General features: G+C 67.9%; 58 protein-coding genes (2 of these 58 running past the window's edge). 30 read left to right on the top strand and 28 right to left on the bottom strand.

Annotated elements, in window-relative coordinates; translation table 11 throughout:
• The 4 genes from B7L05_RS12135 to B7L05_RS12120 all read left to right on the top strand — a co-directional run.
• On the top strand, nt 1-961 hold the 3' portion of the coding sequence (locus B7L05_RS12135; RefSeq protein WP_085810503.1) for a methyl-accepting chemotaxis protein. The gene continues 395 nt to the left of window position 1, outside the view; 961 of the gene's 1356 nt are visible here — the last part of the coding sequence; the start codon falls outside the window, past its left edge; the stop codon is at nt 959-961.
• A gap of 14 nt (nt 962-975) precedes the next feature.
• Entirely contained in the window at nt 976-2400 is a 1425-nt protein-coding gene (locus B7L05_RS12130; protein WP_256926711.1) for a methyl-accepting chemotaxis protein, read from the top strand.
• Nucleotides 2401-2475: 75 nt separating this feature from the next.
• A complete protein-coding gene (locus B7L05_RS12125; protein WP_085810502.1) occupies nt 2476-3177 on the top strand; it encodes an SDR family NAD(P)-dependent oxidoreductase in 702 nt (233 codons plus the stop codon).
• Complete coding sequence (locus B7L05_RS12120; RefSeq protein ID WP_085810501.1) at nt 3167-4120, top strand: 50S ribosomal protein L11 methyltransferase; 954 nt, start codon at nt 3167-3169, stop codon at nt 4118-4120. The genes B7L05_RS12125 and B7L05_RS12120 overlap by 11 nt, the downstream gene beginning before the upstream one ends.
• Nucleotides 4121-4144: 24 nt before the next feature.
• On the opposite strand, the gene phhA is transcribed toward B7L05_RS12120, so the two are convergent.
• The 5 genes from phhA to B7L05_RS12095 form a co-directional block, all read right to left on the bottom strand.
• On the bottom strand, nt 4145-5011 hold the full coding sequence (gene phhA, locus B7L05_RS12115) for a phenylalanine 4-monooxygenase (RefSeq protein ID WP_085810577.1): 867 nt from the start codon (nt 5009-5011) through the stop codon (nt 4145-4147).
• Between the two features lie 112 nt (nt 5012-5123).
• A complete protein-coding gene (locus B7L05_RS12110) occupies nt 5124-6179 on the bottom strand; it encodes a ribonucleotide-diphosphate reductase subunit beta (RefSeq protein ID WP_085810500.1) in 1056 nt (351 codons plus the stop codon).
• Nucleotides 6180-6217: 38 nt separating this feature from the next.
• A complete protein-coding gene (locus tag B7L05_RS12105; protein WP_085810499.1) occupies nt 6218-6493 on the bottom strand; it encodes a hypothetical protein in 276 nt (91 codons plus the stop codon).
• A complete protein-coding gene (locus tag B7L05_RS12100) occupies nt 6490-6690 on the bottom strand; it encodes a hypothetical protein (RefSeq protein WP_085810498.1) in 201 nt (66 codons plus the stop codon). Before B7L05_RS12100 ends, B7L05_RS12105 begins: the two co-directional genes overlap by 4 nt.
• Nucleotides 6687-6983 (bottom strand): hypothetical protein, encoded by a 297-nt coding sequence (locus tag B7L05_RS12095; RefSeq protein ID WP_144037263.1) that lies wholly within the window; start codon nt 6981-6983, stop codon nt 6687-6689. Before B7L05_RS12095 ends, B7L05_RS12100 begins: the two co-directional genes overlap by 4 nt.
• A 251-nt stretch (nt 6984-7234) precedes the next feature.
• Between B7L05_RS12095 and B7L05_RS12090 the strand changes: the two genes are divergently transcribed.
• A complete protein-coding gene (locus tag B7L05_RS12090; protein WP_085810497.1) occupies nt 7235-7486 on the top strand; it encodes a DUF2171 domain-containing protein in 252 nt (83 codons plus the stop codon).
• Between the two features lie 173 nt (nt 7487-7659).
• Here the strand turns inward: B7L05_RS12090 and B7L05_RS12085 are convergent, their stop codons facing one another.
• Complete coding sequence (locus B7L05_RS12085) at nt 7660-9573, bottom strand: ribonucleoside-diphosphate reductase subunit alpha (RefSeq protein ID WP_085810496.1); 1914 nt, start codon at nt 9571-9573, stop codon at nt 7660-7662.
• A gap of 445 nt (nt 9574-10018) precedes the next feature.
• Entirely contained in the window at nt 10019-12649 is a 2631-nt protein-coding gene (locus B7L05_RS12080; protein ID WP_085810495.1) for an EAL domain-containing protein, read from the bottom strand.
• Between the two features lie 138 nt (nt 12650-12787).
• Between B7L05_RS12080 and B7L05_RS12075 the strand changes: the two genes are divergently transcribed.
• From B7L05_RS12075 to B7L05_RS12040, 8 genes are all read left to right on the top strand, one after another.
• Nucleotides 12788-14311 carry a fumarate hydratase gene (locus B7L05_RS12075; protein WP_085810494.1) on the top strand — a complete coding sequence of 508 codons (1524 nt, stop codon included), beginning with the start codon at nt 12788-12790 and terminating at the stop codon, nt 14309-14311.
• 17 nt (nt 14312-14328) lie between these two features.
• On the top strand, nt 14329-14796 hold the full coding sequence (locus tag B7L05_RS12070) for a hypothetical protein (RefSeq protein ID WP_144037248.1): 468 nt from the start codon (nt 14329-14331) through the stop codon (nt 14794-14796).
• Nucleotides 14797-15037: 241 nt separating this feature from the next.
• Nucleotides 15038-15691: a DUF969 domain-containing protein gene (locus B7L05_RS12065; RefSeq protein WP_085810492.1), complete on the top strand. Its 654-nt coding sequence runs from the start codon at nt 15038-15040 to the stop codon at nt 15689-15691.
• Nucleotides 15688-16590: a DUF979 domain-containing protein gene (locus tag B7L05_RS12060; RefSeq protein WP_085810491.1), complete on the top strand. Its 903-nt coding sequence runs from the start codon at nt 15688-15690 to the stop codon at nt 16588-16590. The genes B7L05_RS12065 and B7L05_RS12060 overlap by 4 nt, the downstream gene beginning before the upstream one ends.
• Nucleotides 16587-17570 carry a DUF2891 domain-containing protein gene (locus B7L05_RS12055; RefSeq protein WP_085810490.1) on the top strand — a complete coding sequence of 328 codons (984 nt, stop codon included), beginning with the start codon at nt 16587-16589 and terminating at the stop codon, nt 17568-17570. The genes B7L05_RS12060 and B7L05_RS12055 overlap by 4 nt, the downstream gene beginning before the upstream one ends.
• A gap of 64 nt (nt 17571-17634) precedes the next feature.
• On the top strand, nt 17635-18570 hold the full coding sequence (locus tag B7L05_RS12050) for a nitronate monooxygenase family protein (protein ID WP_085810489.1): 936 nt from the start codon (nt 17635-17637) through the stop codon (nt 18568-18570).
• A gap of 24 nt (nt 18571-18594) precedes the next feature.
• Nucleotides 18595-19386, top strand: a complete 792-nt coding sequence (locus tag B7L05_RS12045; RefSeq protein WP_085810488.1) for an enoyl-CoA hydratase/isomerase family protein — start codon at nt 18595-18597, stop codon at nt 19384-19386.
• A gap of 94 nt (nt 19387-19480) precedes the next feature.
• The gene (locus tag B7L05_RS12040; protein WP_085810487.1) at nt 19481-20029 is read left to right on the top strand and encodes a thermonuclease family protein; all 549 of its coding nucleotides are present in this window, start codon (nt 19481-19483) and stop codon (nt 20027-20029) included.
• Between the two features lie 37 nt (nt 20030-20066).
• Here the strand turns inward: B7L05_RS12040 and B7L05_RS12035 are convergent, their stop codons facing one another.
• Entirely contained in the window at nt 20067-20345 is a 279-nt protein-coding gene (locus tag B7L05_RS12035; protein WP_085810486.1) for a chorismate mutase, read from the bottom strand.
• Nucleotides 20346-20408: 63 nt separating this feature from the next.
• Between B7L05_RS12035 and B7L05_RS12030 the strand changes: the two genes are divergently transcribed.
• Nucleotides 20409-21419, top strand: coding sequence for a polyprenyl synthetase family protein (locus tag B7L05_RS12030; RefSeq protein ID WP_085810485.1), 1011 nt, complete (start codon nt 20409-20411; stop codon nt 21417-21419).
• Nucleotides 21420-21485: 66 nt separating this feature from the next.
• The gene (locus B7L05_RS12025; protein ID WP_085810484.1) at nt 21486-21842 is read left to right on the top strand and encodes a hypothetical protein; all 357 of its coding nucleotides are present in this window, start codon (nt 21486-21488) and stop codon (nt 21840-21842) included.
• On the opposite strand, the gene B7L05_RS12020 is transcribed toward B7L05_RS12025, so the two are convergent.
• Nucleotides 21839-22801, bottom strand: a complete 963-nt coding sequence (locus B7L05_RS12020; RefSeq protein ID WP_085810483.1) for a cation diffusion facilitator family transporter — start codon at nt 22799-22801, stop codon at nt 21839-21841. The genes B7L05_RS12025 and B7L05_RS12020 overlap by 4 nt on opposite strands.
• Before the next feature lie 116 nt (nt 22802-22917).
• On the opposite strand from B7L05_RS12020, the gene B7L05_RS12015 reads away from it, so the two are divergent.
• Nucleotides 22918-24090 (top strand): glycosyltransferase, encoded by a 1173-nt coding sequence (locus B7L05_RS12015; RefSeq protein WP_085810575.1) that lies wholly within the window; start codon nt 22918-22920, stop codon nt 24088-24090.
• A 69-nt stretch (nt 24091-24159) separates the two neighbouring features.
• On the opposite strand, the gene ctrA is transcribed toward B7L05_RS12015, so the two are convergent.
• The 4 genes from ctrA to B7L05_RS11995 all read right to left on the bottom strand — a co-directional run bounded on the left by ctrA (nt 24160) and on the right by B7L05_RS11995 (nt 27632).
• A complete protein-coding gene (gene ctrA / locus B7L05_RS12010) occupies nt 24160-24858 on the bottom strand; it encodes a response regulator transcription factor CtrA (protein WP_085810482.1) in 699 nt (232 codons plus the stop codon).
• Between the two features lie 95 nt (nt 24859-24953).
• Nucleotides 24954-26048 (bottom strand): AI-2E family transporter, encoded by a 1095-nt coding sequence (locus tag B7L05_RS12005; protein ID WP_085810481.1) that lies wholly within the window; start codon nt 26046-26048, stop codon nt 24954-24956.
• A 67-nt stretch (nt 26049-26115) separates the two neighbouring features.
• A complete protein-coding gene (locus tag B7L05_RS12000; protein WP_085810480.1) occupies nt 26116-26700 on the bottom strand; it encodes an isochorismatase family cysteine hydrolase in 585 nt (194 codons plus the stop codon).
• 44 nt (nt 26701-26744) lie between these two features.
• On the bottom strand, nt 26745-27632 hold the full coding sequence (locus B7L05_RS11995) for a LysR family transcriptional regulator (protein ID WP_085810479.1): 888 nt from the start codon (nt 27630-27632) through the stop codon (nt 26745-26747).
• 110 nt (nt 27633-27742) lie between these two features.
• Here B7L05_RS11995 and B7L05_RS11990 point away from each other — a divergent pair, with 110 nt between their 5' ends.
• Both B7L05_RS11990 and wrbA read left to right on the top strand, forming a co-directional pair.
• Nucleotides 27743-28456, top strand: coding sequence for a pirin family protein (locus B7L05_RS11990; RefSeq protein WP_085810478.1), 714 nt, complete (start codon nt 27743-27745; stop codon nt 28454-28456).
• A gap of 48 nt (nt 28457-28504) precedes the next feature.
• A complete protein-coding gene (gene wrbA, locus B7L05_RS11985) occupies nt 28505-29107 on the top strand; it encodes an NAD(P)H:quinone oxidoreductase (RefSeq protein WP_085810477.1) in 603 nt (200 codons plus the stop codon).
• 21 nt (nt 29108-29128) lie between these two features.
• Here wrbA and B7L05_RS11980 read toward each other — a convergent pair whose 3' ends face one another.
• Nucleotides 29129-29908, bottom strand: coding sequence for a M15 family metallopeptidase (locus B7L05_RS11980; RefSeq protein ID WP_085810476.1), 780 nt, complete (start codon nt 29906-29908; stop codon nt 29129-29131).
• Nucleotides 29909-29956: 48 nt separating this feature from the next.
• Here B7L05_RS11980 and B7L05_RS11975 point away from each other — a divergent pair, with 48 nt between their 5' ends.
• Nucleotides 29957-30607, top strand: a complete 651-nt coding sequence (locus B7L05_RS11975) for an RluA family pseudouridine synthase (protein ID WP_085810574.1) — start codon at nt 29957-29959, stop codon at nt 30605-30607.
• Nucleotides 30608-30680: 73 nt separating this feature from the next.
• Here the strand turns inward: B7L05_RS11975 and arfB are convergent, their stop codons facing one another.
• Entirely contained in the window at nt 30681-31103 is a 423-nt protein-coding gene (arfB, locus tag B7L05_RS11970) for an alternative ribosome rescue aminoacyl-tRNA hydrolase ArfB (protein ID WP_085810475.1), read from the bottom strand.
• A gap of 106 nt (nt 31104-31209) precedes the next feature.
• Here arfB and B7L05_RS11965 point away from each other — a divergent pair, with 106 nt between their 5' ends.
• Complete coding sequence (locus tag B7L05_RS11965) at nt 31210-31563, top strand: hypothetical protein (protein WP_179187200.1); 354 nt, start codon at nt 31210-31212, stop codon at nt 31561-31563.
• A gap of 63 nt (nt 31564-31626) precedes the next feature.
• On the opposite strand, the gene B7L05_RS11960 is transcribed toward B7L05_RS11965, so the two are convergent.
• Together B7L05_RS11960 and B7L05_RS11955 are read right to left on the bottom strand one after the other, a co-directional pair.
• Nucleotides 31627-32835 carry a mechanosensitive ion channel family protein gene (locus B7L05_RS11960; RefSeq protein ID WP_085810473.1) on the bottom strand — a complete coding sequence of 403 codons (1209 nt, stop codon included), beginning with the start codon at nt 32833-32835 and terminating at the stop codon, nt 31627-31629.
• Nucleotides 32836-32852: 17 nt separating this feature from the next.
• Nucleotides 32853-33803, bottom strand: coding sequence for a DNA topoisomerase IB (locus B7L05_RS11955; RefSeq protein WP_144037247.1), 951 nt, complete (start codon nt 33801-33803; stop codon nt 32853-32855).
• A gap of 170 nt (nt 33804-33973) precedes the next feature.
• Between B7L05_RS11955 and B7L05_RS11950 the strand changes: the two genes are divergently transcribed.
• Nucleotides 33974-34525: a type 1 glutamine amidotransferase domain-containing protein gene (locus B7L05_RS11950; protein ID WP_085810471.1), complete on the top strand. Its 552-nt coding sequence runs from the start codon at nt 33974-33976 to the stop codon at nt 34523-34525.
• Between the two features lie 43 nt (nt 34526-34568).
• Nucleotides 34569-35360 (top strand): formate dehydrogenase accessory sulfurtransferase FdhD, encoded by a 792-nt coding sequence (fdhD, locus tag B7L05_RS11945; RefSeq protein WP_085810470.1) that lies wholly within the window; start codon nt 34569-34571, stop codon nt 35358-35360.
• On the opposite strand, the gene B7L05_RS11940 is transcribed toward fdhD, so the two are convergent.
• Together B7L05_RS11940 and B7L05_RS11935 are read right to left on the bottom strand one after the other, a co-directional pair.
• Nucleotides 35357-35692: an HNH endonuclease gene (locus B7L05_RS11940; RefSeq protein WP_144037246.1), complete on the bottom strand. Its 336-nt coding sequence runs from the start codon at nt 35690-35692 to the stop codon at nt 35357-35359. The two genes, fdhD and B7L05_RS11940, sit on opposite strands and share 4 nt — an antisense overlap.
• 48 nt (nt 35693-35740) lie before the next feature.
• On the bottom strand, nt 35741-36637 hold the full coding sequence (locus B7L05_RS11935) for a TraB/GumN family protein (protein WP_256926710.1): 897 nt from the start codon (nt 36635-36637) through the stop codon (nt 35741-35743).
• A gap of 116 nt (nt 36638-36753) precedes the next feature.
• Between B7L05_RS11935 and B7L05_RS11930 the strand changes: the two genes are divergently transcribed.
• The 5 genes from B7L05_RS11930 (at nt 36754) to B7L05_RS11910 (ending at nt 43772) form a co-directional block, all read left to right on the top strand.
• The gene (locus B7L05_RS11930; RefSeq protein ID WP_179187199.1) at nt 36754-37665 is read left to right on the top strand and encodes a glycine--tRNA ligase subunit alpha; all 912 of its coding nucleotides are present in this window, start codon (nt 36754-36756) and stop codon (nt 37663-37665) included.
• Complete coding sequence (gene glyS, locus B7L05_RS11925) at nt 37662-39740, top strand: glycine--tRNA ligase subunit beta (RefSeq protein ID WP_085810571.1); 2079 nt, start codon at nt 37662-37664, stop codon at nt 39738-39740. The genes B7L05_RS11930 and glyS overlap by 4 nt, the downstream gene beginning before the upstream one ends.
• Before the next feature lie 104 nt (nt 39741-39844).
• Complete coding sequence (gene ppdK, locus B7L05_RS11920) at nt 39845-42538, top strand: pyruvate, phosphate dikinase (RefSeq protein ID WP_085810468.1); 2694 nt, start codon at nt 39845-39847, stop codon at nt 42536-42538.
• Between the two features lie 105 nt (nt 42539-42643).
• Nucleotides 42644-43309, top strand: a complete 666-nt coding sequence (locus B7L05_RS11915; protein WP_085810467.1) for a DUF1214 domain-containing protein — start codon at nt 42644-42646, stop codon at nt 43307-43309.
• Entirely contained in the window at nt 43287-43772 is a 486-nt protein-coding gene (locus B7L05_RS11910; RefSeq protein ID WP_218776012.1) for a DUF1254 domain-containing protein, read from the top strand. Before B7L05_RS11915 ends, B7L05_RS11910 begins: the two co-directional genes overlap by 23 nt.
• Nucleotides 43773-43784: 12 nt before the next feature.
• On the opposite strand, the gene B7L05_RS11905 is transcribed toward B7L05_RS11910, so the two are convergent.
• The 8 genes from B7L05_RS11905 to B7L05_RS11870 form a co-directional block, all read right to left on the bottom strand.
• Nucleotides 43785-44135, bottom strand: a complete 351-nt coding sequence (locus tag B7L05_RS11905; protein WP_085810465.1) for a hypothetical protein — start codon at nt 44133-44135, stop codon at nt 43785-43787.
• Between the two features lie 73 nt (nt 44136-44208).
• Complete coding sequence (locus B7L05_RS11900; RefSeq protein ID WP_085810464.1) at nt 44209-45210, bottom strand: type II secretion system F family protein; 1002 nt, start codon at nt 45208-45210, stop codon at nt 44209-44211.
• A gap of 3 nt (nt 45211-45213) precedes the next feature.
• A complete protein-coding gene (locus B7L05_RS11895; protein ID WP_085810463.1) occupies nt 45214-46188 on the bottom strand; it encodes a type II secretion system F family protein in 975 nt (324 codons plus the stop codon).
• A gap of 49 nt (nt 46189-46237) precedes the next feature.
• Nucleotides 46238-47527, bottom strand: coding sequence for a pilus assembly protein CpaE (locus B7L05_RS11890; RefSeq protein ID WP_085810462.1), 1290 nt, complete (start codon nt 47525-47527; stop codon nt 46238-46240).
• Between the two features lies 1 nt (nt 47528).
• Nucleotides 47529-48158 (bottom strand): CpaD family pilus assembly protein, encoded by a 630-nt coding sequence (locus B7L05_RS11885; RefSeq protein WP_085810461.1) that lies wholly within the window; start codon nt 48156-48158, stop codon nt 47529-47531.
• Nucleotides 48159-48181: 23 nt separating this feature from the next.
• Nucleotides 48182-49789 (bottom strand): type II and III secretion system protein family protein, encoded by a 1608-nt coding sequence (locus tag B7L05_RS11880; RefSeq protein ID WP_085810460.1) that lies wholly within the window; start codon nt 49787-49789, stop codon nt 48182-48184.
• Between the two features lies 1 nt (nt 49790).
• Nucleotides 49791-50852, bottom strand: a complete 1062-nt coding sequence (gene cpaB, locus B7L05_RS11875; protein ID WP_085810459.1) for a Flp pilus assembly protein CpaB — start codon at nt 50850-50852, stop codon at nt 49791-49793.
• A 57-nt stretch (nt 50853-50909) separates the two neighbouring features.
• Nucleotides 50910-51383, bottom strand: coding sequence for a prepilin peptidase (locus B7L05_RS11870; RefSeq protein WP_085810458.1), 474 nt, complete (start codon nt 51381-51383; stop codon nt 50910-50912).
• 53 nt (nt 51384-51436) lie between these two features.
• On the opposite strand from B7L05_RS11870, the gene B7L05_RS11865 reads away from it, so the two are divergent.
• From B7L05_RS11865 to B7L05_RS11855, 3 genes are all read left to right on the top strand, one after another.
• On the top strand, nt 51437-52372 hold the full coding sequence (locus B7L05_RS11865; RefSeq protein WP_085810457.1) for an alpha/beta fold hydrolase: 936 nt from the start codon (nt 51437-51439) through the stop codon (nt 52370-52372).
• Nucleotides 52369-53442: an FAD-binding oxidoreductase gene (locus B7L05_RS11860; protein ID WP_085810456.1), complete on the top strand. Its 1074-nt coding sequence runs from the start codon at nt 52369-52371 to the stop codon at nt 53440-53442. The genes B7L05_RS11865 and B7L05_RS11860 overlap by 4 nt, the downstream gene beginning before the upstream one ends.
• Nucleotides 53443-53521: 79 nt before the next feature.
• Nucleotides 53522-54475, top strand: coding sequence for a hypothetical protein (locus B7L05_RS11855; RefSeq protein WP_085810455.1), 954 nt, complete (start codon nt 53522-53524; stop codon nt 54473-54475).
• 18 nt (nt 54476-54493) lie between these two features.
• On the opposite strand, the gene B7L05_RS11850 is transcribed toward B7L05_RS11855, so the two are convergent.
• Nucleotides 54494-54982, bottom strand: the 3' portion of a protein-coding gene (locus B7L05_RS11850) for a hypothetical protein (protein WP_085810454.1). It continues 111 nt past the right edge of the window; 489 of the gene's 600 nt are visible here — the last part of the coding sequence; the start codon falls outside the window, past its right edge — the gene reads right to left on this strand; the stop codon is at nt 54494-54496.

Here is a 54982-nt window from a genome sequence, read left to right as displayed (position 1 = left end):
GCGGTGCGATCGCGACGACGCGCGGCTGCCGATCATGATTGACACGCTGATGCGCCTGTCTGCGCTGGAGGGCGAAATCACCGTCGAGATCTACAATCACTATCGCAAGCACAGCGCGCGGGTGGCGCGCGACCGGCTGGCGCTCGACTTTCGCGACGGAATCGCCGCTGCAGTCGAGGAGACGACGGCGGAGGGCGGCAGCCTGCGCGATCAGGCGTCGGGCGCATCGTCGTCCGCGCGCGGCGTATTGGGCAAGGCGAGCGAGGTCGCGGCGGCGGCGGAGCAATCCGCCATGGCGATGCGCGACGCGGCGTCAACCGCGGCCGGGCTGATCCGCGCGATCGAGGACGCCCGCGCCGAGGTGGAAGCCGCAGCCGAGATCGCGACGCGAGCGGCGGGGCAGGCCGATCAGGCCGTAGGCGTCAGCGAAATGCTGAGCGATCATGCCAAGTCGATCGAGTCGATCCTGGGTTTGATCCGCGACATCGCCGGCCAGACCAACCTTCTCGCGCTCAACGCGACGATCGAGGCCGCACGCGCGGGCGACGCTGGCCGTGGCTTCGCGGTGGTGGCGCAGGAGGTGAAAAGCTTGGCTAACCAAACGGCGCGGGCCACCGACGACATTGCCGCCAAGATCGCCGCGATCCAGTCGGCGACGCGGGTGACGGTCGACGCGAGTGCCGGTATCCGCACGACGATCGGCGAGGTGAAATCCTCGGCGACGCGGATCCGCCACGCGATGGAGGCGCAGGCGCAGACGGTGACGGCGATCACCGCCGCCGTGGACGAGACCGCGCTCGCCGCCGATTCGATGTCCGGCACGATCGCGGCGATCCATGCCGACACGGAAAGCGTCGCGGGCGAGATCGATTCGCTCGGCGCCGGCTTCGATCGGCTCGCCGGGCGGCTGGGCGCGCTGAACGGCAGCGCCGGAGATTTCGCGGCGCGCGTCGCGGCGTAAACAACGATAAGATGATGGATCGTGGCGCAGAGGTCGCGCGGTCGGGAGAGGTGATCATGGGGCGTGACGCAGGTTCGGCGCACGACGCAATACCCGGCGATTGGGGCGGACAGGCACGCTCGATCGCGGCGCACGTGCAGGAATATGACTGGGACGGCGGCATCGGCCCGGGCACGGCGGAGATCGCTGCGCTGCTGACCGATGCCGACTGTAACGCGATCTCCGAGGCGTTCTGGACGCACTATTTGTCGCTGCCGGCGGTGCGCCACGTCGCCGACATGCTCGACGACGACTGGCTTGCGCGCCAGCGACAGCGCAGCGCGCGCTATCTGTTGATGAAATATTCGGCGCCGTTCGACGAAGCGTGGAAGGTAAGCGCGGTCAAGCATGCCGATCTGTCGCGCGAATCGCGCGTGCCGCTCGCCGCGCTGACCGCGGCGCTCGCCTTCGCGCATGCACGAACGCTCGCGGTGATCGAGCCGCGGCTGGGCGGCGACGTCGCGCGGATGCGGCGGCTGGCGGACATCGTTCAGCGGCTCGCGCTTATCGAGGCGGCGGTAATGGCGGCACACCTCGCGCGTACCGATCGCCAGCGCGTGTTCGAGGAACGCGCAGCCCACGCCGCCGCCTTCAACGAACATATCGCGCGTGCGATCGATGGCGCCGCGGCGCTGGGCGAGCACGTGCGGGCGCAGGCGTTGAGCGCCGCGCGCTCGGCCAGCGCGATGATCGGGCGCGGTGCCGAAGTGGCAGCGGCGGCGGAGGAATCGGCGCTGGCAATGCGCGACGCGGCGTCGACCGCAGCGGGGCTGATCCGCGCGATCGAGGACGCGCGCGACGAGGTGGAGACCGCGGCGGAGATCGCGACGCGCGCGGCCGGGCAGGCTGATCAGGCGGTGGGCGTCAGCGAGATGTTGAGCGACCATGCCAAGTCGATCGAATCGATCCTGGGGCTGATCCGCGACATTGCCGGGCAGACCAACCTTCTCGCGCTCAACGCGACGATCGAGGCGGCGCGTGCCGGCGACGCGGGGCGGGGCTTCGCGGTGGTGGCGCAGGAGGTGAAGAGCCTCGCCAGCCAGACGGCACGCGCAACCGACGATATCGCCGCCAAGATCGCCGCGATCCAGTCGGCGACGCGGGTGACGGTCGACGCGAGCAGCGGCATTCGCGCGACGATCGGCGAGGTGCAGAGCTCGGCAACACGCATTCGTCATGCGATGGAAGCGCAGGCGCAGACGGTGACGGCGATCACCGCCGCGGTCGACCAGACCGCGCTCGCGGCGGACGCGACCGCGGGCAACATGACCGCGATCATGCACGAGGGGCAGACCTTTGCGCGCGATTTCGACGCGCTGGGTACCGAATTCGCCGCGATAGACGAGCGGCTCGCCGGACTGCGCACGGCGGCCGAGGAGTTTTCTGCCAAGGCGGCGTAGACGGGCGTCCGCGGACGACACGGCAGGCGACAACCGGAATTGAGCGAGGCAGCCAGCCCGCTTATGGCGCGGTCCATGACGAACATCCTTCTCACCGGCGCCTCGCGCGGCATCGGCGCCGCGATCCACGACGCGCTTCGTCCCGCCGCACGCGTGATCGGGCAGGCGACGCGCAACGCCGACGATATCATCGGCGCCGATCTGGATCACGCGGCGGCCGCGGCGACGCTGTGGGCAGCGGCGCTTGACCGGCTGGGGACGATCGACGTGCTGATCAACAATGCCGGCGTCTTCGAGGCCAATCCGATCGACGCCGACGATCCTGACTGGATCGCCGGCTGGGAGCGCACGATGCGCATCAACCTGACCGCATCGGCCGAGCTGTGCCGCCGTGCCATCAAGCACTGGCAGGCGCGCGGCGTCGCCGGCCGCATCGTCAATGTCGCGAGCCGCGCCGCCTATCGCGGCGACAGCCCGGCGCACTGGCATTACGCGGCCTCGAAGGCCGGCATGGTGGCGATGACCAAGACGATCGCGCGCGGCTATGCCGGGCAGGGCATCCTCGCCTTCGCGATCTGCCCTGGCTTTACGATGACGGGTATGGCGGAAGATTATCTGGCGAGCCGCGGCGGCGACAAGCTGCTCGCCGACATCCCGCTCGGACGTGTCGCGATGCCCAATGAGGTGGCGGAGATGGCGCGCTGGCTCGCGCTCGACGCGCCGGCGTCGATGACGGGCGCGGTGCTCGACGTGAACGGGGCGAGCTATGTCCGCTGAGGACGCCGCGCCCGACAGCTGGCGCGTGACGCTGCCCTGCACGCGCGCCGAGGCCGAGGCGATCGATGCCGCCGATGACCTCGCGATCGACGCGGTGCTGATGACGACCGAGGAGGTCGAGGACGATGTCGAGCGCTGGCGGCTCGACGCCTATATGGAGCACGAGCCCGATGCGGCGATGCTCGCGGCGCTCAACGCGCTGGTGCCGAGCGCGGCCGGCACCGCGCCGCGCGTCACCGCGCTCACCGCGCAGGACTGGGTGGCGATGTCGCAGCAGGGGCTCGAGCCGATCCGCGAGGGCCGCTTCGTCGTCCATACCAGCGCACACCCGAGCGACGCGCCCGATGGCGGCCGCGCGCTGCTGATCGACGCCGGCCAGGCGTTCGGTACGGGGCATCACGCGACGACGAGCGGCTGCCTCGCGATGCTTGACGGCCTTGCATCCCGGCGCTTCCGCAGGATCATCGATGTTGGCACGGGCACAGGGGTGCTCGCCTTTGCTGCCGCGTTCCTGTGGCCCGAGGCGAAGGTGGTCGCGACCGATATCGATCCGGCGGCGATCGAGGTGACGCGCGAGAATGCCGCGTTGAACCGCGTCGACGGCGTCGCGCTGATCGTCGCCGACGGGGCGCTGAGCGACGCGATCACGGCCAGCGCGCCGTACGATCTCGTCATCGCCAACATCCTCGCCGGGCCGCTGGTGTCGATGGCGCCGGAACTCGCCGCGATCGCCGATGCGGGCGCGACGATCGTGCTCGCCGGCCTGCTTGAGACGCAGCGCGCGAACGTGGTCGCCGCGTATGCCGCGTGCGGCTGCACGCTCGAAGCGGCGGACGTGCGCGGTGACTGGACGATCCTGCGACTGGCCGCGGGCAGCGCGCGCTACGTGCCGTCGAGCCCCCCCGACCCGAAGGGGCGCGACGGCTGGGCGCTCGATCTGTGACCGCTTCAGCCGGGTCGAACCCGCTCAGCCGGCCTTGGCGCGGGCATAGTCCTGCGTGCCGCGGGTGATCAGCGTGTCGCCCTCGACGATCTCGGCGACGGCGATCTCGGGCAGATCGCGGATCGCGTCGTAGAGCGGTGCAAAATCGGTCTCGACGGTGAGCCGCAGCAGTTCGTCGAAGCTCGGGATGACGAAGTAATTCTGCTGGAAATCGTCGATCCGATAATCGGTGCGCATCACGCGCGCGAGATCGAAGGCAATGCGGTGCGGCGAGGGATCGTCGAGCGCGAAGCGGCTCTCGGCATAGCTCGACACGATGCCGGAGCCGTAGATGCGCAGCCCCTCGGGCTCGGCGATCAGCCCGAACTCGACCGTGTACCAGTACAGCCGCCCGAGATATTTGAGCGCGTCATGCTCCATCGCGCGCAACCCGCCGCGGCCGTAGGCGGCAAGATAGTCCGCGAAGACCGGATCGGCGAGCATCGGGACATGGCCGAACACGTCGTGGAAGACGTCGGGTTCCTGCAGATAATCGAGCTGGTCGGGGCGGCGGATGAAATTGCCCGCGACGAAGCGGCGATTGGCCATGTGGTCGAAGAACACGTCGTCAGGCACGAGGCCGGGCACCGCGACGACCTGCCACCCGGTAAGATCCATCAGACGATCGGAGAGTTCGGCGAAATCAGGGATGCCCGGTTTCGACAGCTTGAGCACGTCGAGCCCGCGTAGCCAGGCGTTCGACGCGCGGCCCGGCAGCAGCTGCGCCTGTCGCGCGAACAGCGTGTCCCACGTCGCATGATCCTGCGCGCTGTAATGCGACCAGTTCTGCGGCACCGTCCAGTCGGCGGCGGCGCCGGCGGGCGGAGAAAGGGGAGCGGTGGTATCGGCCATGCCGGCGGGCATAGCACGGCCGACCCTGAGGGCAAGATAGTTACGTTTGATACCGGTTGCGGCGCAATCGTCGTGCCATGCCGAGCAGGGACGATCGCGCCAGTCCGATGCCTTACTCGGCCGCGACGCCCGCGCGTGAGAACATGTCGCCGATGTCGCCGGCGTCCTCGTTCGCGGCGCGGCCGCCCTTCGCCTTCTGGCGCTTGTCGAACGAATCCCACACGTCGTTCCACTGGCCGCGCGTCGCCGCCTTCGAATATTCGGTCGCGCGCTGTTCGAAGAAATTGGCGTGCTCGACGCCGTTGAGCATCGGCGCGAGCCACGGCAGCGGATGCTCGTCGATCATGTAGATCGGCTTCAGCCCAAGCTGCCCCATCCGCCAATCGGCGATGTAGCGGATGTACTTCTTGATCTCCTTGGGCGTCATGCCGTTGACCGGCCCCATTTCGAACGCGAGATCGATGAAATTGTCCTCGAGCCGGATCGTCGTCTGGCAGACGTCGGCGATATCGTCCTTCACCGCCTTGGTCAGGCACTGCCGCTCGGCACAGAAGGTGTGGAACATCTTGATGATGCCCTCGCAGTGCAGCGATTCGTCGCGGATCGACCAGGTGACGATCTGTCCCATGCCCTTCATCTTGTTGAAGCGCGGGAAGTTCATCAGCATCGCGAAGCTGGCGAACAGCTGCACGCCTTCGGTGAAGCCGCCGAACATGGCGAGCGTGCGCGCGATGTCCTCGTCCGAATCGACGCCGAAGTTCTGCATGTAATCATGCTTTTCCTTCATCTCGGCATATTCGAGGAAGGCGCCATATTCACTCTCGGGCATGCCGATCGTGTCGAGCAGATGGCTGTAGGCGGCGATGTGCACCGTCTCCATGTTGCTGAACGCGGTCAGCATCATCTTGATCTCGGTCGGCTTGAACACGCGGCCGTATTTCTCGTGGTAGCAATCCTGCACCTCGACGTCGGCCTGCGTGAAGAAGCGGAAGATCTGGGTGAGCAGGTTGCGCTCGTGATCGGTCAGCTTCTGCGCCCAGTCGCGGCAATCCTCGCCCAGCGGCACCTCTTCGGGCAGCCAGTGGAGCTGCTGCTGACGCTTCCAGAATTCGAACGCCCAGGGGTATTCGAACGGCTTGTACTGCTTGGAGGCTTGAAGGAGGGACATGGGATACTCCGGGGCGAAACGAGAAAGAGAAAAAGGGATCAGCGGTGTCGCTGTGGGCGTCGCAGCGCGATGAACGATCCGAGCAGAAGCACCGGCCAACTCCACAGCCACGCAATTACCAGCCACTCGCGCCATCCGCCGCCGAGCAGGCTGGGCGAGCAGGCAAGCAGGCGGACGAAGCGAGCGCGGCGACTCCCGTCCGGCGCGTCGCAGACGCTCAAATCTACCGCGCCGAGCAGCAGAAAGCCACCGGCCGCGAAGCCGACGATCCCGATCGACGCCACGCCGGCGGCCGCTTTCGACAGCGCCGTCACCCTTCCGCGCTCCACTGCCACATTGCGGTGGCGCTCATCGCCAGCACCGCGCCACCGGCGAGCGCCATGATGCCGATCATACGGAAAGCGTAGACCTTGGCCTCGCTGCGCGGCCGGGCGAGCGCGCCGAGCAGCCCGATGCCGACCAGCGCAAGGACGGCCGCCACCGCGTACATCGCGAGGATCTGCCAGCTCATACGCGCGTGCGCCGCGTAACGTAGACGGTGCGCGTCTTGCGCGCGCCGACGCCGAGGAAGACGATGCCGACGAAATAGCCGCAATCGTACCAGCCGCCGCTGTTGGGCACGGCGTAGATCGCGACGTCGGGCAGGAACAGGCTGAGCACCCAGGCGACGGGGAAGATGAAGCCGTGCCACAGGCCGAGCAGGAAGCCGGGCGTCGCAGGCGTGTGCGCAACGGTTGCGGCGGTCTGCGTCGCGCAGGCCGTAAGGAGCAGCAGCGCGACGGCGGCGGCAGCGCGCCCTGCGATGCCTGCGGGCGATGACAGGGGCGGGGCCGCGTCGGACAATGGCGCCGCTACGCCACGCACGGACAGACGGCCGTAACTGCGGCGTGCGTAGGCACCAGCGCGCGTACGTGCGAGGCGGCGCGGCTGATAGCGAGGCGTCGGCATCCCGCTCACGCTGCGAACCGGACCAGCGCGGTGTTACGCGCGGCAGGTACGATGCATCCAAAGCCGCGATCTGTCGTTGAACCGCCGAACCGACCAGGAGACTGACGATGCACGATCACAGCAACATCAAGGAACATATGAAGGTCGTCGGCGCGGACGGCGTCCATGTCGGCACGGTCGACCATGTCGATGGCGAGCGGATCAAGCTGACCAAGAACGACAGCCCGTCGACGCAGGACGGCACTGGTGGCAAGCATCATTACCTGCCCGCCGGGCTGGTGGCGACGATCGAGGGCGACACCGTGCGGCTCTCCGCCACCGCGCAGAACGCCGTCGACATGTTCGAAGAGGCCGAGTGACCGGCTGACACGACACACGCGACGCCACTGACGAACCCCGGCCCGCGCCATGCGGGTCGGGGTTTCTCGTGTCTGAAGGGATGGCCGCATTATCTTGCTTCCACGCATCACGGTGACCAGGACAGGCATCGCCGTCGCCGGGTGACGGGCAGATGCACCGCCCGTCGCTCGGCTTACTGACAGGCGAGACACTCGTCGTAGTCCGTCGTCTCGAACTGATACTTCGGCTTCTCGAGCGTGTTGTCGTTCTCGACCCCGCCGGCGAAGCCCGCGCGCTGCACGCTTTTCGAGCGCAGATAGTAGAGCGACTTGATGCCAAGTTCCCACGCACGGAAGTGGAGCATCAGCAGATCCCACTTCTCGACGTCGGCCGGGATGAACAGGTTCAGCGACTGTGCCTGATCGATGTAGGGCGTGCGATCGCCGGCGAGCTCGAGCAGCCAGCGCTGGTCGATCTCGAAGCTCGTCTTGTAGCAGTCCTTTTCCTCCTGGCTGAGGAAATCGAGGTGCTGCACCGAGCCGCCGTGCTCGAGAATCGAATTCCACACTGCGTCGGAATTCTTCGACTTCTCGATCAGCAGCTTCTCGAGATACGGGTTCTTGACCGAGAAGCTGCCCGACAGCGTCTTGTGGGTGTAGATGTTGGCCGGGATCGGCTCGATGCACGCGCTGGTGCCGCCGCAGATGATGCTGATCGACGCGGTCGGCGCGATCGCCATCTTGCAGCTGAACCGCTCCATCACGCCCATGTCGGCGGCGTCGGGGCAGGGGCCACGCTCGACCGCGAGCTGCATCGACGCCTCGTTCACCTGCGCGTTGATCTGCTTGAAGATCTTGAGGTTCCAGCTCTTCGCCATCGCGCCTTCCATCGGCAGGCCGCGCGCCTGCAGGAAGGAGTGGAAGCCCATCACGCCGAGCCCGACCGAGCGCTCGCGTCCGGCGCTGTACGCCGCGCGCTCCATCCCCGGCTCGTGCCGGTCGATGTAATCCTGCAGCACGTTGTCGAGGAAGCGCATCACGTCCTCGACGAAGCGCTTGTCGTCCTTCCACTGGTCCCACGTCTCGAGGTTGAGCGAGGAGAGGCAGCAGACCGCGGTGCGATCGTTGCCGAGATGGTCGCGGCCCGTCGGCAGCGTGATCTCGCTGCACAGGTTCGACGTCGATACCTTGAGGCCGAGATCGCGGTGATGCTTGGGCATGTTCGCGTTCACGTGATCGGCGAAGACGATGTACGGCTCGCCCGTCGCCAGCCGGGTCTCGACCAGCTTCTGGAACAGCGCGCGCGCATCGACCTTGCCGCGCACCGCGCCGTCCTTGGGGCTTTTGAGTTCCCATTCGGCCCCGTCGCGTACCGCTTCCATGAAGGCGTCGGGGATCAGCACGCCGTGGTGGAGGTTGAGCGCCTTGCGGTTGAAATCCCCGCTTGGCTTGCGGATTTCGAGGAACTCTTCGATCTCGGGGTGCGAGATGTCGAGGTAACAGGCGGCCGAGCCGCGCCGCAGCGAGCCTTGGCTGATCGCCAGCGTCAGAGAATCCATCACGCGCACGAACGGGATGATGCCGCTGGTCTTGCCGTTGAGGCCGACCGGCTCGCCGATCCCGCGAACGTTGCCCCAATAGGTGCCGATGCCGCCGCCGCGGCTGGCGAGCCAGACGTTCTCGTTCCACGTGTCGACGATGCCGTTGAGGCTGTCGGGCACTGAATTGAGGTAGCAGCTGATCGGCAGCCCGCGCCCCGTGCCGCCGTTCGACAGCACCGGCGTTGCCGGCATGAACCACAGCTTCGAGATATAATCGTAGACGCGCTGCGCGTGCGCCTGATCGTCGGCATAGGCGCTGGCGACGCGGACGAAGAGATCCTGGTACGATTCGCCCGGCAGCAGGTAGCGATCGTTGAGCGTTTCCTTGCCGAAATCGGTCAACAGCGCGTCGCGCGAGTGATCGACGTCGAGCGGATAGGGCTTGCGCGGGGCCGATGCGGCTGGCGCGTCAACAGGCGCGGCGCTCGCCGTACCGGTACCGTTCGGGCTGGTCGCATCGATCGTGTCGGTCGCCATGTTCGCCTCACTCGCGTCTCTGAAATCCATCGCCACCGCTTCCTCGTTATTCCTCGACCGAATCGGCCTGGCGCTGCACCATGCTATACCGTGCTGCGCGAGAACAAAACAGGACCGTCGGCAGCCGTTTCAAGCCGCGCGAACCCGTCCGTGATCTCGTGATCCCAGCGCCGTTCCACCAGTACTTGCGTCAGCCCCCGTCTTCAGCCCCAACAGATTGTGTCAGGCGGCGTCAGGAGGCAAGTCGGTAAATGCATTGCGATGGCGAAGGGTTCATCGCCGCCGCCGGAACATTGATGGCACACAATCGCGCGACGCGCGGACTTCCGCGGGGTTCGCGGATTGCAAGCGGACAGAAAATTTTTTGCTGTGAACAAATGCGCGTGGCGGCGACCTACCGCGGGTCGGTGGCGGTATCACACCCGCCGTGACAGCTTGCTCCCAAGCGTTGGGGAGCGTTGCTCAGCCGTGCGCCTCAGCCTGTCTTACGGACCAAGCGCGCAGGCTGGTTGAGGCGTTCGAGGTTGAACGCGCGCGCGAACTCAAGCCCGGCGCGCCCGTCCGCCGTCCAGCGGATCGTGGCGGGGAACAGCTGATCCTCGAGGAGTTCGATCTGCACATCGACACCAATCGCCTCGGCGGGGAAATCGACGCCGTCGATCATTGCGCCGTTGGCCGACATGTTACGGATCCGTACTTCGCCGCGCTCGTCACCGATTTCGATCCGCGCGGAGCGCAGCATTTTGGTGCGCGGTGCGCGGCTGATGCGATGCCCGACCGCGGTCGCACGCCCGCCAGCCGCCAGCTGCGCGGCGACGTCCTCGCTGCGCGCGGGGCGGCCGTAGACGAAGCCCTGGATGTGGCTGCACCCCAGATCGCGGATCAGCGCGATCTCGTCCTGCTGCTCGACGCCCTCGGCCGTCGTCTCCATGCCGAGCGTGTCGGCAAGCGTGACAATCGCCTTGATGATCGCGGCGTTACGCGTGCCCGACTGGATCGCGCCGCGCACGAAGCTCTGGTCGATCTTGATCTTGTCGAACGGCGCCTTCTTCAGATAGCCGAGCGACGAATAGCCGGTGCCGAAATCGTCGAGCGCCAGGCGTACGCCAATCCCCTTCAGCGCCTTGAACATCTGGTCGGACGACGCGTCCTCGTTGAGGAACACGCCCTCGGTGATCTCTAGCTCGAGCCGGGCGGGCGCGATGCCGGCGGCCGCGATCGCGCTCGTCACGATCGCCGGCAGCGCGGGATTGGCGAACTGGATCGGCGAGACGTTGACCGCGACGCGCACCTTCTCGGGCCAGCGTGCCGCATCCGCGCAGGCGGTGCGTAGTACCCATTCGCCGATCGCGTCGATCAGGCCGCATTCCTCGGCGATCGGCACGAATTCGGCCGGGCTCACCGCGCCGCGCGTCGGGTGCGTCCAGCGCAGCAGCGCCTCGTAGCCGACGATCTGCTCGTTCGCGGTCGAGACGACCGCCTGATAGGTGAGATGAAACTGGTCGCTGCCGAGCGCTTGACGCAGATCGTCTTCGAGCCGCTTGCGGTTCTGCGCGCCTTCGAGCAGCTCGTCGCGGTAGAAGCGATGAACGCCGCGCCCGTCGGCTTTCGCGGCATAGAGCGCGAGATCGGCGTTGCGCACCAGCGCTTCGCTGTCCTCGCCGTGTTCGGGCGCGATCGCGACGCCGATCGAACAGCCGATCGAGACCGAAGCGCCCTTGATGAAATAGGTCTGCGAGAGCGCGGCGATGATGCGCTGCGCGATCTCGCTCAGTTTGTCGCGATTGCCTTCGCGCGGAAGGACGACCATGAATTCGTCGCCACCGAGCCGCCCGACGAGCCCCGCATCAGCGACGGCTTGTTGCAGCCGCTGCGCGACCTGTTTGAGCAGCTCGTCGCCGGTCTGATGGCCGAGCGTGTCGTTGACCGCCTTGAAGCGATCGAGATCGAGCAGGAACAACCCCGTGGTGGTACGTGGGCCCTGCGCGGGCGCGAGCGTCTGTTCGAGCGACAGGCGCATGCGCTGGCGATTGGCAAGCCCCGTCAGGCTGTCGAACAGCGCGAGGCGCGTGATCTCCGCCTCGGCGCGGCGCTTCTCGGTGAGGTCCGAGCCCGAGCCGATGAAGCCCTGGAAGCGGCCGAGGTCGTCGAGCATCGGCCGGCCGGAGATCGACCACCAGCGATCCGCCTTCGTCTCGAACGCGGGCCGAACCGAATAATCGGCGAAGCTGGTGCGCGACGACATGTGAAAGGTGAGCGTACGCTCGGTCTCGATCAGCGACGAGTCGACGCGGAAGACGTTGACCAGCCGCTCGCCAATCGGATCGACGCCGAGCGCAGTGATCTCGCGCGCAACCTTCTCGGTGAGATAGGTAAGGTGCCCGGCACGGTCGGTCTGCCAGAACCAGCCGGTGCCATGCTCCTCATATTCGCGCACCAGCCGGGAGGCGAGTTGCTGCTGGTGCTGCGCTGCCTCGCGTGCGCCGAGCTCCTGATGGTCGCGCGTCGCGATGCGGAAGATGCCGCGCACGAGCAGCGCGGCGAGCACCAGCGCGGCCGCGGCAGCGACGCCGAGCCCGGCCGTGACCGGCACCATCAGCGCGAGCGTGCCGGCAAAGGCCAGGCTGGCGGCGCGTACTGCGTGCAGGGCAATAGCAGTGAGCACGATCGTGCCGAAGCCGACAACGAAGCCCGCGACGTGGAGCGACGCGGTGGGCAGGCGCGGGCTGAGGTCGAGCTGAAGCGAGAGCAAGATCCCGAGCAGCGCCGCGAGTGCGGTGAGGATGCCGATACGACGATGCGGGGGAAGGGTGCGCGCTTTGGGTAGTGCGAGCAGCGTCCAGGCTCCACCGCCTACCACGCTCAGCACCGCCGCCAACGCCACAGCCATGCCGACCGGCCGGTCCCATAAGGCGAGGAAGACGAGCGATCCGACGCTGCCGAGCAGCAGCACCGCGACGACCAGCGGCCATAAGATGACCACTTCGCGCAGCCGCGCCTCGCTGGCGTCGGCGACCGCCTCGTCGGCGGAGGCGACCAGCCCCAGCGCCTCGACGAAGCCGGGCGGGGCGGAGGCTGAAGACGATACGCGACGAACTGGTCCCATCGCGCCGGAATAGGAAAAGAGGGTTGGCAAAGCGTTTACGGCGCGGTGGACGACGGCGTCGTGGCGCCTCGATCCGTCGCATTTTGACGCGCGCGCGGCCGTTGCACTGGTGCCGCGCGCGCCATAGTGACGATAGCCATGACCACGACGATCCGCGCCGCAGACCTGATCGAGAGCGTTGCCGATGCGCTCCAGTTCATCAGCTACTATCACCCGATGGATTACATCCGCGCGCTTGGCGACGCCTATGAGGCGGAACAGGGCCCGGCGGCGAAGGACGCGATCGCGCAGATCCTGACCAATTCGCGGATGTGCGCGGAGGGCCACCGGCCGATCTGCCAGGACACCGGCATCGTCAACGTCTTCATCAAATGGGGCATGGACTGCCGCATCGACGACACGACACGCTCGATGCAGGAGATCGTCGACGAAGGCGTGCGCCGCGCGTACCTTCACCCCGAGAACAAGCTGCGCGCCTCGGTCCTCGCCGACCCCGCCTTCACGCGCCGCAACACCAAGGACAATACGCCCTGCGTGCTCCACGTCGAGATGGTGCCGGGCAGCAAGGTCTCGGTCGATGTCGCGGCTAAGGGCGGCGGCAGCGAGAACAAGTCCAAGTTCAAGATGATGAACCCCAGCGATTCGATCGTCGATTGGGTTCTGGAGATGCTGCCGCAGATGGGTGCCGGCTGGTGCCCGCCGGGCATGCTCGGCATCGGCATCGGCGGCACGGCGGAGCATTGCGTGCTGCTTGCCAAGAAGGCGCTGATGGAGCCGATCGACATGGGCCCGCTCAAGGCGCGCGGCCCGAAGAACGACATCGAGGCGCTGCGCATCGAGATCTTCGACAAGGTTAACGCGCTCGGCATCGGGGCGCAGGGCCTGGGCGGGCTGTCGACCATCCTCGACGTCAAGATCATGGACGCGCCGTGTCACGCCGCGGGCAAGCCGGTGGCGATGATCCCGAACTGCGCCGCCACCCGCCACGCGCATTTCACGCTCGACGGCAGCGGCCCGGCGTATCTCGAGACGCCGAAGCTCGACGAGTGGCCCAAGGTCAACTGGACGCCCGACAAGGCCGCGATCCGCGTCGATCTCGACACGCTGACGCCCGAGATCGTCCGCTCGTGGAAGCAGGGCGATCGCCTGCTGCTGAACGGCAAGATGCTGACCGGACGTGATGCTGCGCACAAGCGGATCAAGGACATGCTCGACGCCGGCGAGACGCTGCCGGTCGAGTTCAAGGGCCGCGTGATTTACTACGTCGGTCCGGTCGATCCGGTCGGCGAGGAAGTGGTCGGCCCCGCCGGTCCCACGACCGCGACGCGGATGGACAAGTTCACCCGCATGATGCTCGATCAAGGGCTGCTTGCGATGGTCGGCAAGGCCGAGCGCGGACCGGCGGCGACCGACGCGATCAGGGACGCCAAGAGCGCCTATCTGATGGCGGTCGGCGGCGCGGCGTATCTCGTCGCACGTGCGATCAAGGGATCCAAGGTCGTCGGCTTCGAGGATCTCGGCATGGAAGCGATCTACGAGTTCGAGGTGGAGGATTTCCCCGTCACCGTCGCGGTCGACAGCGAAGGCAACAACGTTCACCAACTCGCCCCGCTCGTGTGGCGCGACAAGATCGCGAAGGAAGGCCTGCTTCAGCCGGCGTGAGAGATGCGTGTCGCGCAATGTCGACGATGCAGCGTTGCCCGCGGGCACCATCTGATATGGAGCAGGGCGTGAAAATTTGGGCGGCCGTGCTGCTGTTGGTGAGCGCCGGTGGCGCGTTGGCGGCGGACCAATCGCCCAGCTTCTGCGCGCGGCTCGCCCCGCAGCTGGGCTTGAAGAAGACCGATCAGCCGGCCCTATATCAGGGCCAGCTCATCTCCGGATTGAAAGCCGCGCTGATCGGCGGATCTGCGTCAATCGCCTTCGGCGTCGAATCGGTGGGTCACCCGTCACCGGACGACGCGGCCGCACTGCGACGCGCCTGCACCGTCGCCAAGGCGGAATATCGCTGCGTCATCGATCGCCCTATGGTGCTGTTGGTATCCAGCACGAAAGGCGATGGTCGTGTCGAGGCGCAGGCTGGCGAGAAGGCGCTGGTGACCACGAAGGGGATACGCGTGCGTTGCGCCGATGGGGTGACCGGTTAAGCGGGAACCGCGAGCATGGACCCCTATGATCTTCCGCGATGGAAGTGCCTTCATCGTTCCAAGGCGCAGCCGGCTCGCCCCTTAGACTGGGCGCGCCTGGCCCGCCGCTCGCCCTTCTCGGCCGGATCGCCACTTCGCGCTTGTCGCGGCGGCGGGCGTGCCGCACATCGACGGGCATGATATCTGCGACATGGTGGTGCACGGCGCGAAGGCCGGTTGACGCATCCCGGCCCGGCGCCTGATGCTCGTCCTCGCCGGCATCGCGATCATCGCGCTTGGCTTTCTGCTGCGTTTCAACCCGATGCTGGTGATCGCTGCCTCTGCGCTGGTCACCGGGCTCGCGGCGGGGATCGAGCCGCTGGCGATCCTCGCGGCATTCGGCAAGGCGTTCAACGACACGCGCTACGTGACCGCAATCTACATCGTGCTGCCCGTGATCGGCTTGCTCGAGCGCAATGGGCTGCAGGCGCGCGCGCGGGCGCTGGTAGGGGGATTGAAGGGCCTGACCGTGGGGCGGCTGCTGCTCGCGTATCTTGGCTTTCGGCAGATCACCGCGGCGCTGGGGCTCACCTCGGTCGCCGGCCACGCGCAGACGGTCCGCCCGCTGATCGCGCCGATGGCCGAGGCCGCGGCGGGGGAAGCGCACGATCCCGAGAAGGTGAAGGCGCTGGCGGCGGCGACCGACAATATCGGGCTGTTCTTCGGCGAGGACATCTTCATCGCGATCGGATCGATCCTGCTGATGAAGGGCGTGCTCGAGGGTTATGGCATCTTCGTCGAGCCGCTGCACATGTCGATCTGGGCGATCCCCACCGCGGTCGCGGCGTTCGCGATCCATGGCGGGCGGATGTGGTGGCTCGATCGCAAGGGGCGCATCGGGGCGCGCGCGGCATGATCGGGCTGAATTTCGTCTATCTCGTCGCCGGGCTGACCTTTCTCGCATTCGCGATCCTGTCGTTCGTCGAGCGGCGCTGGGCGAACACCGGCTTCTACGCGCTGATCGCGACGAGCTTCCTCGCCGGCGATAGGTTGGGCGACGTGGGCAACGGCGTGCTCGTCCTCGCGCTGGTGGCGATCGCCGCGAGCGGGCGGATGAGGCGGCGCGTGCCGGCGGGCGAGCCGGCGACGCGCGGCGCGACGGTATTCGTGCCAGCGCTGGTGATCCCCGCTACCGCGCTGATCGGCACGTTCGTGTTCAAGCAATTTCCCGCGCTGTTCGATGCCAAGCAGGCGACGCTCGTCGCGCTGACGGCCGGCGTGCTGTGCGCGCTTGCGCTGTGCTACGCCTGGCTCAGGCCCGCGCCGGCCGAGCCGTTTCGCGCCGGGCGCGCGCTGATGGACGATATCGGCTGGGCGGCGGTGCTGCCGCAGATGCTGGCGAGCCTCGGCGCGGTGTTCGCGCTCGCCGGCGTCGGCGAGGTCGTCGGGAGGCTGGTCGGCGTCGCGATCCCCGCGGGCAGCGTGCTCGGCGCGGTGCTCGCCTTCGGAATCGGCATGGCATTGTTCACGATGGTGATGGGCAATGCCTTTGCTGCCTTTCCGGTGATGGCGGCGGCGGTCGGCATCCCCCTCCTGGTGAAAGCCTATGGTGCTGATCCTGCACCGGTGGCCGCGATCGGCATGCTCGCGGGGTTCTGTGGCACGCTGATGACGCCGATGGCGGCGAACTTCAATCTGGTGCCCGCCGCGCTGCTCGAGCTCAAGGACGCCAACGGCGTGATCCGCGCGCAGGTGCCGACCGCGCTGCCGCTGCTCGCCTTCAACATCGCGCTTCTATGGTGGATCGTCGCATGACCCTGACCGCGGATACCGCCGCCGGCTTCGCGCGGCTGACGCTCGGCCATATCGGCCAGCAATATCCGTATAAGCTCGATCAGGTGCTGAGCGGGCCGGGCGATCTGCGCGAGCCGCACGAGATCCACCCGATCTTCCACGGCAGCTTCGACTGGCACAGCTGCGTCCACGGCTGGTGGCAACTGCTGACGATCGCGCGGCTGTTCCCCGACCTTCCCGAGGCCGATGCAATCCGCGCGCGGGCCGACGCGATGCTGGTGCCCGACAAGGTGGCGGGCGAGGTGGCGCGGCTGGCGCTGCCCTATGCCGCCGGGTTCGAACGGCCGTACGGGTGGGGCTGGGCGCTGGCGCTTCACGGCGAGGCAGTTCGTCACGACGCGCCTTGGGCCGCGGCGCTGGCGCCGCTGGCGCGTGCCTTCGCGACGCGCTTCCACCAGCATCTGCCCAAGCTCACCTATCCGATTCGCGTCGGCACGCACTTCAACACGGCGTTCGCGCTGACATTGGCGCGCGACTGGGGGTGTGATCACGACGCGGCACTGGTCGCACTGATTGATGCGCGGGCGCGCGACTGGTTCTCCGGTGATCGCGGGTGTCAGGCGTGGGAGCCGGGCGGCGACGAGTTCCTGTCCTCCGCGCTCAGCGAGGCGCTGCTGATGAGCCGCGTGCTGGGCGAAGACTTCGGCGCATGGTTCGACGGTTTTCTGCCCGACGCGGCGGCGGGGCGGCCGACGACGCTGTTCACGCCGGCGATCGTCTCCGACCGCAGCGACGGCAAGATCGCGCACCTCGATGGGCTGAACCTAAGCCGCGCGTGGTGCTGGCGCACGATCGCCGCGGCGCTGCCGGATCGCGAAGTCGCGACGGCCGCGCTCGCCGCCGCGACGGCGCATCTTGATGCCAGCCTGCCGCATCTCGCCGACGATTACATGGGCGCGCACTGGCTAGCGACCTTCGCGCTGCTCGCACTCACTTGTTGAAAAAGGCTGGAAGCCAGGCGTCGCCTGTGTAAACCCGATCTTCGAAAAGTCGGGGAGAGGGCCAATGGCGCTGAAGACGCGCATCACCGAGATGCTGGGCATCGAGAAGCCGATCATTCAGGCGGCGATGGGCTGGATCGCGCGATCGCACTTGTCGTCGGCGGTGTCGAACGCTGGCGGGATGGGAATCATCGAGACGTCGTCGGGCGATCTCGAAGCGGTGCGCACCGAGATCCTCAAGATGCGCGAGCTTACGACCAAGCCGTTCGGCGTGAACGTGGCGCAGGCGTTCGTGCGCGATCCGGGCATCGTCCAGTTCGTGATCGATCAGGGCATCCGCTTCGTCACCACCTCGGCGGGCGATCCGATGAAATATACCGGCATGCTCAAGGCCGCAGGGCTGACCGTGTTTCATGTCGTGCCGAGCCTTGCCGGCGCGCTGCGCGCGGTCGAGGCGGGCGTCGACGGGCTGATCGTCGAGGGCGGCGAGGGCGGCGGGTTCAAGAACGCCAAGGATGTCTCCACCATGGTGCTGGTGCCGCAGGTGGTCGAGGCGGTCGACGTGCCCGTCGTGGCGGCGGGCGGAATCATGGACGGGCGAACGATGGCCGCGGCGTTCGCGCTAGGCGCTGAAGGCGTGCTGATGGGGACGCGCATCCTCTCGTCCGCCGAATGCCCGGTGCACGACAATTGGAAGACCGCGATCGTCGAGGCGGATGCCACCGACACCGTGTTCCTGAACCGCTCGGGGCCCGGCCCGGCGCTGCGCGCGCTGCGCACCGACCGCACCAGCCGGATCGAGAAGGAAGGCACGCCGAACATTTTCGGCGAGTTCGCGGATACGCAGGCGGTCTATTTCGGCGGCGACCTGGAAGCGGGGATCGCGCTGACTGGCCAGGTAGCCGGGCGCATCCGCGAGGTGAAGCCGGTGGCGCAGATCTTCGACGATACGATGGCCGAATATGCCGCGACGGTGGCGCGACTGGCGCGCGCGGCGTGAGCGCTGAACGGAAAGGATGAGGATATGAGCGAGGACGTTACCTACGAGGTGTCGGAAGGCATCGCGACGCTGACGCTGAACCGCCCGGAGCGGATGAATACGATTTCCGGCCCGATGCTCGACAAGCTGACTCGGCTGCTGGTGCGCGCGGGCGAGGATCGCGACGTTCGCGTCATCGTGCTGACGGGCACCGGCCGGGCGTTCTGCGCCGGGCTCGATCTCAACGCGGCGACGAAGGGGGAGGGGATCGGCTCGTCCTCGGCGACATTCGGCGCGACGATCGACCTCAGGAACACGCCGCCGACGGTGCTTCACGCGCTCGACAAGCCGGTGATCGCGGCGCTCAACGGTTCGGCCGCCGGATACGGCATGGACATGGCGCTCGGCTGCGACATTCGCGTGATGGCAGCGGACGCGAAGCTTGCGGCGGCATTTGTCAAGCGCGGGGTGCTGCCCGAATCGGGCGGCACGTGGTTCCTGCCGCGGATGCTCGGCTGGGCGAAGGCGGCGGAAATCATCTTCACCGGCCGCACGCTGGGCGCCGAGGATTGCCTGAAGGAAGGCCTCGTTAACGAAGTGGTGCCGACCGGCGAGGTCGCGAGCCGCGCGCGCGCGATCGCGCTGGAGATCGCCGCCAACGCACCGATGGCGGTGCAGGGCGCCAAGCGGCTGATGCGCATGGGGCTCGATGAGAGCTTCGACACGCACGTCCAGCACGTCTATCTCCAGCTGCTGCCGCTGTTCCAGAGCGCGGACTTCAAGGAGGGGATGGCGAGCTTCCTCGAGAAGCGTCCGGCGAGCTTCACCGGGCGCTGAGCCGCCTCGACGCTGATCGTCGCGCCGAACGGTTCGTCCGTTTCGGCGGCGCCGTTCAGCGCTCGATAACCGCTATGCCGGCACGGACGCCGGCATGCGGCACGAACCTAATTTCCGTCGCTCGCGCCGTACGCGGCCCGCGCCCGTCACCTTCTGGCCCGCGCCCAAGCGGCGGCGGCGCTCCCCCGTCGCGGCGATCGGTGCCGTGGCGGTGGCGATCGGCCTTGCCGTCGGCGTGTTGTCGGTGCCCGACATCATGAACGGGGACGATGCGATGCTGCCCTCGTCGATCGCGGCGACGGGGAGGTTCACGCTGTGCCACAGCGGCGGCGGCACGAATTGCGTCGTCGACGGCGACACCTTCTGGATCGCGGGCGAAAAGGTACGCATCGCCGATATCGACACACCCGAGACGCACCCGCCGCGCTGCCCCGCGGAGGCGGAACTAGGCGACCGCGCGACACGGCGGTTGCAGGCGCTGCTCAACGCCGGGCCGATTGAGCTGGCGGCGGCGGATCGGCCGACCGATCGCTACGGCCGGCGGCTAGCGATCGTCACGCGCGACGGCGTGTCGCTGGGCGATACGCTGATCGACGAGGGCCTCGCCCGGCCGTGGGAGGGCCGGCGCCGGCCGTGGTGCTAACGGCCGGCGGGATCAGGCAACCCGGCAGGTGCGGGGCTTAGCCGCGCAGCTGCTCGTGGTGGCGGATCACCTCGTCGATGATGAAGCGCAGGAACTTCTCGCTGAATTCGGGATCGAGCTCGGCCTCCTCGGCGAGCGCGCGCAACCGGCCGATCTGCGCCTCCTCACGGCCGGGATCGGCCGGCGGCAGCCCCGCTTCGGCCTTGTAGCGCCCCACCGCCTGCGTCACCTTGAACCGCTCAGCGAGCAGGCAAACGAGCGCGGCGTCGATGTTGTCGATGCTCCTGCGGTAACCCTTCAGCACCTCGTCCGGCATTCGCACCCTCCCATGGCTCGCGCGGTTGCGGCCTTGCGCCTGCGTCCGTAGAGGACGCAGCAGATGAGCGCCACCGTCCACCGCCTCGCCGGCCGCCAGCCCTCGCTCGATCCGATGATCCAGCTTGTCGCCGGCGACATGAACCTCGTGAATGCCGCGATCCTCGATCGCATGCAGTCGCAGATCCCGCTGATTCCCGAACTCGCCGGGCATCTCATCGCGGGCGGGGGCAAACGCATGCGTCCGATGCTGACGCTCGCGAGCGCGAAGCTGCTCGGCTATTCGGGGACGCGGCACCACCGGCTCGCCGCCGCGGTCGAGTTCATCCACACCGCGACGCTGCTGCACGACGACGTGGTCGACGGATCGGACCTCAGGCGCGGCAAGCGCACCGCGAACATCATCTGGGGCAATCCCGCGAGCGTGCTGGTGGGCGATTTCCTGTTCAGTCGCAGCTTCGAGCTGATGGTGGAAGACGGCAGCCTCAAGGTGCTCAAGATCCTGTCCAACGCCAGCGCGGTGATCGCCGAAGGCGAGGTGCACCAGCTGACCGCCGCGCGGCGCGTCGATACCGGCGAGGATCGCTATCTGGAGATCATCAACGCTAAGACGGCGGCGCTGTTCGCGGCGGCATGCCGGATCGCGGCGGTGGTGGCCGAACGGCCGGAGGCGGAGGAGGCGGCGCTCGACGCGTACGGCCGCAACCTAGGCATCGCGTTCCAGCTGGTCGACGATGCGATCGACTATACGTCGGACGCGGGCACGATGGGTAAGGACGCCGGCGACGATTTCCGCGAAGGCAAGATGACGCTGCCCGTCATCCTCGCCTATGCGCGCGGCAACGAGGAAGAGCGCAAGTTCTGGAAGGACGCGGTCGAGGGGCGGCGCGACAGCGATGCCGATTTCGTCCACGCGATCGAGCTGGTGCGATCGAGCCGCGCGGTCGACGACACGATCGCGCGCGCGCGCCACTATGGCCAGCGCGCGATCGACGCGATCGCACCGTTCGCCAGCGGCAAGGCGAAGGACGCGATGGTCGAGGCGGTCGAGTTCGCGGTGGCGCGCGTCTATTGATCGGCGCTGCGATCGCTTGACGGCTGCCGCGCCGACGTTCCACCTTGGTCGGCAAGGAGGGCGACGATGGCGGATTTCGCGGCGGTATATGCGCGGCTGCGCGCGATCATGCTGGCGGCGGCGGGCGATCAGGTAATCGAGCGCGACGTGCCGGGTGATCTCGTCGTGCGGACGCACCGGCGGGATCCGAAGACCGGCGAGCCTGGCTGGTTCGGCACGGTGACGATCAAGAAGAGCTACGTCGCCTTCCACCTGATCCCGCTGTACGACACGCCGGCGCTTGCCGACGGACTATCGGCGGACCTCGCGAAAAGGCGGCAGGGCAAGACCTGCTTCAATTTCAAGGCGATCGACGAGGGGCTGTTCGCCGAACTTGCCGCGTTGACCGGGCGCGTGCGGGCGGCGCTGCTCGCTGACGCCTAGACCGCGGCGGCGGGCTCGAGCACGCACGGCGACGCGCCCGTCTCGATCTGCAGCGTCGCGTGGCCGATGCCGAAATCGTGGTGCAGCATGTCCTGCGTGCCCGCGAGAAACGCGTCTCCAGGATGGCCGGCGGGCATCAGCAGGTGCGCGGTGAGGACCGGTTCGGTAGTCGACATCGGCCAGATGTGCAGATCGTGGACCTGCTTGACGCCCGGCAGCGCGGCAAGCGCGGCGCTGACGCGATCATAGTCGATCGCGCGCGGCACGGCGGCAAGGCTCATCTCCACCGTCTCGCGCAGCAGCCCCCATGTCTGCCAGAAGATCAGCGCGGCGATCACTAGGCTGACCGCGGGGTCGATCCAGCCGATGCCGGTCAGCCAGATCGCGACGCCAGCGAGCACGACGCCTGCCGAGACCATCGCGTCGGCGAGCATGTGGAGATACGCGCCGCGGATGTTGACGTCGCCCTTGCGGCCGCGCGCGAACAGCCACGCGGTAAGGCCGTTGATCGCGATGCCGACCGCGGCGACCGCCGATACGGTGAGCCCCGGCACCGGTGCCGCCTCACCGAACCGCTGCACCGCCTCAAGCGCTATCGCGCCGATCGCCACCAGCAGGAGCAGCGCGTTGGCGAGCGCGGCGAGGATCGTCGAGCCCTTCAGCCCATAGGTGAAGCGCTTCGACGGCGCACGGCGAGCGAGTGCCGCGCCGCCCCAGGCGACCGCGAGGCCAAGCACGTCGGACAGATTGTGCCCGGCATCGGCGAGCAGCGCGACCGATCCCGTCCAAAGACCGGCGGATGCCTCCGCTACGACATAGGCGAGGTTGAGCGCGATGCCGATCGCAAAGGCGCGGTCCCAAGATGCCGGCGGGGCGGGGTGGTGATGGCCGTGGTCATGCGCATGATCGTGCGCGCCGTCGCCGCGGCCGTGATGATGCCCTTGATGCCCGTGCCCCATAATCGCCGCCTAGCAGCACGGGCGCGGAGTGACCAGAAAAGGCGGCGCGGCGCCGATGGAGCGGTGTTCTGCCTGACGGATAGGTGGGATTAACGGTCGGGCGCTACACCTCGGCGATGCTTCGCGTGCTGACGCTCTCCTCGCTGTTCCCCGACGCCAGCCGGCGCAATTTCGGCGTGTTCGTCGAGCGGCAGACGCTGGGGCTTGCCGTGCGGCCGGGGGTGGCGGTGCGCGTGGTCGCACCGGTCGGGCTGCCGCCGTGGCCGCTGCGGCTGCATCCGCATTATCGCGCACTCGCCGCGCTGCCGCGGTGCGAAACGTGGAAGGGGCTTACCGTTGATCGGCCGCGCTTCACGACATGGCCGGGCACCGATGGGCGCTATCATTCCGCCGCCTTGGCGCGCGCGCTCGTCTCCGTACTCGATCAGATTCGCGAAGACTTCGCGTTCGACGTGATCGATGCGTCGTTCTTCTTTCCCGACGGGCCGGCGGCGGTGACGCTGGGTGCGCGGTACGGCGTGCCGGTGTCGATTAAGGCGCGCGGCGCGGATATCCATTACTGGGGGCATCGGCCGGCGACCGCCGCATCGGTGCGTGACGCCGGTGATCGCGCGGACGGCCTGCTGGCTGTTTCCGCCGCGATGCGCGCGGACATGGCGGCGATCGGGATCGATCCGGCGCGGGTCATGGTCCATCATACCGGCGTCGACCTCGATCGCTTCGCGCCGGTCGACCGCGCGGCGGCGAAGGCGCGTCTCGGCGTCAGCGGGCCGCTCGTCGTGGCGGTCGGGGCGCTGATCGTACGCAAGGGGCACGACGTGGTGATCGAGGCGGTCGCCCGGCTACCCGGTGTGCAGCTGTGGATTGCGGGCGAAGGGTCCGAGCGGTCGAGGCTCGCGGCGCTGGCTGCGCGGCTCGGGATCGCAGACCGCGTGCGGCTGCTTGGCAGCATCCCGCACGACGACGTGCCCGGGCTGATCGCCGCCGCCGACGTGATGGCGCTGGCGTCTGCTTCCGAGGGGCTTGCCAATGCGTGGGTCGAGGCGCTGGCGTGCGGGACGCCGATCGTCATCACCGCGGCGGGCGGCGCGGCCGACGTCGTGCAGGACGCAGCCGCCGGGCGGACGACCGATCGAAGTCCCACCGGCTTCGCCGCCGCGATCGCCGGAATCCTTGCTGATCCGCCGGCGCAGGAGGCGACGCGTGCCGGCGCGCTCGGCTTCACCTGGGCGGCGAATGCCGCCGCGCTTCATGCGCACCTTTCCGCGCTCGTCGCGCACAAGACATGAAGAAGGCCGCGACACCCCCCGATGTCGCGGCCTCCATCCTCCCTTACTCCGGGAGTATTGCTTTAGGCCTCAGGCGACCTTGGCGGCGACCTCGTCCGGCTCGCGCAGCACGTAGCCGCGGCCCCACACGGTCTCGATGTAATTCTCGCCCTCGCATGCGAGGCTCAGCTTCTTGCGCAGCTTGCAGATGAAGACGTCGATGATCTTGAGCTCGGGCTCGTCCATCCCGCCGTAGAGATGGTTGAGGAACATTTCCTTGGTGAGCGTCGTGCCCTTGCGCAAGCTGAGCAGCTCGAGCATCGCATATTCCTTGCCCGTCAGGTGCACGCGCGCGCCGTCGACCTCGACCGTCTTGGCGTCGAGATTGACCGAGAGCTTGCCGGTACGGATCACCGACTGCGAATGGCCCTTGGAGCGGCGCACGACGGCGTGAATGCGCGCCACCAGTTCCTCGCGGTGGAACGGCTTGGTCACGTAATCGTCAGCACCGAAGCCGAAGCTGCGCACCTTCGAATCCATCTCGTTGACGCCCGACAGGATCAACACCGGCGTCGACACGCGCGCGACGCGCAGCCGCTTCAGCACGTCGTAGCCGTGCATGTCGGGCAGGTTGAGATCAAGCAGGATGATGTCGTAATCGTAGAGCTTGCCGAGGTCCAAGCCCTCCTCGCCAAGATCGGTCGAATAGACGTTGAACCCCTCCACCGAGAGCATCAACTCGATCGCCTTGGCGGTCGTCGGCTCGTCTTCGATCAGCAGCACCCGCATGCGTCTTCCCCTGTCTGGACGTCGCGTTCCCTGCGCCAGCGCCCCAACCGATTCATTAACCAAGCGATGTCTGAACGCAAAAGGTTAATTAGGGATTAATCCAGCTTAATCGGCGAGTCGCGGGGGGTGCCGGCCGAGTCGAACAAGGTCCGGTGGCGGCTGTGCGGGATGTCCTCGCCCAGCGTGTCGCGCAGGTACAGGCTGCGCACCAGCGTGAATACCATGACGAGCAGCGCGGCGGAGAAGAACAGGCCGAACAGGCCAAATACCGCGCCGATCGCGAGGATCGCGAACAGCGTCACCGCCGGGGGGATGGCGACGACGCGGCTGGTGACGAACGGCGTGATGAAGTTCGTCTGCACGACGCGAACGATCGCGAACACGCCGACCGTCCACAGCACGTGATGGATCGATTGTGTCGCGGCGAGGCCCATCGCGGGGATCATCGCGGCCACGGGGCCGACGTAAGGAATGAACTCGCTGATCCCGGTGAGCAGCGCGAGCGCCGGCGCGGACGGCACGCCGACGAGCCACAGGCCGATGCCGACCAGGACGCCCATCGTCGTCATCTGGATGAGCTGCGCGCGCAGCCACAGGCGCAACGTCGCGGCGGTATCGATCAGCGCGTCTTCCATGGCGGCGCGCTTCGACGGCGGCATGAGCAGGAGGAAGCCGCGTTCGTACACCTTGGGGTCGACGGCGAAGAAGATCGCCCCGACAAGGACGAGCAGCGCGTTGAGGATGAACTGGCCCGCGCCCTCCGCCAGCCCGCCGATGTCCTGCGCGACGCGGCTGCCGGCGAAGGCGGCGCGCACCGCATCGACGACCTTGGCGCCGACCGGGGATTGCGACATCTGGTCGGCAAGCTGGTCGATGATGCCCGGCAGCCGCGTGACGAGGACGTTGACCTGGGTGCGGAATTCCACCGCGAACAGCCAGACGAGGAAGCCGATCAGCGCCAGCACGGTGGCGATCGCGCAGCTGAGCGCGACGCGATCGGACAGTCGCGCCCGCGTCTCGTAGATTTCGGCGATCGCATGGATCACGATCGCGCCCAGCACGGAGCCGAAGGCGAGGATCAGGAGATCACCGGTGAAGTAGATCGCTGCCGCCAGCGCGACGACCGCGATCGTCAGGAAGAGGCGGCGGATGTACCGCGCGTCGTCGGCATCGGGAGTCAGGCGGCTCATCGTGCGCGACCGTGGCACAGTCGCCGCGCGATGCAATGGGATCGGTGCTATCGCTGGCCCGCGGTGGTCACGCGGCGCGGCTGCCCGGCGCCACCTTTGGCGCGCTTGCCAGCCAGTCGGCGAGCGTCAGGTCGGTCGTGGGCCGAACCTCGGCGCTCATGCCGTTCGCCATCATGTCAAGCGCCCAGTCGCCGCGCTCGCCGTGCGGAGAGGCGACGAGATCGCCGGGCACCCACAGATCATACTCGCGCATGTGCGCGTCGGCAGCCGTGAAAAGCACGCAGATGTCCGACGCGACGCCACACAGCACCAGCCGCGACACGCCGAGCCGCGGCAGCAGCGCGGGTAGTGTAGTGGCGTAGAACCCCGACGATTCGGGCTTGATGACGAAATAGTCGCTGGGCAAGGGGCGGATCGCCGCCACCGTCTCGCCGCCCTTGTCGATCGCATAGTCGATCAGCTGGCTGGGCTCGTCATGCCAGCGGCCGTAATTGTCGTTGACGAAGATCACTGGCACGTCCTGCGCCCGCGCCTCTCGGCGCAGCGCGGCGAGCGGTGCCGTCATTTCCGCGACCGCCTCCTTGAGCCGATCGCCGCCGGTGAACTCGAACGTGTTGAGCAGATCGATGAGGAGGATCGCGGCATTGGTCATCGTGTCGTCTTGCGCGTGGCGGGCGCGGGCGGCAACGACCTGGATCAGTCGTGCAGCCGCTCGGCGAGGAAGGCGATCAGCGCCTCGACGCGCGCCGGGCGCAGCGGGCTCGGCGGGGTGAGCAGGTGGAGCCCGATCGGGGCGGGCCGCCACTCGGGCAGCAGCTCGACGACCGCGCCGCTGGCGAGCGTGTCGCCGAGAATGAACGCGGGCAGGCGGGCGATGCCGAGCCCGGCGACGAGCGCGGGCATCAACGCGTCGCCGCTGTTCGCGGCCAGCGGCCCCTGCGCCTTGACCGACACCTCCGCGCCGCCCGGCCCGCGGAAGCGCCACGGCCCGGTGACATTGGTATAGCCGAGCAGCGCGTGATCGCCGAGCTGGCCGGGATGCGTCGGGGTGCCGGCGCGCGCGAGATAGGCCGGCGCGGCGACGAGATGCGACTGGATCGCGCACAGCCGGCGTGCACGCAGGGAACTGTCGGGCAGCTCAGCGATGCGCAGCGCGACGTCGAACCCTTCGGCGACGATATCGACCCGCGCGTCGGACAAGTGCAGCTCGATCTCGATCCCCGGATGCGCGGCGAGGAAATCGCTGAGCAGCGGCGCCACATTCGACACGCCGAACGTCATTGGCGCGGCGAGGCGGATGCGGCCGGCGGGCGCGGCGGCGCCGTCGCGCGCGGCTTCCTCCGCCGCCTGCGCGGTGGCGAGGATCTGCGCTGCATGCTCCGCGAGCGGGCGCCCCGCTTCGGTCAACGCGAGACGGCGTGACGTGCGGTGGAACAGCGACTGGCCGAGATCCGCCTCAAGGCGCGATACCGCCTTCGACACGGTCGCCTTGCTCAGCCCGAGCGAGTCGGCGGCGGCGGTGAACGAGCGGTGTTCGGCGACGGTGGCGAAGATCGCCCAGGCTTCGAGATCGGGCAGGCGCATCGAGTAACCTCCGATTTCCCGGTAGCGCCAGAAACAATCCGTTTCAATCGTTTCTGTTTTCGCGATGGTGCCGCCGTCCTATCTCCCGGTCAACAGTTGGAGACACAGCGATGACCGATACCCGTACGCGCATCGACCGACGCCCGTTCGACAGCCTCGGCCATGCCGACCACGGCTGGCTCGACGCGCGGCATCATTTCAGCTTTGCGAATTACTATGATCCCGCGCGGATGGGATGGGGCGCGATCCGTGTGTGGAACGACGATACCGTTGCGCCGCAGAACGGCTTCCCCCCGCATCCGCATCGCGACATGGAGATCATTACCTACGTCCGCAGCGGCGCGATCACGCATCAGGATTCGCTCGGCAATCAAGGGCGGACCGGTGCTGGCGACGTTCAGGTGATGAGCGCCGGAACGGGCGTGCGCCACGCCGAGTACAATCTCGAGAACGAGCCAACGACGCTGTTCCAGATCTGGATCGAGCCGCGCACCACGGGCGGCAGTCCGAGTTGGGGCGCGAAGCCCTTCCCCAAGGGCGATCGTTCCGGTCGGTTCGTCGCGCTGGCCAGCGGCTTCGCGGAGGATACCGATGCGCTGCCGATCCGCGCCGACGCGCGCGTGCTCGGCGCGACGCTGAAGGCGGGCGAGCGCGTCAGCTACGACGTTGCGGCGGGTCGCCATGCCTATCTGGTGGCGGCGACCGGCGCGATTTCGATCAATGGCGAGGAATTGACGGCACGTGACGGCGCCGCGCTCGTTGGTGGAAGCTACATCATTGAAGCCCGCGAAGACGCCGAGCTGGTTCTGGTCGACGCGGAATGACGTCTGGCCGCCCGCGCATGGCGGGCGGCGTTTCCTAGGAGGATTCACATGGCAAAGGTTCTGGTGCTTTATTACTCGTCCTACGGCCACCTGGCCAAGATGGCGGAGGCGGTCGCAGAAGGCGCGCGGCAGGGCGGCGCGGAGGTCGATATCCGCCGCGTTCCCGAGACCGCGCCCAAGGAGGTCGCCGAGAAGGCCGGTTTCAAGCCCGATCACTCGCATCCCGAGATCGAGGGCGTGAACGCGCTGCCGAATTATGACGCGATCATCGTCGGCGCGCCGACGCGCTTCGGTCGCATGCCGAGCCAGATGGCGAGCTTCTTCGACCAGGCCGGCGGGCTGTGGGCGACGGGTGCGCTCAACGGCAAGGTCGGCGGTGCCTTCACCTCGACCGCGAGCCAGCACGGCGGGCAGGAAGTGACGCTGTTCTCGATCATCACCAACCTGATGCACTTCGGCATGACGATCGTCGGGCTCGACTATGGCTATCAGGATCAGACGACGCTCGACGCGGTGCATGGCGGCACGCCCTATGGCGCGAGCACGATCGCGGGCGGCGACGGCAGCCGTCAGCCGAGCGACATCGATCTTGGCGGCGCGCGCTACCAGGGCAAGCGGATCGCGGAGACGGCGGCGAAGCTCTCCGCCTGACCAGTGACGGCGGGCTGCGTGTCAGCGCGCCCGCCGCTCCTTCCGCTCGCGTCGTTCGCGCGCGCGGCGTTCCTTCGGCGTTTCCGGCGGCGGCGCGATCGTGCGTACGACTGGCGGGGGTGTCACGTGCGGCACGACCGGATCGATCGCGGGGTTGGCGGGAAATAGCGCGCGCGCACGGGCGAACACGAAGCGCGCGCGCGCCGCGCCGGGCGCGGCGGCCGACGTGCCGACCCAGCGCCAATGCCACGGTTCCCACTTCACGTTCTGCTTGTTGCTCGCCGGAAACGACATCTCGAAACCGAACCGGGACGCGTTGGCGGCGAGCCAGCGAAAGGCGGGCTTGGCGGCCATGCACGCCTCCGCATCGGGGCAGCCGTCGGCCGGGCGCACGGTGAAATCGAGCACATAGCCCGTCGCATGCTCGCTATGCCCTGGCGGGGCGGCGGAGATCGCGCGATCTAGCCCGCTCGCGCTCTGCCGGGTGCGACAGAAGGTCGATTGCTGGCGTTCGAGCGAGCGGTGACACGAGAGCGCGTAGAGCCGGCCCTGCACCGCGGGATCACCAGCGGCGGCGGCCATCAACCGGCGCAGGTCCGCCAGTGCCTCGGGGCGCAGCCGGCACTCGCCGAGGGCGTATTCGGACGGCACGGCGAGCAGGCTGCCCGGCGCCGCATCGCCGTAGGGAAAATGGCCGAGCGCGCGCCCGTCCGGCCCGATCGGTGCGCTGACGCCGTCGCACAATTGCGCCTCCGCCGGCGTCGCGAGGGCGAGAAGCAGGTAGAGCGGCAAGCGTCGCATCAATCGTCTCTCTGGTCTCTGGCGCCGCACGATGGCAAGGGCGATCGCATGATCGGCGACCGCGTTCTCTTCCTCGACGGCGAGGCATTGGTGATCGACAAACCCGCAGGGCTGCCGGTCGATCCGCCGCGCGACGGGTCGATCAGCCTCGAAAACCATCTGTCCAACCTGACCTTCGGGTTCCGGCGCTGGCCGCACCCGGTGCATCGGCTCGATCGCGACACCAGCGGCTGCTTGCTGCTGTCGCGCAATCCCAAGGCGCACGCGCGGCTGCAGCAGGCGTTCGAGGCGGGCGCCGTGACGAAGCGCTATCTCGCGATCCTCGACGGCGTGCCTGACGGCGAGGCGGGCGAGATCGACCTGCCGCTGGGCAAGGTATCGACCGCGGCGGCGGGGTGGCGGATGACGCGTGACGCCGCTGGCAAGCCGTCCCGCACCGGATGGCGGCTGATCCGCGTGCACGACGGCCGCGCGCTGGTCGAGTTCCGGCCGGCGACCGGGCGCACGCACCAGATCCGTGTCCATGCGCTTGAAGGGCTGGGCGTGCCGGTAGTTGGTGATCCGACCTATGGCCGGCCCGACAAGGCGGGGATGATGCTTCACGCCGCGACGCTGGTCGTACCGCGACCCGGCAAGCCCGATGTGCTGGCCGAAGCGCCGTGGCCCGAACGGTTCAGCATGGTTGGGTTCGGCGAGTAGCGGGGCCCGTCACCTTACAGGTCGGGTATCCATCTCACCGATGACAGGGTCGCGTGACCTTATCGTCCGCGCCTCAGTCGATCGGCCGGCGCCGGTTCGCCTTGATCGTGCCGCGCTTCGCCTTGGCCTCGACACGCCGCGTCTGCGACGCCTTGGTGGGTTTGGTCGGACGGCGCTTCTTGGGCACGATCGTCGCCTGCTGGATCAGCGCGACGAGCCGCTCGCGTACCTCCTGACGGTTGAGCAGTTGCGATCGCGAGCCTTCGGAGCGGAGCACCAGCACTCCTTCACGCGTCATCCGCGAGCCGGCGAGCGTGACGAGGCGCAGCTTCACCGCTTCGGGCAGCGAGGGCGAGTTCGCGACGTCGAAGCGGAGGATCACCGCCGAATCGGTGGTGTTGACGTGCTGGCCGCCGGGCCCGCCGGCGCGCGTCGTCGTCTCGATCAACTCGTCGCTGTCGATCGCGATCGATCGGGTGACGGGAATGGCAACCATGCCGCGTCATGCGGCGACTTGGCGCATGGGCGCAAGACGCAGCGCCGCGCGGCTATTGCGGGCGGGGCGGCGTGTATTATATCTGCGATACACTTAGAGGACGGACGTGATGGCGAAGAAGGGCAAGAAGGGGTTTCGCATTCCCAAGGAGATCGCCGGCGTGAAGGTGCCAAAGGAGGCGCGGCGCGCCGGCGAGGCGCTGATCGAGAAGGCGAACAGCCCCGCCGGGCGCCAGGCGCTCGCTTCGGGCATCGCGATGGCGGCGACGGCGGCAGCGGCGATCGCGGCGCGCCAGGCGCGCGGGGCGGGCAGCGGGGGGCATGCGGCGCCCGAGCGCCCCGGCCAAGCCGGCACCAAGCCCGACGGCGCGCGCGCTGGGGGCAGCGTCGATCCGCACCAGATGGCCGATGCTGTAGGACAGGCGGCGAGCGCGTTCATGGCGAAGATGTTCGCGCGCTGAGATATGCGGGCCGGTTGAGCGGCTGAGCGTGCGCTCGCCCTTGCCGCTCGATAACCCTCCGTCTTAAACTTGTGACGACGCGGCGCCCGGTGTCGGCTCGCGCGGCGCGCACACCTCGTGAACGGGCTGCACCTCCGGATAGGGCATGACGAGGCGGCCGTCGGGCGCGGCGGTATAGGTCGTCTGGATGGGAAAGGGGAGGTTGATCCCCTCGCTGGTGAAGCGGCGCAGTACGGCGATGCCGACCTTGTGCCGCGCGTCGTAGGCGTGCTGGAAATCGGCGAAGGGCGTGTCGAATTCGAGCTCGAAATCGAGGGTCGATGCGCCGAACGCGACGAAGCCGGCGCGCACGAAGACCTGCGCCTGCGCCTCTACCACTTCCTTCAGGATATTGGGTACGCGGTCGAGCAGGTCGGGGTCGGTTTCGTAGGCGAGCCCGAGCAGCAGCTTGGTGCGCCGACGATCGCGCTGCGTGTTGTTGATGATTTCCTTGTTGAGCAGGTTCTTGTTCGAGATGATGCGCTCTTCGCCGTTGATCCCGCGAATGCGCGTCGACTTGAGCCCGATCTCCTCGACGGTGCCCGAACTCGTATCGTACATGATCGCATCGCCGCGACGGAACGGGCGGTCGAAGATGATCGCTAGCGCGGCGAACAGATCGGCGAAGATGCCCTGTGCGGCCAAGCCGATCGCGATGCCGCCCACGCCGAGACCGGCGACGAGGCCAGTCACGTTGACGCCGAGATTGTCGAGCACGACGACGAGTGCGATCGCGAACACGACGATGGTGACGAGAAGGCGAATCAACCCCATCGCGTTCATCAGCGCTTCGCCCGAGTAATTTTCCGACCGGGTGCGATGCTCGATCGCGCCGAGGATCAGCTCGCGCGCCCACGTCGCCGCCTGGAACACCGCGGCGACGGTGAACAGGAAATCGATCGTCGTCGCGACGATCGCCGGCGGGCCGGCGTAGCCGGAGACCAGTTTCGCGGCGACCATAATGATGAAGAACGTGCTGGTGCGCTCGATCGCGCGGCCGATCACCGCCGTCCACCCGGTTCCGGAGCTGGACCGCTTGGCGAGCCGGGGGCCGAGGCTGCGTAGCCACAGCAGCCCGAGCGACAGACCGGTGCCGACCGCGATCGCGATCGCCACCTGAAGCCAATATTCGCTAATCCACGCGGCGCTCGAGGTCCAAAAGGTGTGGACCTGCTGCTGCACGTCGTCCGCCGAAATCTTCGGCAGCGGGGCGGCCGTATTGTTTGTCGCCATGGTCTCTTTCTACGCGGTTAGGCCGCTTCGCGCTCCGCCGGCGACTGGCCGGTCTCGAGGAAGGCGATCAGCCCGCGTTCCGCCCGGCTTAGCCAGCGCGTCGAGCGCGGCAGCGAAAGGCCGGTGCGAAACGCCTCCTGCCCCTCTTTCACCAACGCGATGAGCGCCGGGTGAACATAGGATTTCCGCGCGATCGCGGGTGTGTTGCCGAGCCGTTCGGTCACCGGCGCCAACAGCGTCTTGAGGCTGAGGTTGGCCTTCGATCCCGCGAGCGCCTCGAACGCGATCGCACTCGCGCCCCACGTGCGGAAGTGCTTGGCGGTGAAATCAGACCCCATCGCTGCCTTGATATAGGCGTTGACGTCCGACGAGGTGACGGGGCGCGGCTCGCCATGCTCGTCGACGTACTGGAACAGTTTCTGGCCGGGCAGATCCTGGCATTTCTTGACGAAGCGAGCGAGGCTGCCGTCGGTGATCGTCAGCGTCTTGAGCTTGCCCGATTTCGCCTTGTACTGCAGCCGCAGCGTCTTGCCGCGGATGTCGGCGTGGCGATCGCGCAGCGTCGTGACGCCGAAACTCTTGTTGGTGCGCGCGTAGGTCTCGTTGCCGACGCGCAGATGGCCGATGTCGAGCAGCTTGACGATCGCGGCAATCGTCTTCTCCTTGGTATGGCCGCGGGTGGCGAGGTCCGCCTCCATCCGGGCGCGCAGCTTGGGCAGCCCGCGGCCGAACGCCGCGCAGAGATTGTATTTTTCGTCCTCACGCGCGGCGCGGAAATCGGCGTGATAGCGATACTGTTTTCGGCCCTTCTCGTCCCAGCCGATCGCTTGGATGTGGCCGTTGGCATTTGGGCAGAACCATGCGTCGCGGTAGGCCGGCGGCAGTCCGATGGCGTTTAGCCGGTCGATCTCGTCGCGATCGGTAATCCGCTTGCCCGAAGCGTCGAAATAGCCCCAGCCGTGGCGCATCTTGCGCCGCGTGATTCCGGGCTCTTCATCATCACAATAAACGATTTCTGTCGCGTCCACCGCCATCGACCTCCTCGGCCATACGAAATGCGCGGGCGCTTCGCCGGGTTCCGGAACGGGCGCGTCGCTGACTGGTTCTCAGCCGCATCCACACAGGAGTTGCTTTCGACATGGCCGACCTTTCCGATGCGCGCGTGCTGTTCCTCGCCACCGACGGTTTCGAGGATTCCGAACTGTTCGAACCGCGCCAGGCGCTGCTCGACGCCGGCGCCACGGTGACGCTTGCGTCGATCAAGACCGATCCGATCCAGGGCGTGAAGAACGATTCGGATCCGACGCGTACGATCACCCCCGATCTGACGCTCGATCAGGTGGATACCGAGGATTACGACGCACTGGTGCTGCCGGGCGGCGTCGGCAATCCCGACAAGATGCGGCTGGAGGAGCGCGCGGTGTCGATCATCGGTGAGTTCATGGACGACGACAAGGTCGTCGCCGCGATCTGCCACGCGCCGTGGCTGCTGGTGGAGGCGGACGTCGTCGACGGGCGCCGCGTGACGAGCTGGCCGTCGGTGCGCACCGATCTCGAGAACGCCGGCGCCGACGTCGCGGACGAGGAAGTGGTGATCGACGCCAATCTGATCACCAGCCGTAAGCCCGACGATATCCCTGCCTTCAACCGCGCGATCATCGCCGCGCTGGAGGAGGAATTGGCCGATTGATCGCGCTTGCCCGGCACCGGCGGCTGACGCACGGTGCCGGGCGATGACCGATTCCGACCTATCATGCTCGCCGGCCGCGATGCTCGGGTTCGCCCGCGTCGCGGCTGACGGCGTTATAACGACGATCGATCGTGCAATCGCCGAGGAAGTGCCGGTCGCGATCGAGTGCAACGGCATCGCCTATGCGGTGCTGATGGCGACGCCCGACGCGATCGAAGACCTGGCCTATGGCTTCCTGCTGAGCGAGCGACTGATCGACGCTGCCATGGACGTGCGCGGGATCGACGTTCATCGAGGCGAGCCGGGGATCGTCGTTCGGCTGGCACTGGCGAAGCGAGTCGCCGAGCGGATCGGCGATCGCGTGCGGCATCGCAATTCGGATGCGTCGTGCGGATTGTGCGGCGTCGAAACGCTCGCGCAGGCACTGCGTCCGCTGCCACACGCGGCGCGATGGGACGGCAGCGATTCCGCGATTTTCCAAGCCTATGCCGCTTTGCGCGATCACCAGCCGATCAACGCCGCGACCGGCGCGGTCCACGGCGCGGCGGCGTGCACGCGTGATGGCATGATCCAGATGGTGCGCGAGGACGTCGGCCGGCACAACGCGTTCGACAAGCTGATCGGCGCGATGATGCGGACGGGGCAGGGCTGGGACGGCGGCTTCGCGCTGCTCACGTCGCGCTGTTCGTACGAGCTGGTCGAGAAGGCGGTGCTCGCCCGCTGCCCGCTGCTCGCGACGATCTCGGCGCCGACCCGCCTCGCGGTCGACCGCGCGGGCGAGGCGGGGTTGGCGCTGCGCACGCTGGTCCGCGCCGATGCGCTGCTCGCGACCTAGGCGGCGCGCGTCCGGCGCGTCGGCGCGTGGAAATCAGGCGGCTTGTCGGCGATCCATGTCAGGAAGCGGGCCACGGTAGGAATCGCCCGGATGCCGCTGAGCTCGCCGATCCGGGCAAGCGTCGCATTGTCGGCGGCGGCGTGGATCGTGCGGTGGCAGATCGGGTGCACCGGCTGCGTTTCGGTGCCGCCCTCGCTCTTGGGCACGACGTGGTGCCATTCGACGCGACTGCCGAGCGGGCGATCACACAGCGCGCAGGCAAGGGGGGCAGCGGCGGCATCGGCCCGCGCCGCCGCATCGATCAGGCCAAGCTTGCGGCTAACCCTTCCCATCGGATCGAGATAGGGAGCCGGCGCGTCGGCGCGAGGGGTGACGGCGGGTCAATATTTCACGCGCACTGCCTTGAGGCGATATTTGCCGAGCTGCTTCTGCACGCTCTCCGGCCCGGCGAGGTGCCCCGCGCCGACCGCGATGAACACGCGGCCCGGCGTCCGCATCCGCTCCGCGATCCAGCTCGCCCATTTGGCGTTGCGATCGACCAGCAGCGCCTTGGCGACCTCGGGCGAATCCTTCAGCCCCTCGTTCATCGTCGCGGCGAGGCCATCCGGATTGCCCTTCGACCAATCGTCGACCATCCGGCTCATCGTCTCGCCCGCCTTGGGCAGTTCGTCGATCGTCGAGGAGAGCAGATCGACCTGCGCCTTCTGCGACAGGCCGTCGAAGATCGACATTTGCCCCTCGAACGTCTCGAGCCCCATCAACTGCTTCTTCTGCGCCTTGGCCGCCCGCGTCAGTATCCCCTCGGGCCCGTTGCGCGCGTCATAGCCGAGCTTCTGCACCGGCAGCACGCTGAGGCTGATCGCGGCGAACCACGGCTGCATCCGCTCGAACGAAGCGAGCGACAGCTTGTTGTCCTCGATCGCCTTGGTGAAGGCGGCGCGCTTGTCGGGCGGCAGCTTCTGCGTCAGCGGCGCGCCGGCGGGATCGAACGCCTTGGCGAGCACGACGCGCTGCTGCGTATCCTCGTCGGGCTCGACCATCTCGAGCACCAGCGTGCCCGAGCGATCGAACGCCTTCTTCACCGCCTCGTCGAACCAGGTGAGACCGGGCCGAAGCACGTGGATCGTGCCGAACAGGTAGATCGTCGTGTCCTTGTCGCGCACCACCCACAGCGCGGGATCGGCGTCCTGCGTCGCGACCGGCGCGGGCTGCGCGCAGGCGGGAAGGGCGAAGGCGAGGCCCAGCGAGGCGAGGGCGGAAGTGATCGGACGGAACACGGGGAGCAGATACCTCACTAGAATGCAGCGGCCGGCATGCGGCTGGTACGACGACCGGGCCCAGCCTAGCCCGGCCCTTGCCTGTTGGCGAGCCATCCGCCATTGCCGCGCCCGCGATGAACGCCACCTCAACAGATGCGCCGCTGAGCTTCCAGGACATGATCCTGACGCTCCATTCCTACTGGAGCGCGCGCGGCTGCCTGATCCTCCAGCCGTACGACATGCGCATGGGTGCGGGCACGTTCCACACCGCGACGACGCTGCGCGCGCTCGGCCCGGAGGCGTGGAACGCCGCCTTCGTCCAGCCGTGCCGCCGCCCGACCGACGGCCGCTACGGCGAGAACCCCAACCGACTGCAGCATTACTATCAGTATCAGGTGATCCTGAAGCCGAGCCCCGCCGATCTGCAGGAACAGTATCTCGGCAGCCTAGCGGCGATCGGGATCGATTTCACGCGCCACGACATCCGCTTCGTCGAAGACGATTGGGAAAGCCCGACGCTTGGCGCCTGGGGGCTCGGCTGGGAAGTGTGGTGCGACGGGATGGAGGTGACGCAGTTCACCTATTTCCAGCAGATGGGCGGCTTCGACTGCAAGCCGGTGGCGGGCGAGCTGACCTACGGGCTCGAGCGGCTGGCGATGTATATTCAGAACGTCGACAGCGTGTACGACCTGCGCTTCAACGACCAGGGCGTCACGTACGGCGACGTGTTCCTCGAGAACGAGCGGCAGATGTCGACGTGGAACTTCGAGGTCGCCGATACTGAGACGCTGTTCGACCTGTTCCGCAAGGCGGCGGCGGAGTGCGAGAATTGCCTGGCCCGCCAGCTGCCGATCCCGGCCTATGAGCAGGCGATCGAGGCGAGCCATATCTTCAATCTTCTCAATGCGCGCGGGGTGATATCTGTCGCCGAGCGGCAAGCCTATATCGGCCGCGTCCGCGATCTCGCGAAGGGGGCGTGCGCCGCGTATATCGAGAAAAACGCCGCGGCCTGGACCGCCCGCTTCCCGGCGTGGAGCGCGGCATGAGCGACTTTCTCCTCGAACTGCGCTCGGAGGAAATTCCCGCACGGATGCAGGACAAGGCGCGCGAGGACCTTGCCCGCCTGTTCGCGGCCGAACTCGCGAAGGCTGGGCTGAGCGCAGCAGACCTCGTCACCTACGCGACGCCGCGGCGCCTCGCGCTGATCGCGCGCGACTTGCCGGCTGAGACCGCGGCGGTGAGCGAGGAACTGAAGGGCCCGCCCGCCGACGCGCCCGACGCGGCGGTCGAGGGCTTCCTGCGCAAGGCGGGGCTGACGCGCGACGCGTTGCAGACACGCGAGGTGAAGGGGCGCGCGACCTTGTTCGCCGTCATTGATAAGCCAGGGCGCGCCACCGCCGACGTGCTCGCGGAGGCGATCCCGGCGATCGTCCGCGGCTTCCCCTGGCCGAAGTCGATGCGCTGGGGCGCGGCGTCGCACTCGACCGAGAGCTCGCGCTGGGTCCGCCCGTTGCAGGGCATCGTCGCGCTGCTCGGTGACCACGTGGTGCCCTGTGCGATCGCAGGCGTCGAGAGCGGCGCGGCGACGGTCGGTCATCGCTTCCACCATCCCGGCATCATCACCATCGGCAGCGCGGCCGACTATGTCGAGAAGCTGCGCGCGTGCCACGTCATCGTGGACCAGAACGAGCGGCGCGCAACGATCGCGGTTGGTGCCAAGCTCGCTGCGAACAAGGCGGGGCTGACGCTGGTCGAGGACGAGGGACTGGTGGCGGAGAACGCCGGGCTCACCGAATGGCCGGTGCCGCTGCTCGGCCGCTTCGACGCCGGCTTCCTCGACGTGCCGCCCGAAGTGATCCAGCTCACCGCGCGCGTGAACCAGAAATACTTCGTCTGCCGCGATGCCGACGGCAAGCTCGCCAACGCCTTCGTGTGCACGGCGAACATCGACGCGGTCGACGGCGGCGAGAAGATCGTCGAGGGCAACCGCAAGGTGCTCGCCGCGCGCCTCGCCGACGCGCGCTTCTTCTACGAGAACGATCTTAAGACATCGCTTGAAGAGCAGGCGGCAAAGCTCGACAAGATCGTGTTTCACGAAAAGCTCGGCACCGTCGCCGACAAGGTCGATCGCGTCGCAAAACTCGCGCGCTGGCTGGTCGAGGAAGGCATCGTCAAGGGCGCGAACCCCGATCACGCCGAGCGCGCCGCGCGGCTCGCCAAGGCCGATCTCGTTACCGGCATGGTCGGCGAGTTCCCCGAGCTGCAGGGGCTGATGGGCGGCTATTACGCCGCCGCGCAGGGCGAGCCGGCTGAAGTCGCCGAGGCGATCCGCGATCACTACAAGCCGGTTGGGCAGGGGGATGACGTGCCGACGGCCCCGGTCACGGTCGCGGTGTCACTGGCCGATAAGCTGGATACGATTGCGGCGTTCTTCGGTGTGGGTTTGCCGCCATCCGGCTCGAAAGATCCTTTCGCGCTACGCCGTTCGGCGCTCGGTGTGCTGGCACTTATCGTAGACAATAATCTGCGGTTGGATCTTGCCGCTCTGCTGCAGAGCGCAAGTATGTGGCTACGTCAGCGCGGGCACGATCTTGGCACTTTCGATGCGACCATAAACGCCTTCTTCGCCGACCGCCTCAAGGTCCAGCAGCGCGAGGCCGGTGTCCGCCACGACCTGATCGACGCGGTGTTCGCGCTTGGCGGGGAGGACGATCTAGTCCGCCTGCTCGCGCGGGTGAAGGCGTTGCAGGCGTTCGTTGGTACCGACGACGGGGCGAACCTGCTCGCCGGGTACAAGCGCGCGGCGAATATCCTCAAGAAGGAGGGTTACGCTGAAGCGGAGGCGCCGGCGGCGCCGAGCTACGACGCCAAGCCTGCCGAAGCTACGCTGCGCGCGGCGCTTGACGCCGCTGAGCCGGCGGCGGCTGCGGCGGTGGTGCGGGAGGATTTCGCAGGCGCGATGGCGGCGCTCGCCACGCTGCGCGCGCCGATCGACGCGTTCTTCGATAGCGTGACGGTCAACGATGCCGATCCGGTCAAGCGCGCCGGCCGACTGGCGCTGCTCGCGCGCGTGCGGGCCGCCGTCCATGGCGTTGCGGATTTCTCGCGCATCGAGGGCTGAGACGAAGCGCGGCCATCGATCGCCCAAGCGGGATTGTGCTTGCAACCCCGCGGGCGAGCGTGTGTTGCGTTGCACAATATACGTGTTGATCAGGAGGCGATGGAATGGCGACCGCGGTGCAATCGAAGGCGGATGAGCGCTACGTCTATCGCTTCGGCGGCGGCGTGTCGGATGGCGGTGGCGGCGACAAGAACCTGCTCGGCGGCAAGGGCGCGAACTTGGCCGAGATGGCCGCGATCGGCCTGCCGGTGCCGCCGGGCTTCACGATCAGCACCGCGATGTGCACGCGCTATTACGAGGAAGGCGAGGCGTTTCCCGACAGCCTACGGGCCGAAGTCGCGGACGGAATCGCGCATATCGAAAAGGTGACGGGCAAGCGCTTCGGCGACGCGTCCGATCCGCTGCTCGTGTCGGTTCGCTCGGGCGCGCGCGTGTCGATGCCGGGGATGATGGACACTGTCCTCAACCTCGGGCTCAACGACGCGACGGTCGAGGGGCTCGCTAGCGCCAGCGGCGACGCACGCTTTGCGTGGGACAGCTATCGCCGTTTCATCCAGATGTACGCCGACGTGGTGCTCGAACTCGATCACGGCGCGTTCGAGGAAGCGCTGGAGATCGCCAAGGAAGACAAGGGCTTCCACCTTGATACCGAGCTTTCCGCTGAAGACCTGAAGGCGCTCGTCGGCGAGTTCAAGAGTCTCGTCGCGGAGCAGTGGGGCAAACCGTTCCCGCAGGACGTGCACGATCAATTGTGGGGCGCTGTCGGCGCAGTATTCGGATCGTGGCAGTCAGACCGCGCCAAAGTCTATCGTCGGCTGAACGACATCCCGGGCGGCTGGGGCACCGCCGTCAACGTGCAGGCGATGGTGTTCGGCAACATGGGCGAGACGTCCGCCACCGGCGTCGCCTTCACGCGCGATCCGTCGGCTGGGCACAACGCCTATTACGGCGAGTTTCTGATCAACGCGCAGGGGGAGGACGTGGTCGCCGGCATCCGCACACCGCAATATCTGACCAAGGCGGCGCGCGAGGAGGCGGGGGCCAAGCCGCTGAGCATGGAAGAGGCGATGCCCGTTGCCTATGCCGAGCTCGCCGCGGTGTTCGACCGGCTCGAGCGGCACTATCGCGACATGCAGGATATCGAGTTCACGGTGCAGCAGGGCAAGCTGTGGATGCTTCAGACGCGGTCGGGCAAGCGCACTGCCAAGGCCGCGCTCAAGATCGCGGTCGACATGGCCGACGAGGGGTTGATCACCCGCGACGAGGCGATCGCGCGCGTCGATCCGCAAGCGCTCGACCAGTTGCTTCACCCGACGCTTGATCCGCAGGCGGCGCGTGACGTGCTGACCAAGGGGCTGCCCGCCTCGCCCGGCGCGGCGAGCGGCGCGGCGGTGTTCGACGCCGATACGGCGGAAAAGTGGGCCGCCGAGGGCAAGGCTGTCATCCTGGTGCGTACCGAGACGTCGCCCGAGGACATCCACGGCATGCACGCTGCGAAGGGCATCCTCACCGCGCGCGGCGGCATGACGAGCCACGCCGCGGTGGTCGCGCGCGGCATGGGCCGCCCGTGTGTTTCGGGCGCGGGCGCGCTGTCGATTGACGGCAAGGCGAAGATCGCGCGGATTGCCGGGCGTGAGGTCAGCGAGGGCGATCTGCTCACCATCGACGGTGCGACGGGCGAGGTGATGGCGGGCGAGGTAGCGACGATTCAGCCCGAGCTCGCCGGGGATTTCGGCACGCTGATGGAATGGGCCGACCAGGTTCGCCGCCTCAAAGTGCGTGCCAACGCCGAGACGCCGCTCGACTGCCGCACTGCACGCGATTTCGGCGCCGAGGGCGTCGGCCTGTGCCGTACGGAGCACATGTTCTTCGACGCGGCGCGCATCACCGCCGTGCGGCAGATGATCCTGGCGGAGGATGAGGCCGGCCGCCGCGCCGCGCTCGAGCGGCTGCTGCCCGAACAGCGCAGCGATTTTGCCGAGATCTTCGAGGTAATGGCGGGGCTGCCTGTCACGGTGCGGCTGCTCGATCCGCCGCTGCACGAATTTCTGCCGCACGAGGAAGCCGAGTTCGCCGAGGTGGCGACCGCCGCAGGGGTTGCGATCGACGCGCTCAAGCGGCGCGCGGCGGAGCTGCACGAGTTTAATCCGATGCTTGGCCATCGTGGCTGCCGCCTCGGCGTGACCTATCCCGAGATCTACGAGATGCAAGCGCGCGCGATCTTCGAGGCCGCGCTTGATGTAGCGGAGAAGAGCGGAGAGGCGCCGATCCCTGAGGTTATGATCCCGCTGGTCGCGACTAAGCGTGAGCTAGAGCTGATGAAGGCTGTGGTCGATCGCACGGCCAAGGCGGTGTTCGAGGAACGTGGCAGGACGCTGGACTATCTCGTTGGAACGATGATCGAATTGCCGCGCGCGGCGCTGCGTGCGGGCGAGATCGCGGAGGCGGGCGAGTTCTTCTCGTTCGGCACCAACGATCTGACGCAGACGACGCTGGGCGTCAGCCGCGACGATGCGGCGCGCTTCCTCGGCGCCTATGTCGAGCAGGGCATCTACGCCAAGGACCCGTTCGTCTCGATCGACGTCGACGGCGTGGGTGAGTTGGTGAAGCTCGCCGCCGAGCGTGGCCGCGCGACGCGGCCGGCAATCAAGCTCGGCATTTGCGGCGAGCATGGCGGGGACCCGGCGTCGATCGCGTTCTGCGAGAGCGTCGGGCTCGATTACGTGTCCGCCTCTCCGTACCGCGTGCCGATCGCGCGGCTCGCGGCTGCGCAGGCGGCCCTGAAGGCGCGCGGCTGAGCGGATGACCTGGTTCCCGGTCGCGGCGCGCGCGCCGGGGGCTTGCCTCGTGAGGAGCGGCGCGCCACTCTGCCGCATACGCCAGGGGGCGGACGGGAGAACGCGATGTGGCCGTGGGCACGCTATCTGATCATGGCGGTGATCGGCGTCGTCGCCGGGCTCGGCGCGGCGATCGCCAGCGTGCGCGGCAGCGCGATGGGCGCGGATGCAACGATCGGCGCGTGGACGAGCAGCACCGACCTTGCCACCGGGGCGCAGAGCGCACGTACGTGCGCCGCGGTCGCGCTGCGCGGGCTACTGGCGCTGCCCGCGCGAGAGGCGCGCTACTATAACGCTGCAACGGACGACGCCGGGCGGCCGCTTGAGGGCGGATGCCGCTACCGCATCACGGGCGGCGTCCTGCCCGCGCGCTGGTGGAGCCTGACGCTGTACGACGGTGATGGCTATCTCGCGGGCGATGGGCCGTATTCGATCAGCAACGCGGCTCTGACGCCGGCGGAGGCCGCGCGCTGGACGATCCTCGTCGCGCCACAGCGGCAGGCGGGGCACTGGCTGCCGACCGGTGGGCTTGACCGTTTCGAGCTGACGCTGCGGACCTATCTGCCGGCCAATGCCGGGCGCACGACTCCGGCGCGCGATCAATTACCAGCATTCGGCGGGAGGCATGCGCGTGACCGATCGGCCCACTCGTCGAGGACAGCTCGCGGCGTGGCGCGGCCCGCTGATCCTCGCGTTGGTAATCGGTGTCGTGACGTATTTCTTCACGCTTAGCCGCACGCCGACGACATTGATGAGCGCGGCGATCAGCCGGCTGTCCGAGGGCGGTGTCAACCGGTTCACGCACGCGCCGCTCGCCACAGACAAATCACGCGCGATCGTGCGGCCGAGCCCTGATCTCGCCTATTCGAGCTGTCCGTACGATGTTTCGACGGGGCCGGTCATGATCGAGGTGCCGTCGATCCCGGCGCGCTACTGGTCGCTGTCGGTGTTCCAAGCCAACACCGACGCCGCGTTTGTGCGCAACAATGTCGAGAGTGGCGGTGCACCGATCCGGGTGACGATCGCGCAGGCGGGGCAGGGGGTGTCGCCGGGTCGCGCCGTCGCGCGCGTTGAAGGCGCCAAGGGGATCGCGCTGATCCGCGTCCTCGTCGACGATCGCTCGCGCTTCGCGGGCATCGACGCGGCACGCCGACTGGCGGCCTGTCGCGCCGTGGCGGGCGCGGTGCCGCGCTGACCGGATACTTGCTCAGCCGTTAGTGCCGACTCGGTTGTTCCAGTCGAACCAACGGGCGCGCGTGCCGGCTGGGCGCGCGGCGGTCTGCGCGAGCGGTGCGTGCGGCGTCGCAACTGCCGGTGCGGCGACCGGCGCGGTCATGCTCGCCAGCCGGCCATTCTCGCGTTCGAGCTCGGCGACGCGCGCGTCGCGCTCGGTAAGGCGCGTGTCGTAATCCTTGCGGGTGCGGCCGTGAACGTCGCGTTCCTCGGCGTAACGCTGCTTCCACTTGCGCCCGCCGGGGTGGCTTGCCAGCCCGAACAGCCATCCCGCGATCAAGGCCACCGCCAGGGCGAGCCACTGCGTCGGCGTGGTGAAAAGCATCGCGAACCTCCTGTTACGCAGGCTCAACGATGCTTTTGCGCGAGCGTTCCGCGTTGGCCCGAGTGCGCGCCGATCAGGCGCTGCCGCCCATGAACGCGTCGCTGATCGAGCAGGCGGCGGGGCCGAGAATGACGATGAATAGCACGGGAAGGATGAACAGGATCAGCGGCACCGTCATGATCGCCGGCAACCGGGCGGCCTTCTCTTCCGCGCGCATCATGCGCTCGTTGCGGAATTCGGCGGAAAGGACGCGCAATGCGCTGGCGAGCGGCGTGCCGTATTTCTCGGTCTGGATCATCGTCGTGACGATGCCCTTCACTTCGTCGAGTGCGACGCGATGCGCAAAATTTTCGAACGCCTGTCGCCGATCGGTGAGGAAGCCGAGCTCGATCGCGGTCAGCGCAGCCTCGTCGCCGAGCTCGGGATAGGCGCGGCCGAGTTCCTTTGCCACGCGGTGGAAGGCGGCGTCGACGGTCAAACCCGCCTCGGCGCAGATCACCAGCAGGTCGAGCGCGTCGGGCAGGCCCTTGCGGATCGCGTCCGATCGCTTGGTGATCTTGTTCTTCAGATAGATGTCGGGCGCTTTGTAGCTCAGGATAAAGCTACCAGCGACGAGCGCGTAGCGCTTGAGCGCGGTCCATTCGGCGAACGTATCGGTGCCGTAGACGATGAAGACCATGAAGCCGCCGATGACGATCGGCAACACCAGCCGGCCGAAGATCACGCCGACGGCCCATTCCTTCTTGCGGATGCCGGCCTGCAGCAGTTTCTGCTGCGCGATCTTGAGCTGGCTGTCCTGGAGTACCTTGAGCGATTCAAGCAGCTCGCGGATGCGATCGGCGTTCTCGCTCTTCTGGACGAGTTTCGCGCGTCGCTTGCTGGTCGAGGCAGTGATGCCCGCCTTGAGTTGCTCGCGCCGATCGTTGAGCGCTTTCACGCGCTTCGCCATCGGATCGCGGACGCTGAGCGCGGCGTAGATCGCCACCATCACCGCCATCGCGGCGACGGCGGAGAGCAGGGTCGCCGCCCAGAGGACGTCTACGCCAAGCAGCGTCGGGCCTTGTGTCGGTTCCATCGATCAGATCTCGAAATTGACCATTTTGTTCATGATGAACGCCCCGATCGCCATCCAGACGAGCCCGCCGCCGCCGGCGACGATCAGCCGCGGATCGACGAAGAAGTTCTGCATGTACGCGGTGTTGATGAACCAGATCATGGTGAAGACGACGAACGGCAGCGCGCCGATGATGAGGGCGGAAGCCTTCGATTCGGACGACATCGCCTTGATCTTGAGCTTCATCTGCCCGCGCTGACGCAGCACGGTGGCGAGGTTCTGCAGCGTTTCGGCAAGGTTGCCACCCGTCTCGCGTTGAATCGCGATGGTGATGACGAAGAACTGGAATTCCGCGGTGCCGAGCCGGTCGGCGGTCTCCTGGAGCGCGACGTCCATCGATCGGCCGATCTTCATCTTGTCGGCGACCGAGCGGAATTCCTCGCCCACCGGGCCAGGCACCTCGTTACCGACGACGCCCATCGTCTCGGTTATCGGCAGGCCCGAGCGGAGGCCGCGTACCAGCAGCTCGATCGCATCGGGGAACTTGGCGTTGAACTTGGCGACGCGGCGCTTGATGAACATGCCGACGACGAAATGCGGCACGCCGGCGCCGACCGCGAGGCCGAGGAAGAGCGCCAGTAGGATAGGCATGCCGATCAGCCACATGATCAATGCGGTGCCAAGCGTCGCCGACACGGTGGTGATGCCGTACTGGCCTACCGTCCAGGTCTTGCCGGTCATGTTGAGCCGCTTCTGCAGCTCCGCCGGATTGGGGAGGAAGCGCATCGCCGCGCGATCCGCCTTGGTGGCGTTACGGCCGGTGATGCGACGCATCTGCGCCTCGACCGCGACGCCGGGCGCGCCCGAGTAGCGATCGCGCACCGCAGCCAGCCGCCGGCTGCCGACGCGCGCGGTCGACGGGCCGCTCATCGCGACGTACAGCATGCCGAGCGTGAGCAGCGCGCCGATCGCGATGAAGATCACCGGTAACAAAGGCATATCGCGCTCCGTGCTCCAGGCATGGCCGTGCCGATGGCGACGGCCCTGGTCATCCGTTCTTCACGGCCTTCTTCGGGATCAGACCCTTCAGATCGGTGAACTTGCCGATCAGCGAGGTGCCCTTGCGCAGCTTGCCGGCCTTGCCCGACTTGGGCGCGTCCTCGGCGCTAATCGCGCACAGCTGCGTCGCGAGATCGGCGATCGGGGCGATCGCCTTAGACGCCTTGCCGACCTCCGCCAGCGGCTTGCCGAGCTTCGCAGCCTGCGCGGCGAGCTTCTGGTCGAAGCCGATCGTGAAATCGATCTTGCGCTCGATCGAGGTCTCGAAATCCTTGCGCGAGATCTCGAGCTGCTGCCCGGGATGGACGCGGTTGGCGACGACGAGCACCTGTGTCTGCGGCGCGTTAGACTTCAGCCATGAGAGGATGCGGATCGAATCGCGCGCCGCGGCGAGCGTCAGCTCGGTCACGACGACTGCCACCTGCACGTCGCTGATCAGATGCGGGTGATTGACCAGCATCGCGCGCGGCATGTCGATGATCGTCGCCTCGAACGCCGAGCGCATCTCGCCCTGCAACTGATAATAAGCCGCGCCGTCGGTGACGATTGGCGAGTTGATCGGCGCCTCGGCGGACAGGACGGAAAGGTTTTCCGACGCCTTCACCATCGCACGCTCGATGAACAGGCCGTCGATCCGGCTCGGGTTCTCGATCGCGTCGGTCAGGCCGCGGCCCGGCTCGAGATCGAGCGCGAGCGCGCCGGTGCCGAAGTGCACGTCGAGATCGAGTAGCGCCGTCGAGCGGCGCTCCTTGTCGCTGATCAGCCAGGCGAGCGAGGTCGCGATCGTCGAGGCGCCGGCGCCGCCGCGCGTGCCGATCACCGCCACCGCGCAATGCGGATGCTCGACCGCTTGCTCGGTCGGCTTGGGCGCGTTGAGCAGCATTTGCGCGTGGTTGAAGGCATCGCGCAGCGCTTCCGCACCGAGCGGCTTCAGCAGATAATCCTGGATGCCGCTGGCCACGAGATCGCGGTACAGCCGCACGTCGTTGACCTGCCCGGAGGCGATCACCATCGTGCCCGGCTCGCAGACCTCGGCGAGCGAGTTGATGTCATTGAGCGGGTCGCCTGATTCGGCGAGGTCGACGAACAGGATGTGTGGGCTCGCCGAGACCGACAGCGACTGGACCGCGTTGCGCAACCCGCCCTTGTTCACCTTGTCGGCAGACCAGCCCATCTCGCTGACGATCGGGCGCAGCGCATCGGCGGTCGCTTCGTCGCAGACATAGGCGACGAACGGCTCGCGCGTCGTCGCGCCGGCGGGTTTCCAGGGTGCGTTCATCTCACTTGCCTCCCGCGCTTTCGGCCTTCACCGCGGTGCCGCCCGCGCCGCTCGGCGCGGCGTTGCGGAAGCTCTGGATCGCCTTGGTGCTGACCGCCGTGTCGGTGACACCGCTGCCCGGTTCGCCGCGGACCAGATCGGTCGGGCTCGCCACCATGGAGGCGAGATTCGAATTGGTCGCACAGCCGTGGTTCGACGAGGTGTGCTGGTTGTAGTCCGGCTGGTACATCCGGCTGTAGTCGGGGCAGCCCGGCACGCTGGCGCGCGCGCGGCTGACGACGACGCGGACGGTGCCTGGCGTGATGGGGGCGGCGGTGACCGGCGCGTCTCCCGACACCAGCAGTCCGAAGCGTGCCGCCTGCGCCGCGACATCGGCGCGCGTCGCGGGATCGCGCGCGGGATCGTCGATCGCGACGCGATCGCCGTAGCCCAGCCGCAGTGACGTCATCCAGCCGCTCAGCCGCTGCCCTTCCCCCGGTGCAAGCCCGTCGGGCCCGGCACCGAGATCGAAGGCGTAGTCGGCGCGGCTGACAACCGGCTGGTGTACCGATTCGAGCCCGAGGTTCTGCGTGCCACCGCACGCCGCGAGCGCGAGCGGCGCGACCGCGATGAGGATTGAGCGCTTCAGCATGATCCTGTTCCTACCCATCGCCATCAGTTGATCGAGAAACCGGGGGCCGGGGCGTCGCCGCCCTTCTTTGCCTTGCCGCGCGTCGCCTTGGTGTCGGCGACCGTCGCGCCGTTCGCCGGTGCCGGCATCGGCGCGACCGGGGCGACCGCGCCGAGCGCGGGCGCGACCGGCGGGCCGTCTGCCATGCTCGGCTTGGGCCGCGGCGCGCCGCCCTTGCCGCCAGTCAGCTGGCCCATCAGCACGCGCTCTACGTCGTTCGGCGACTTGTAGCCGTCGGTCGGCAGCACGATGTCGTTCGCGTTCACCGGCTTCACCAGATACGGCGTGATGACGATGACGAGCTCCGTCTCGTTGCGCTGGAAGCCGTTGGAGCGGAACAGCGCGCCCAGGATCGGCACGTCGCCGACGCCCGGCGTCTTCTCGATCGAATTGTTGTGGCTGTTCTGCAGCAGCCCCGCGATCATGAAGCTCTGGCCTGAGCCCAGCTCCACCGTCGTCTCGGTGCGCCGTGTCGTCAGGCCGGGAACCTGTGTACCGGCGATCGTCACCGCGTTCGAATAATCGAGCTGCGACACTTCGGGGCGGACGCGCAGCGAGATGCGGCCGTCGCCCAGCACGGTCGGCGTATAGGCTAGGCTGACGCCGTATTGCTTGTACTCCACGCCCACCGCGCCGAGCCCCTGCGCGATCGGGATCGGGATTTCGCCGCCCGCGAGGAACGTGCCCGTCTCGCCTGACATTGCGGTAAGGTTCGGATTGGCGAGGCTCGTCACCTGGCCGATCCGCTCGCCGAGGTCGAGCGCGCCGACGAGGTCGAGCCCGAGTAGCTTGGTCAGGAAGCCGGCGGTGGTCCGCTCGCTGCCCTTGGTGATCGACGTGCCCGGGCGTTGAACGACGAGGCCGGTCGTCGGATCGATCGTGAAGCCCTGCACGCTCTGGCCGACGGCCAGCGGCAGGTTGCGATCGGTGGTGTAAAAGCTCGCCGGCGGACGGCCGCTGCCGATGCCGAATTTGAACCCGCCGGTCCCGTCGATCGTCGTCAAATTCATGCCGATGTTTTTAACGAAGCTGCGCGTCACCTCGGCGAAGCGCACCTGCAGGTTGACCTGCAGCGGCGTCGCCGTACGCAGCCGGCTGATCACCTTGGTACCCTCGCCGACGAACGCCTGCACCAGCCGTTCGGCCTCCGCGCCATCATCCGGGTTGCCGACGGTGCCCGTCAGCAGCACGACGCCGTTCATCGTCGTCGGTGTGATGTTGGCATCGGGCATCGCCATGCCGAGCATCTGGCCGAGCGAGTCGAAGTTGTTGCCGACGCGCACCGTCGAGGCATAGACCACCGCGCCGCCCTTCGCGGTCGCCGAGATCGTCGTCTCGCCCGGCTTCTTTCCGAACACGTAGAGCTGGGTCGGCGAGCGGACCTGGACGTCGGCGATTTCCGGATTGGCGATGAATAGGTCGCTCATCGGGCGCGGCAGCGTGATGAGACGCCCGCGATTGGTGGCGATCTGCATCGTCGGACCCTGCGCGGTGGCGCTTTGGGCCGGCGCGGCGGCAGGCGTCGCGGCGATCGCGACGGCGGCGAGCGCCACGGCGAGCGGCCAGCCGATCGGCTTTGCGTCGATACGCATCTCAGTTCTTCCCCCCGACCGGCACTTCGGTCACAGTGTTGCCCCGCGCGATCCGCACGACCGGCCCGGAGGCGACGCGGACCGCCGCTCCCGGATAGGCCGGCGCGGGCGCGCCCCCCATCGCCGGCATCACCGGCATACCGCCCCCCATGGCGGGTTGTTCGGACTTGCCGGGCACCGTGCGGCGCTGGAAGCGCGACACGTCGGCACCGACCGCATAAGTTGAATTGCCCGTCTGCGGCGCGGCGGCGAGTTGCGTCAGCATCGCCTTCTCCGCCTTGGGGTCAGTTCCCTCGGGCACCTTGACGTCGCCCGAGGCGATCGCCTGTTCGAGTTCGGCGGCATTGTCCGCGATCGAGCGCAGCGAGAGCGACAGCGAGCCCAGCGTCTGTGCCACCGCGATCTGCTCGGCGATCTTGGGCGTCGCCTCGATGGTGACGGTGGAGAAGGTGCGCACGACCGTGTTGCCCTGCTCGTCCTTCTCCTGGTTGGTGCGCTGGTCGGTCGCCAGCACGCGCAGGTTGCGCATGATCGTCTCGGCAGCCTTCAGCGGCGGGCCATCGCCGCCGCCCGGCACCGCCTGCGTCAGCAGCAAGTCGATGCGGTCACCCGGGAAGACGAAGCCTGCGACCGACGATTGCGTCGATACCGGCACCGTCACCGCGCGCATGCCCGCACCGAGCGCCGCCGCCAGGAAGCCGCGATCGCCGGGCTTGACCAGCGCGCCCTGCGTGATCGGCTGCCCCGCGGTGACCGCGTTGCGCACCACGGTGCCGAGCACCGTCTTCATGTCGAATTGGGCGCCCTCCTGGAAATAGGCGCCCTCGACGAGCTCCTTGGGCCAGGGCTGGAACTTGACCGACGTCGGATCGATGATCGTGCCGACCGGCAGCGCGCGCGTCGCGACGAGGACCTTGGGGCCGTCGATCGGGGCGGGCGCCGCGCCGGGCATCGCGGCCGCGGTCGGCGCGCTGCTGCCCATGATGAGCGTGCGGGCCATGAACGCGGTGATCGCAGCGACGATCAGTGCGCCGAGCAGCAATATGACCTTGCGACTATCCATGACTTAAAGTGCCTTTCGCATCAGCGCGGGCCGATCTTTCTCGTTGTCGGCGTATGATTACGTGAATTGGTTAAGAAGCGGTTCGCGCAGCCCAAGAAGACCGGCGATGGCGATCGCGACGCCGTAAGGTACCTCAAGTATCCGCTTGTTTCGGCTGAACTTATGCTCGATCATCATGATCAGCGTCAGCACGCCGCCGACGATCGACATGACGAGCAGCATCTGCAGCAGCGGCGTCGCGGGCAGCCACAGCGCGATCGCACCGATCAGCTTGACGTCGCCGCCGCCCATCTGGCCGTAATGGAAGGCGATCGCGAAGACCCCGAAGACGAGCAGCCCGAGCGCGAGCTGGAACGCCATGTCAGGCCATGGCGCGAGGCCGATCGCAACCCACCACGCGGGAGCCAACAGCGCGATCGCCGCGTTCTTCCAGTTGGCGATCTCTCGGATGCGCGCGTCCTCGATCCCCGCCGAAACCAGCAGGATCGCCAGAACACCCGGCAGCCCCCAGGAAAGTATGTCCCACCCCATGAGACCGCAGCACTAGACGTAATGGCTTGCCAAACCGTAACCATGTCCGCCGCATGACCGATCCCGCCCCGATCCGCCGCGCCATCCCGGCCGACGCGACCGTGACCTGTTGGGCGGCGCCCGACGGTTGGCAGCTGCGCCGGTTCGACTGGCCAGCGGCCGGTGGCGCTATGCGCGGCGGCATCCTGTTCCAGGGCGGGCGCGGCGACGTGTTCGAAAAGTATCTGGAAAGCTTCGGACATTGGCACGGTCAGGGCTGGACGATCGCTGCGTTCGATTGGCGCGGGCAGGGCGGGTCGGGGCGGCTCTCGCCCGATCCGCACGTTGGCCACGCGACCGATTTTGCCCCGTGGATTGCGGATCTCGCCGCGTTCTGGCGCGACTGGGACGTCGCGGGTCCGCGTGTCGCGATGGGCCATTCGATGGGCGGGCATCTTGTGCTGCGCGCGCTGCTGGAGGCCGCGATCGATCCGGTGGCGGCGGTGCTGATCGCGCCGATGCTGGGGCTGAAATCGCCGGTCGGCGCGGGAGTTGCCGAACGAGTCGCGCGGCTGATGCGGCGCATCGGCGATCCCGCGCGACCGGCGTGGAAGGGGCACGAGCGTCCCGGCGCGCGGCTCGATCGGCGCACGCTGCTGACCGCGGATCACAGCCGCTACGACGACGAACAATATTGGTACGAAGCGGTGCCCGAGATCAAGCTGGGGCCGCCGAGCTGGGCGTGGCTCGCCGAAGCCTTCGCCTCGACGCGCGCGCAGCGCGCCGATCCGCGGCTGGCGACGATCAAGACGCCGCTGCTGATGCTGATCGCCGACGCCGATGGCCTCGTCGATTCGCGCGCCGCGGTCGCACTCGCCGCGCGGCTGCCGACCGCGCAGGTCATCCGCTTCGGTCGCGAATCGGCGCACGAGATCCTGCGCGAGGCCGATCCGGTGCGCGATCGTGCGCTTGCCGCGATCGACGGTTTTCTTACAGCACACGGGCGATGAACTACGATATCGCCATCGTCGGCGCAGGAATCGCTGGCGCGACGCTCGCCGCCGCGATCGGAAGCCGCGCGCGGGTTCTGCTGCTCGAGGCGGAGGATGTCGCGGGATATCACGCGACCGGCCGCTCCGCCGCCTTCTGGTCCGAAACCTATGGCGGGCCTGGCATTCAGCCGCTCACCTCGCTGTCGGGCGAGGCGCTGCGCGCGGGCGGCTTCCTCGATCCGCTCGGCTCGCTGCATATTGGCGAGGCGGCGGACGAGGTGCACGCCGAGGCGTTTCTCGCCGAGTTCGCCGGCAGCGGCGTCGTCCTCGAGCGCGTCGATCCGCGCGATTACGTCGCCGGCCTGCGCCCGGGATGGACGGTGGGCGTGATGGAGGCGAGCTGCGCCTATATCGACGTCGCCGCGCTTCACGCCGATGCGCTGGCGCGCGCGCGCAAGGCGGGCGCGACGCTGGTACTCGGCGCGCCGCTCATTGCGGCCGAGCGCCGTGAAGGTCGCTGGCGGGTTTCGACTCGGGCCGGCGACTTCGACGCCGCAATCCTCGTCGACGCCGCGGGCGCCTGGGCCGACCCAGTCGCGGCGCTCGCCGGCGCGCGCCCGCTCGGCATTCAGCCGTATCGTCGCACGCTCGTCCAGTTGCAGACCAATCCGCCCTCGACGCCGGCGATGCCGCACGTCGCGCATCTCGGCGGCGACTTCTACTTCAAGCCCGAGGCTGGCGGGCGGCTGTGGCTGAGCCCGCACGACGAGACGCCGTGCGACCCCGGCGACGCGCAGCCCGAGGAGATCGATGTCGCGATCGCGATCGACCGGCTCGAACATGCGGTCGACTGGCGCGTGACGGCGGTGGATCGCAAATGGGCCGGGCTGCGCAGCTTCGCGCCCGATCGCCTGCCGGTCTACGGGTTTGCGGCGGACGCGCCGGGCTTCTTCTGGTTTGCGGGGCAGGGCGGCTTCGGCATCCAGACCGCGCCCGCCGCCGCCGCCATCGGCGCGGCGCTGCTGCTCGGCGACGCGCCGCCAATTGGCATCGACGTGTCGCGCTACGCCGCCGATCGCTTCGCTTGACGCCCTATCGTCGGCGGCGGTTGCGAGGCGCTGGCATGGCGCGCATGATGCGGCCGCAACGGGACGAGGATCGGGTGGCATGCGACGACTGCACCTTCGCGCGACGGCGTTCGCTGGCGCCCTCGCGGCTGCGCTGAGCGTCGCACAACCCGCAATCGCACAAGGGTCACCGCCGGCAGCCGCCGCCCTGAAGCCGGCGGCGGACGACATTCTCGTTGTCGGTGCGAAGGCGAAGGAGCGGCGCGAGCGTGCGGTCGCCCATGTCCGCGCGAGCGGCATCGCGCGCGGCCAGCAGCCCGCCGCACGCTGGGTCGTGCCGGTCTGCCCAAAGGTGAGCGGCGTCGCGCCCGAAACGGCGACGGTCGTGATTGAGCGTATTCGCGCGCTTGCCCGCACCGTCGGTGCGCCGCTCGCGCAGGCGCCGTGCACCGCCAACGCGATCGTCAGCTTCACCGACGACGCGCCGGCTGTCGTCGCGCGAGTGATGGCGCGGGCACCGTATCAGTTCAAGGACGTGCCGATGGCGGCGCGCGACGCGCTGCAGCACGGCGAGGCGCCGGTCCGCTGGTGGCATATCGTCAAGACGGGCGACGCCGATGGCGTGCCGCCCGTTACGATGCAGCCCTCGTTCGTCCAGATCGACGGCGGCGTTGGAGGCTACGGGCTGCCGATGGGCGAGGGCGGGGTGCAGCAGCGCTACAAGGAAGGAGCGATCTCGACGCAATCGACGCGCGCGATAACCGGCGCATCCGTGGTGATCGACGTCAAGCGCGCCGGGTCGCGGCAGGACCTGCGCGCGCTCGGCGACTATGCCGCGCTCGTCACGCTGGCCGAGTTCCGCCCCGCGACCCCGCCGCCGTCCGAATCGATCCTCGCCCTGTTCGCGGCGGACGATCCGCCCGAGGCGGCGACGCCGAGCGACGTCGCGCTGCTGACGCAGCTCTACGCGATTCCGCTCGATCGCGAGGCAAAGGCGCATCGGCGATTGCTGGCCAAGGCGCTGATCGACGCGCAGAGACCCCGGAAGCGGTGAGGTTCAGCACGTCCGCGTCTAGACATAGCCTTCGGTGATGCTCGACGCGGCCATGAAGATGCACAGCGCGGCCAACATCGCCACATTCCAGCGGCGATTGCGTACCAGCAGCAGCGCGACGAACAGCACCAGAATACCGACGCCGCTGACGAGGTATACGAGGTCGACGAGCGAATTGTCGGGTGCCGCGACTTCGGGCAGGGGATGAAGCGCCTCCAGAACGGTGAGCCCGATCCAGCTGAGCACATTCGCCGCCAGCAACCCGCCGATGACGAAACCCTTCTGTCGGTCGAACCAATCGTCGAAATCGGGCCATTCCGCCGGCTCGTCCGGGAAGATCAGCGTCGCGGCAAGATAATAGATGCCCACCATCGTCAGCACGGCGAGGAGCGTCACGTAGTTTGCCTGGATCTGGTCGCGCGCGTCCCAGGCGAGCATCCAGAAATTCGACAGATCGAGCATCGCCAGCACGCCGAGCAGCGGCGTCAGCCAGCCCACCCGTACCGG

This window comes from Sphingomonas sp. TZW2008 (assembly GCF_002117915.1).
In the GTDB taxonomy this organism is placed as follows: domain Bacteria; phylum Pseudomonadota; class Alphaproteobacteria; order Sphingomonadales; family Sphingomonadaceae; genus Sphingomonas.
Note: the sequence above shows the minus strand (reverse complement) of the source record. Positions and strands in the feature narration are given on the sequence as shown.

Coding starts and splice junctions, on each gene's coding strand:
- glyS (WP_085810571.1), top strand. CDS start 37,662: ATGAGCGACTTTCTCCTCGAACTGCGCTCGGAGGAAATTCCCGCACGG.
- B7L05_RS12060 (WP_085810491.1), top strand. CDS start 15,688: ATGATCGGGCTGAATTTCGTCTATCTCGTCGCCGGGCTGACCTTTCTC.
- B7L05_RS12000 (WP_085810480.1), bottom strand. CDS start 26,700: ATGACCAATGCCGCGATCCTCCTCATCGATCTGCTCAACACGTTCGAG.
- B7L05_RS11940 (WP_144037246.1), bottom strand. CDS start 35,692: ATGGGAAGGGTTAGCCGCAAGCTTGGCCTGATCGATGCGGCGGCGCGG.
- B7L05_RS11885 (WP_085810461.1), bottom strand. CDS start 48,158: ATGCTGAAGCGCTCAATCCTCATCGCGGTCGCGCCGCTCGCGCTCGCG.
- B7L05_RS11900 (WP_085810464.1), bottom strand. CDS start 45,210: ATGGAACCGACACAAGGCCCGACGCTGCTTGGCGTAGACGTCCTCTGG.
- B7L05_RS11915 (WP_085810467.1), top strand. CDS start 42,644: ATGTGGCCGTGGGCACGCTATCTGATCATGGCGGTGATCGGCGTCGTC.
- B7L05_RS12055 (WP_085810490.1), top strand. CDS start 16,587: ATGACCCTGACCGCGGATACCGCCGCCGGCTTCGCGCGGCTGACGCTC.
- B7L05_RS11990 (WP_085810478.1), top strand. CDS start 27,743: ATGACCGATACCCGTACGCGCATCGACCGACGCCCGTTCGACAGCCTC.
- B7L05_RS11890 (WP_085810462.1), bottom strand. CDS start 47,527: ATGAACGCACCCTGGAAACCCGCCGGCGCGACGACGCGCGAGCCGTTC.
- wrbA (WP_085810477.1), top strand. CDS start 28,505: ATGGCAAAGGTTCTGGTGCTTTATTACTCGTCCTACGGCCACCTGGCC.
- B7L05_RS11975 (WP_085810574.1), top strand. CDS start 29,957: ATGATCGGCGACCGCGTTCTCTTCCTCGACGGCGAGGCATTGGTGATC.
- B7L05_RS11870 (WP_085810458.1), bottom strand. CDS start 51,383: ATGGGGTGGGACATACTTTCCTGGGGGCTGCCGGGTGTTCTGGCGATC.
- B7L05_RS12040 (WP_085810487.1), top strand. CDS start 19,481: ATGCGGCACGAACCTAATTTCCGTCGCTCGCGCCGTACGCGGCCCGCG.
- phhA (WP_085810577.1), bottom strand. CDS start 5,011: ATGGCCGATACCACCGCTCCCCTTTCTCCGCCCGCCGGCGCCGCCGCC.
- B7L05_RS12035 (WP_085810486.1), bottom strand. CDS start 20,345: ATGCCGGACGAGGTGCTGAAGGGTTACCGCAGGAGCATCGACAACATC.
- B7L05_RS11905 (WP_085810465.1), bottom strand. CDS start 44,135: ATGCTTTTCACCACGCCGACGCAGTGGCTCGCCCTGGCGGTGGCCTTG.
- B7L05_RS11980 (WP_085810476.1), bottom strand. CDS start 29,908: ATGCGACGCTTGCCGCTCTACCTGCTTCTCGCCCTCGCGACGCCGGCG.
- ctrA (WP_085810482.1), bottom strand. CDS start 24,858: ATGCGGGTGCTGCTGATCGAAGACGAGCCGACGACCGCCAAGGCGATC.
- B7L05_RS11930 (WP_179187199.1), top strand. CDS start 36,754: ATGAACGCCACCTCAACAGATGCGCCGCTGAGCTTCCAGGACATGATC.
- B7L05_RS12110 (WP_085810500.1), bottom strand. CDS start 6,179: ATGTCCCTCCTTCAAGCCTCCAAGCAGTACAAGCCGTTCGAATACCCC.
- B7L05_RS12120 (WP_085810501.1), top strand. CDS start 3,167: ATGTCCGCTGAGGACGCCGCGCCCGACAGCTGGCGCGTGACGCTGCCC.
- B7L05_RS12125 (WP_085810502.1), top strand. CDS start 2,476: ATGACGAACATCCTTCTCACCGGCGCCTCGCGCGGCATCGGCGCCGCG.
- B7L05_RS11995 (WP_085810479.1), bottom strand. CDS start 27,632: ATGCGCCTGCCCGATCTCGAAGCCTGGGCGATCTTCGCCACCGTCGCC.
- B7L05_RS11880 (WP_085810460.1), bottom strand. CDS start 49,789: ATGCGTATCGACGCAAAGCCGATCGGCTGGCCGCTCGCCGTGGCGCTC.
- B7L05_RS12080 (WP_085810495.1), bottom strand. CDS start 12,649: ATGGGACCAGTTCGTCGCGTATCGTCTTCAGCCTCCGCCCCGCCCGGC.
- B7L05_RS12090 (WP_085810497.1), top strand. CDS start 7,235: ATGCACGATCACAGCAACATCAAGGAACATATGAAGGTCGTCGGCGCG.
- B7L05_RS11950 (WP_085810471.1), top strand. CDS start 33,974: ATGGCCGACCTTTCCGATGCGCGCGTGCTGTTCCTCGCCACCGACGGT.
- cpaB (WP_085810459.1), bottom strand. CDS start 50,852: ATGGATAGTCGCAAGGTCATATTGCTGCTCGGCGCACTGATCGTCGCT.
- B7L05_RS12025 (WP_085810484.1), top strand. CDS start 21,486: ATGGCGGATTTCGCGGCGGTATATGCGCGGCTGCGCGCGATCATGCTG.
- B7L05_RS12085 (WP_085810496.1), bottom strand. CDS start 9,573: ATGGATTTCAGAGACGCGAGTGAGGCGAACATGGCGACCGACACGATC.
- B7L05_RS12050 (WP_085810489.1), top strand. CDS start 17,635: ATGGCGCTGAAGACGCGCATCACCGAGATGCTGGGCATCGAGAAGCCG.
- ppdK (WP_085810468.1), top strand. CDS start 39,845: ATGGCGACCGCGGTGCAATCGAAGGCGGATGAGCGCTACGTCTATCGC.
- B7L05_RS11895 (WP_085810463.1), bottom strand. CDS start 46,188: ATGCCTTTGTTACCGGTGATCTTCATCGCGATCGGCGCGCTGCTCACG.
- B7L05_RS12045 (WP_085810488.1), top strand. CDS start 18,595: ATGAGCGAGGACGTTACCTACGAGGTGTCGGAAGGCATCGCGACGCTG.
- B7L05_RS12065 (WP_085810492.1), top strand. CDS start 15,038: ATGCTCGTCCTCGCCGGCATCGCGATCATCGCGCTTGGCTTTCTGCTG.
- B7L05_RS12020 (WP_085810483.1), bottom strand. CDS start 22,801: ATGGGGCACGGGCATCAAGGGCATCATCACGGCCGCGGCGACGGCGCG.
- fdhD (WP_085810470.1), top strand. CDS start 34,569: ATGACCGATTCCGACCTATCATGCTCGCCGGCCGCGATGCTCGGGTTC.
- B7L05_RS12030 (WP_085810485.1), top strand. CDS start 20,409: ATGAGCGCCACCGTCCACCGCCTCGCCGGCCGCCAGCCCTCGCTCGAT.
- B7L05_RS11955 (WP_144037247.1), bottom strand. CDS start 33,803: ATGCGCCACGGCTGGGGCTATTTCGACGCTTCGGGCAAGCGGATTACC.
- B7L05_RS11865 (WP_085810457.1), top strand. CDS start 51,437: ATGACCGATCCCGCCCCGATCCGCCGCGCCATCCCGGCCGACGCGACC.
- B7L05_RS12075 (WP_085810494.1), top strand. CDS start 12,788: ATGACCACGACGATCCGCGCCGCAGACCTGATCGAGAGCGTTGCCGAT.
- B7L05_RS12070 (WP_144037248.1), top strand. CDS start 14,329: ATGTCGACGATGCAGCGTTGCCCGCGGGCACCATCTGATATGGAGCAG.
- B7L05_RS11860 (WP_085810456.1), top strand. CDS start 52,369: ATGAACTACGATATCGCCATCGTCGGCGCAGGAATCGCTGGCGCGACG.
- B7L05_RS11855 (WP_085810455.1), top strand. CDS start 53,522: ATGCGACGACTGCACCTTCGCGCGACGGCGTTCGCTGGCGCCCTCGCG.
- B7L05_RS12100 (WP_085810498.1), bottom strand. CDS start 6,690: ATGAGCTGGCAGATCCTCGCGATGTACGCGGTGGCGGCCGTCCTTGCG.
- B7L05_RS11960 (WP_085810473.1), bottom strand. CDS start 32,835: ATGGCGACAAACAATACGGCCGCCCCGCTGCCGAAGATTTCGGCGGAC.
- B7L05_RS12130 (WP_256926711.1), top strand. CDS start 976: ATGGATCGTGGCGCAGAGGTCGCGCGGTCGGGAGAGGTGATCATGGGG.
- B7L05_RS12015 (WP_085810575.1), top strand. CDS start 22,918: ATGCTTCGCGTGCTGACGCTCTCCTCGCTGTTCCCCGACGCCAGCCGG.
- B7L05_RS12005 (WP_085810481.1), bottom strand. CDS start 26,048: ATGAGCCGCCTGACTCCCGATGCCGACGACGCGCGGTACATCCGCCGC.
- arfB (WP_085810475.1), bottom strand. CDS start 31,103: ATGGTTGCCATTCCCGTCACCCGATCGATCGCGATCGACAGCGACGAG.